The organism is Mycolicibacter sinensis, assembly GCF_001667945.1.
GTDB lineage: Bacteria > Actinomycetota > Actinomycetes > Mycobacteriales > Mycobacteriaceae > Mycobacterium > Mycobacterium sinense_B.
This window is the reverse complement of record NZ_LZJK01000128.1, coordinates 1-50933: the sequence shown is the minus strand read 5'-3', so window position 1 is coordinate 50933 and position 50933 is coordinate 1. Positions and strand designations below refer to the sequence as shown.

Genomic DNA, 50933 nt, shown 5'->3' with positions numbered 1-50933 from the left:
GGGGCGGCGCCGACCATCAGGGCGCCCGCGGCGGCAGCGGCTGCCCGGACCGGCGAGATCGTCCAGCCACCGCCGCGCTCGAGTGTGCGCATGGCCACCAACCTCTCTGAGTCGCCGCGCTAACAGCTAGCGCTCAGGGAACTATAAGGCAATGGCGCGCCGGGTCCGGCCGATTAAAGCCCGCCGGCTTACCAGAGATAGGGCAGCAGACGGTAGCGGACGCGTTCGGTGTATTCGCGGTAACCAGTGAGCTCTTGGGTCAGCAACTGTTCCTCGTCGAGGATGCGCAGCATCAGCAGGGCCATACCCGGCAACAGCAGAACCAGGCCCCAATAGGAGCCGAGCGACAGCGGCACGCCGGCCATCAGGAGGACATTGCCGGTGTACATCGGGTGGCGCACCAGCCCGTACAGGCCCGTGGAGACCAGCGTCTGCCCCGCCTCGACGGTGACGTTGGCTGCCGCATAACCGTTTTGGACGATAACGGCCATGGCCAGAACAAGTCCGGCCGCCACCAGGACGTCGCCGAGCAGGCACACCGGCGTCGGCACGGTCGTCCATCCGAAGCGGTGATCTAACGCGCTGATGACGAACAGCGCCGGAAAGCAGATGAAGATGGCGGTGATGACGATCCGCTGCAGTGGCCGGGTCTCGGCCAGCGGGCCGACCCGCATCCGCCGATCCAGCGCGGCTGGATTGGTGCGCATCAGATAGACACTGGGAATCCAGGTGGACAGCGCGAACACCGCGAGGAACACCCAGGCCTGCCAGTAGTGCAGTGTCCCGGCGGGCGCGAACAGCAGCACTCCGAATGCGATCAGGCCCAAAAGGGCTGAAACGAATCCTTTGCCAACAGCGTTCATCTGTGCCTCCTCAGATCTGCAGATCCCTGCGGCGGAATGCCCGGGCGCCCGCGGCGATCAGGGCGGCATCGAGAGCCAACAGCACCGCGAGCGGCACGATGCTGAAGCTCTCGCCACCGACCAGCGGGATATGGGCGAACGGCTCGAGGTCGAGGACCCACTGCGGCAGACCAGAAATCGTGCCGAGCAGATACAGCGCGACGAACCCGATCAACACCGCCCATGCCGCGGGAGCAAAGCGGGGGATGGACCCGAAAAGTGCCACCGCAACGGCGGCGGGCAGCCAGACCGCCGGCAGCTGCACGGCGGCGCTGCCGATCACGGTGGCCAACTGTGCGCCGACATCGCCGGCCGCCACCCCGTAGACGGTCCCGGCCACCACGCCGGCGGCCAGGATCGCCGTTGCCGATCCGGCCAGCGCGATCACCAGATGGCTTGCCAGCCACCGGGTTCGACTTAAGGACCCGGCGAGCAGCGTCTCGGCGCGGGCGGCGGCCTCCTCCTGGTGCAGCCGCAGCACCAGCGACACCGCGAACGCGGCTGCCACCATGCCCAGCATGGTGAACGCCACCGCGACGAAGGCCTGCTCCAGCGCCGCGGTCCCGCCCAGCCGGACGACGATGTTGCGGGCGCTGTCGCTGCCGACCTCGTCGGCGATTCCATGCACCACGCTGCCGACCAGCAGCCCGTAGAGCACCAGGGCAGTCGTCCACAGCAGCAACGCACCGCGATCGAGCCGCCACGCCAGGCCGAACGCCCCGGCCAGCGTCGGCGCCGCCCGGCGCGGCCCCGGACGGTCGGGCAGCAGCCCGGCGCCGACATCCCGGCGGGCGGCGAGCCGGTAGGCCAGCCAGGTGAGCGCGGCCGTGGCCGTCAGGTGCAGCAGCAACACCCCCCAGCGGTCACCCGCGTAGGGCCGGACCTGCAGCGACCAGCCGAGCGGTGAGAGCCACGACAACCCGCCGGAGCCGGCGTCGCCGACCGCTCGCAGCGTGAAGGCGGCGGCAAGCACGCTGAACGCGGCGCCGCGGGCGAACCGGGCGCCGGGAGACAACTGCGCGGCCACGGCGGCCACGGCGGTGAACACCAGCCCGGAGCAGGCCAGTGCGGCCCCGAACGCCCACGACCCGGCCGCCGGAACATCGGTGGTCAGCAGGCCTGCCGCACCGATCACACCGGTGGCCAGCGACGCGCCCGCCGCCAGCAGTAGCGCGCCGGTCAACCCGGCATAGCGGCCCACCGCGGTCGAGTCGATCAGCTCGCTGCGGCCGGTCTCCTCGTCGGCACGGGTGTGCCGGATGACGGTCAGGATCACCGCCACCGCGATGAGCAGATGAAATATCCCCGCCTTCCAGATGCCCACCGCGCCGAGACTGTCGTTGTAGACCTGGCCGTACATCGCGCGCTGCGCCGGGCTGGCCATGATGGTCGCGGCCAGTCCGGCCCGGTCGGCGGCGGTGGGGTAGATGGCCTCGATGCTGGCGAGGTAAACGCTGGCCAACGGCAGCGACAGCAGCAGCACCCACAGCGGCAGCACGACGCGGTCGCGGCGCAGATAGAGCCGAAGCATGCCCAGGGTGCCGGAGAACTCCGACCCGCGCCTGGACGGCCGCGATCCCGGGTGCGCTTGGGGGACAACGGCGGTGCTCATGCCCGAACCGTGTCGTAGTGCCGCAAGAACAGCTCTTCCAGGGTCGGCGGCCGGCTGGTGAGGCTGCGCACGCCGGCCGCGCCCAGAACGGCGATGAGCTCACCCAGGCTGGCGCCGTCGACCTGCGCGTGCAAGACGGTGCCGTGGTAGCGCACGTCCACCACCCCGGGAATACGGGTGAGATCGCCGGGGTCACTGAGCAGGTCGGCTTGGATCGAGGTGCGGTGCAGGTGACGCAGCGAATCCAGTGAGCCGCTTTCGATGACGCGCCCGGCCCGGATGATCGTCACCCGCTGGCACAGTGCTTCGGTCTCGGCCAGGATATGGCTGGACAGCAGGACGGTGGCCCCGCGCTGGCTCGCCTCGGCGACGCACTGCTGGAAGACGTTCTCCATCAACGGGTCCAGGCCGCTGCTGGGCTCGTCGAGCAGCAGGAGCCGGGCCTGTGAGGAGAACGCCGAGATCAGGGATACCTTCTGGCGGTTGCCCTTCGAGTAGGTGCGGGCCTTCTTGGTCGGGTCCAGGTCGAAGCGCTCGATCAACTCGTCGCGCCGGCGCTCGTCGATGCCGCCGCGCATCCGGGCCAACAGGTCGATGATCTCGCCGCCGGTCAGCGACGGCCACAATGTGACATCGCCGGGCACGTAAGCGATCTCACGATGCAAGTCGACCGCGTCGGTCCAGGGGTCGCCGCCGAGCAGCCGCACTGTTCCGCTGTCGGCCTTGACCAGGCCGAGCAGGATCCGCAGGGTGGTGGACTTGCCGGCGCCGTTCGGGCCGAGGAAACCGTGGACCTCACCGGCGTAGACGGTGAGATCCAGTCCGTTGAGCGCCTTGACTGCACCGAAATTCTTCTCCAGTCCGCGGATTTCGATCGCCGGCCAGGGGTGCTCAGCTCGCATCGGTTGCTCCTTGTTGGGATGCCAGGAAGGCGTCGTACATGGTGCGGTCGGTCATCAGGCCCTCGGTGTAGATCTCCAACGCGGGCAGGAGCATGTCTTCGGCGTAGTCGCGCAGCACCGAGCGCAGGTCGGTCGGGTTCTGGTGCATCTGCAAATACAGCAGGAATCCACCTCCGCTGGTGATGGCCAGGTAGCGGGCTCTGGCCTTGGGATCGCGGCTGGGCTTGAGGGTGCCGGCACGCACGCCCTCGTCGAGGTAGCCCTCGGCGTTGTCGATCATCCGGCGCCACAAGGTGTCTGCCAGCTGGCCGCCGGACTGCATGCTGCGCACCAGGTAGGCCATCAGCGACGCATAGGACTCGATCTCCGCCATCGCGGCGAACCAGGTCGCCGGGTCGGCCGAGCGCAGGGCCTCGGATTTTCCTGAGCGGATCTCTTCGGCGACGTACTCGTCGCAGGCAGCGCGCAGCCCGTCTTTGGAGCCGAAGTGGTGGATGACCAGGGCGGCGCTGACCCCGGCGGCCTCGGCGATCGCCCGGATGCTCACGCCGAACCCGTGTCGCCCGAACTGGTCGATGGCCGCATCACGGATTTTGGCGGTGGCCGTCAGATCCGCTGAACGCATGTTCAATAGACTAAACGCGCGTTCAGGCGGGCGTCAAGAGTTTGCCCCATCCGCGCGAGGGTGCGTGTTTGCCCGTCACCACGCGGCGAGTCGGGTACGACTGCGCACGCTCGCGTGCGACCGAGCGGAGAGCTGAGGCGTCTAGTCGCGGACGGCGGCCAGCAGCCCGTCGCCCAGCGGGATCAGGGCCGGGGTCAGCCGCTCGTCCTCGGCGATCAAGCGGGCCGCCTCACGCACCGCGATCACCTCGGCGTCGTTGGCCGCCGGGTCTCCGGCGCGACCGCCCAAGGCCGCCCGGTGCAGCACGACCACCCCGCCGGGCCGCAGCAGGCGCACCGCCTCCAGCACGTATCCCGGCAGGTCGATCGGATCGGCGTCGACGAAAACCAGGTCGTAGGACTCGTCGGCGAGACGGGTCAGGACCTCCTGGGCGCGGCCACTGATGAACCGGGTCCGGCCAGGCCCGATCCCGGCATCGCCGAAGGCCTGCTTGGCGGTGCGCTGGTGTTCGGGCTCGATGTCGATGGTGGTCAACACGCCGTCTTCGCCCATGCCCGACAGCAGCCACAGTCCGCTGACGCCGGCCCCGGTGCCCACCTCGACCACTGCCTTGCCGCCGCTGAGTTTGGTCAACAGGCTCAACAACGCGCCCACCGCCGCACTGATCGAGGCGACGCCGATCTCACCAGCCCGGTCGCGGGCGGCGGCCAGAACCGCGTCTTCAGACATCGAGCCCTCGGCGTGTGCCAGGAGGGCGTCAGCCCGGCTGTGCGGCGGCTGCGGCCCGGAAGTGTCGTCGGTGCTGGCCATGTGCGCAGCGTAGGACACGGCCACCCTCGGCGGTGTACAGGCTCGCCCGCCCGACACGCCCGAGATGCAGCCCGTGTCCGAACCGTTATCCAGAGCCATCGGCGCACCGTACGGCGCATTCGAACACAAGTTCACAGTCGGCGTTCAGGGGCGGCACAGAGCCGACACACCGCGATGGGTAACCGTAGCGGCATGGAACGAGGTAGCAACCCTCGAAACGCTCGGAATACGAGGGCCCCGTCGCACGTTGACCGCGATACCACGCTGTCGTCGCCTGACGGCTGCCCGGATACGGAGGACGTCGCCATAACCACACTGCTGCCCCCGGTCGCCATGTCGCATCCGACCACCCACTCGGACCGCTACGCCGACACCGACTGGGTCGAGCCTTCCGACGAGCCGCAGGGGACCGCGGTTTTCGACGCCACCGGGGATGTGTCGGCGATGCCGTCCTGGGACGAGCTGGTGCGGCAGCACGCCGACCGGGTATACCGGCTGGCCTACCGCCTCTCCGGCAACCAGCAGGACGCCGAGGATCTCACCCAGGAGACCTTCATCCGGGTGTTCCGCTCACTGCACAACTACCAGCCCGGGACATTCGAGGGCTGGCTGCACCGGATCACCACCAACCTGTTCCTGGACATGGTGCGCCGGCGGGGCCGGGTTCGGATGGAGGCACTGCCCGAGGATTACGACCGGGTGCCGGCCGATGAGCCCGATCCCGAGCAGATCTACCACGACGCACGGCTGGACCCCGATCTGCAGGCGGCGCTGGATTCCTTGGCGCCGGAGTTCCGGGCGGCCGTCGTGCTGTGTGACATCGAGGGTCTCTCATACGAGGAGGTCGGGGCCACCCTCGGGGTGAAGCTGGGTACCGTGCGTAGCCGCATCCACCGGGGTCGGCAGGCGTTGCGCGACTACCTCGCCGACCGTCCCGGCCAGCGTGACGGTGCCGTCGCCGGCGGAGCCGCGGCCGGCTGAGTCCGCACCCCGGGACCGGGTTGCCGCATAAGGGCGCGTTCTCGCGCTACATTCTTATAAGGACATTTCTTATTGGGGCCTGTCTTCGGTGTAGACGCCGGGCATATGGGGCCGTGCGACGGAGGGAGTCCGTGGTGACGGAGCGGGGCGGTGTCTTCCGTCGCGCGTTCTCCTGGCTTCCCTCGCAGTTCGCCTCGCAGAGCGACGCGCCGGTCGGCGCCCCGCGCCAGTTCGGCTCCACCGAGCACCTGTGCAGCGAAGCGATCGCCGCCTACGTCGACGGCGAATTGCGGATGAACGCCCACCTGCGCGCCGCCCACCACCTGTCGTTGTGCCCGGACTGCGCCGCCGAAGTGGAGTATCAGAGCCGGGCCCGCTCGGCGCTACGCGATTCGCATCCGATCCGGATCCCCTCGGCCCTGCTCGGCTTGCTGGCCCAGATCCCCGACTGTCCCGCCGACTGTCCACCCGATGAGGCCACGACGCCGATGCCCGCCCGGTTCGCCGACGGCAAGCCGCAGGATCGCCGCAAACGTCGGTAAGGTGGATGCGATGCGGCGCCAGCGCGCCAGTAGCGCTTCGGTTGCGGCGCCTGGAAGCCGACGCGGGACCGGAAGAGGAATAGGTGAGCTCCAACAACGAGAACGCCGGCGGTAACCGCCTGGCGCCGCGGCCTGTCTACCGGCCCCCCGTGGACAACGCGTCCCAAAAGGCCTTCGGCCGGCCCGACGGGGTGCCCGGATCGTTCATCCCGGCCGAGGTGCGGCCCAAGAAGTACCGCGACCAGGGCGAGTACACCCCCCGCGACCTACCGCCGGACCCGGTGCTCAAGGAGGCGTTCGGGCGTCCCTTCGGTGCCGGCTCCTCCTTGCAGCGCCATCCCGCTGATGCCGGCGCATTGGAGCGCAACGGCAAGCCGGATGAGTTCACCGAGACCGACGACCCGTGGCGGGACCCCGCCGCCGGCGCTGCGCTCGGTGCGCCCGCGATCGTCCCGGCGCCGCCGCGGGCACCCGGTGAAGTGGGCGGTCGGCTCGGCGTGCGCGACGTGCTGTTCGGCGACCGGGTCTCCTACCGCGCGCTGGGCGTGCTGGCGGCGATCGCGCTGGCCATCGGCATGGTCGGGGGCTGGGTCGGGCGAACCACCGCACAGGTCGTCGAGGCGTTCACCACGTCGAAGGTGACCCTGTCCACCAAGGGCAACGCCGAAGAGCCGGCCGGGCGGTTCGCCAAGGTCGCCGAAGCGGTCGCCAATTCGGTGGTGACCGTCGAGTCCGTCAGCGACGACCAGGGGATGCAGGGTTCCGGGGTGGTCATCGACGGCAAGGGCTACATCGTCACCAACAACCACGTCATCTCCGAAGCGGCTAACAATCCCAGCAAGTTCAAGACCACGGTGGTGTTCAACGACGGCAAAGAGGTGCTGGCCAACCTGGTGGGACGTGACCCGAAGACCGACTTGGCTGTGCTCAAGGTCGACAACGTCGACAACCTGAGCGTGGCGCGGCTCGGTGACTCGGACAAGGTCCGGGTCGGCGACGAGGTGATCGCGGCGGGGGCGCCGCTGGGGCTGCGCAGCACCGTGACCCACGGCATCATCAGCGCCCTGCACCGGCCGGTGCCGCTGTCCGGCGAGGACTCCGACACCGACACCGTCATCGACGCGGTGCAGACCGACGCTTCGATCAACCACGGCAACTCCGGGGGTCCGCTGATCGACATGGATTCGCAGGTCGTCGGCATCAACACCGCTGGAAAGTCGTTGTCCGACAGCGCCAGTGGTCTGGGTTTCGCGATCCCGGTCAACGAGATGAAGACGGTGGCCGAAGCGCTGATCAGAGACGGCAAGATCGTGCACCCCACGCTGGGGGTGAGCGCGCGGTCGGTCAGCAACGCCATCGCCTCGGGCGCGCAGATCGCCAACGTCAAGGTTGGCAGCCCTGCGGAGAAGGGCGGCATCCTGGAGAACGACGTGGTGGTCAAGATCGGTGACCGCACAGTCGCCAACGCCGACGAGTTCGTCGTGGCGGTGCGCCAATTGACCATCGGCAAGGAAGCGCCCGTCGAGGTGGTCCGCGACGGGCGGCACGTCACGCTGAACGTGACCCCCACCGGCGACGGCTAGATGTTCGGCTGATGTTCGCCAATGTCGGCTGGGGGGAGATGCTGGTCCTCGTGGTGGTCGGGTTGGTGATCCTGGGCCCGGAGCGGCTGCCGGGGGCGATCCGATGGACCGCCAACGCGCTGCGTCAGGCCCGCGAGTACGTCACCAGCGCCACCGATCAACTGCGCGCCGAGATGGGCCCGGAGTTCGATGACCTGCGCGTCCCGCTGAGCGAATTGCAGAAGCTTCGCGGGATGACTCCGCGGGCGGCGCTGACCAAGCATCTCCTCGACGGAGACGACTCGCTGTTCACCGCGGTCAGTTCCTTGGCCGAAGATCCGCGCGCCGCGGTACCGGCGCCGATCGCGGCCCCCAAGCTCACCGGGCCCGCCCCGTTCGACGCCGACGCGACCTGAGCCGCTGGCGACGCCGCGAGATTGAACTCACGCAGGTGCGCACTCGCACTTTTGCTGCAGGGTTTCACTCTCGCGAAGACCGCGATGCGGCGCAAGAGGTTCAGCGCCGGGTGCTGCCGGTGTTCAGTCCCAGCGACATCCCGACCAGCCCGCGTCCACGGGTGGCCAGCTGATCAGCGATCCGGCGCAGTTCCTTGCCGGCCGCCGAGTCCGGGGTGAGCACCACCGGGGACCCGGAGTCGCCGCCGGTCACCATCTCACTGTCGATCGGCACCTGACCCAGCAGCGGCACGTCGCGGCCCATCGCCCGGGTCAGCCGCTCGGCGACCCGCTCGCCACCGCCCTCGCCGAACAGGTGCATGGTGGACCCGTCGGGCATCGCCAGCCCGGCCATGTTCTCCACCACACCGACCACCTGCTGGCGGGTCTGCAGGGCGATCGCCCCGGCCCGCTCGGCCACCTCCGCGGCGGCCTGCTGCGGGGTCGTCACCACCAGGATCTCGGCCGGGGGAACCAACTGGGCCACCGAGATGGCGATGTCCCCGGTGCCCGGCGGTAGGTCGAGCAGCAGCACATCCAGGTCGCCCCAGTAGACATCGGCGAGGAATTGCTGCAACGCCCGGTGCAGCATCGGGCCGCGCCAGACCACCGGAGTGTTGCCCTTGGTGAACATCGCGATCGAGATCACCTTCACGCCGTATCCGATCGGCGGCATGATCATCGAGTCCACTTGGGTCGGCAGTGCGGTGACGCCCATCATCCGCGGCACCGAGTGGCCGTAGATGTCGGCATCGAGCACCCCGACCGACAGGCCGCGCTCGGCCAGTGCGACAGCCAGATTGACTGTGACACTGGACTTTCCGACCCCGCCCTTGCCCGAGGCGATCGCGTACACCTTGGTCAGCGAACCCGGCTGCGCGAACGGGATCACCGGCTCCTTGGCGTCGCCACGCAGCTGTTTGCGCAGCTCGGCGCGCTGCTCGTCGCTGAACACGTCCAGGCTCACCTTGACCGGGCCGGTGCCGGGCACGTCGTTGATCGCGCGGGTCACCATGTTGGTGATCTCGGTCTTCATCGGACAGCCGGCGATCGTCAGGTAGATCGTGACGTGCACGCTGTGGTCCTCAGCGATCTCGATGCTTTTGACCATGCCCAGCTCGGTGATCGGACGCTGAATGTCGGGGTCCAACACGGTGCCCAGCGCGGCGTAGATCGCGTCGTGCAGGGCGGCGGTGTCGTCGTCTTGTGTCTTGGACATCGAAGACGAGTCTAGTGGGCGCCAGCCCCCGCCTGCGATCTCGGTCAGGCCGGCGGGCCTGCTTGCGGCGCCTCCGGCGGCGCGGCTGCTGGGGCCGCAGGCGGCAGCTCCGGTGACGCGTCCGCGGGTGCTGGCAGCGCGGGCGCGACGGCGTACGGCGGCATCGGCGCCGGCGGCGCCTCCGGCGGAGCGATCGGGGCCTGCGCGTACGGGGCCGGTGGGACGGCGCCGGGCGGTGCCGCCGGGGTCGTCCCGGCCTGCGGCTCGAGGCAGATCATCCGGCAGGCGGCCGAGGGACGCGGCAGCTGCGGCTCGTTGGAGCTCATCCACGGCGGGAGCCAGGGCAGGTTGGCCAGCTGGGTGTCCATGCTCGACTGGCCCAGGTCGATCAGGGCGGATCCCGCGGTCTCATGGACCGGAGACAAGCCGTGCAAACTGATCGACTCCGGCCCGAGGCCCTCGGGGTGCTCCAGGTGTTCGAGGTGCAGGTCCGCGATCGGCGGTGCCGGACCGATGATCGGAGGCAGATCCACCGGAGCCACCCCGGTGGCGTAGGCCGCAGCCCAGCCCATCACGTTCTCCGCATAGGCCATCGAGTTGTTGTAGCGCAGGATCGCGGTCAAGACCTGCGACTGCTCCCGCAGGTTGAGGCCGCCGCTGCACAGATAGCGCGCTGCTGCCAGCGTTGCGTCGAAGACGTTCTGCGGGTCCGCCTTGCCGTCGCCGTCACCGTCGGCGGCGTAGCGCGACCAGGTTCCGGGCAGGAACTGCATCGGCCCCATGGCGCGGGCGTAGACGACCCGCCCGGGGGCACTACTGGCCACGACGACTTCGTTTCCCGGCAGCGAACCGTCCAGCGTCGGCCCGTAGATCGGCTGCAGCACGGTGCCGCGGGCGTCGGTGGCGCCGCCGTTGGCGTGCCCCGACTCGATGCGCCCGATGCCGGCCAGCAGATTCCAGCTGATGCCGCAGTCGGGGGCGGCGACGGCCATCTGGTGTTCGGCATTGCGGTAGGCCGCCAGCGCGGTCTTGGGGATGCCCAGCGTGCCCGGCGCGTAGACCACGGCCGCCGGTGGCGCCGACGGGGCGCCCGCCGCCACCCGCAGGTTCGGCTGGGGACGCTGCACCGCGACGACGGCCGGGCCCGAGGAATGGCCGGAGGGGCCGGTGTTCACGGCGGCCGCCAGCGGGGTCACCGCGGCGTTGCGCAGGGGGAGCGAGGTGGACGGGGAGCGCGGTGTGGCGCCCACGGCGCCGGCGAACACGAGCGGGGTGATGAACGTCAGGCCGAACGCGGGGCGCAGCGCAGCGCGGACCGCCCGCCGGCATCTGGCCGCGCGGGACCGGTGCTCGGCTGCGCCGCCCCCTGAAGGCACTCGACCGTCCCTTGTCCGTCTCGCTAAAGCAGTGGCTAAAGCCTCGGTGAAGCCGCGTCGGCTTCGTGAACTAGGTCACCATACCCAACACTGGTCTCGCTGGTGCCGGTTATGCCCGTCCGTCACGGGGTAAAGCCGGCCGGCCGGGTGCGGACTCGGAAGTGGCGCGGTCAGGCTGGGGTCGCATCTCCTCGAGCAGTTCCCGGACCCGCTCGAGCTCATGGTGCAGGTAATCGCGGGTGGCGACCTCACCGACCGCCAACCGCAACGACGCCAGTTCCCGGGCCAGGTACTCGGTGTCGGCCTTGGTCTGCGCGGCCCGGCGGCGGTCTTCGTCCAGGCTGACCCGGTCGCGGTTCTCCTGCCGGTTCTGGGCCAGCAGGATCAGCGGGGCGGCGTAGGCGGCCTGGGTGGAAAACGCCAGGTTGAGCAGGATGAACGGGTACGGGTCCCAGCGGAAGCTGACCGCGTAGACGTTCAGCAGAATCCATCCCACCACCAGCACGGTCTGGATGGCCAAGTAGCGGCCGGTGCCGAAGAACCGCGCCACCGACTCGGTGAACCGGCCCAGCGCGTCGGGATCCAGCCGCAGGCTGGGCAGCCGCGACGTTCGCGGCGTGGAGAGCCGCTGCGATGACGAGCGGTCGGTCACGACGGCCTCCCGGCGAGTTTCGGCCCCAGGTTCGGCTCGGGGGTTTCACGCCAATCGCGCGGCAGCAGGTGATCCAGCACGTCGTCGACCGTCACCGCGCCCAGCAGGTGATTCTGTTCGTCGAGCACCGGCCCGCAGACCAGATTGTAGGCGGCGAAGTAGCGGGTCAGCTCGGCCAACGACACCTCCGGGTTCAGCGCCGGCAGGTCCGAATCGACGAACCCGCCGATGAGTTCGGCCGGGGGCACCCGCAGCAGCCGCTGCAGTGGAACGCAGCCCAGGTAGTGGCCGGTCGGGGTGGCGGTGGGGGCTCGGGTCACGAACACCAGCGACGACAGCGCCGGGGTGAGGTCCGGGTCGCGCACCCGGGCCAGTGCCTCAGCGACCGAGGTGTCGGCGGTCAGCACCACCGGGTTGGAGGTCATCAACCCGCCCGCGGTATCGGGGGAGTGCTCCAGCAGGCGGCGGACCGGGTCGGAGTCGTCGGGGTCCATCCGCGCCAACAGCGCCTCGGCCTCGGTGGGGTTCATCGCACCCAGCAGGTCCGCGGCGTCGTCGGGATCCATCTCCTCCAGCACGTCGGCGGCGCGTTCGGTGCCCAGCTGACCCAGCACGGCGGCCTGGCGCTCCTCCGGCAGCTCCTGCAGGATGTCGGCCAGCCGCGCGTTGTCCAGCGCGTTGATCACCTCGTAGCGGCGCTTGGGCGGCAGCTCGCGGATGGCGTCGGCGACCTCGATCGGACGCCAGCCCTCGAACTGCTGCAGCAATTGGGCCACGTCCTGGCCGGGCATGGCCAACGCGGACGGGGTCAGGCCTTGTACGTTGTGCCAGTCCACGATGTGCACGGCAGCGCGCCGGCCCAGCCGCCGCGAGTGCCGCACCGCGATGCGGGTCACCAGCCAGTCACGGGTGCGGCTCTGCTCGATGGCCAGATCGGTGATGGTCACGTCGACGCCGGCCAGCTCCGGCAGCTCGGGATCGGTGACCCGGACCTTGGTGTCGAGAACCTGCCCCAGTGCCAGCACCTCACCGGGCCGCTGGTTGAACTTGCGCAGCGACACTGTTCCGGTGTTGAGGGTGACCCCGTTGGGCTCGATCGCCGCAACCCGCAGAATCGGCACGAAAATTCTTCTGCGCGTGGGTAATTCGACGACCAGCCCCAGGACACGCGGCTGCTGGCGCACGATGCTGAGACTGAGCACGACGTCGCGGACCCGCCCAACGGATTCACCGAACGGGCCTAGCACCAGCATCCGCGCGAGCCGCGCTGCGTAAACCCTGTTGCTCGACGCCATGGTTGAAAGGGTAGGAGTGTTTAGGTGACCAACGCATATCGCCCCCGCCGTACCTGCCTGTCGGTACCCGGCAGCAGCCAGAAGATGATCGACAAGGCCAAGGGTCTGCCCGCCGACGAGGTCTTCCTCGATTTGGAGGACGCCGTCGCTCCGGCCGCCAAGGAGCAGGCCCGCGCGCAGGTGGCCGACGCGCTCACTGCGGGCGGCTGGACGGCGCCGCTACTGGGGGTGCGGGTCAACGACTGGACCACGCCGTGGACCCACGCCGACCTGATCCAGGTGGTCTCGGCCGTCGGCGCCGCCGGCGCGCGCCTTGACGTCGTGGTGCTGCCCAAGGTCTCCGACGCCTCCCACGTGCAGGCCCTCGACCTGCTGTTGACCCAGTTGGAGACGGTGCATGGCCTGCCGGTCGGGCAGATCGGCATCGACGCCCAGATCGAGGACGCCCGCGGGCTGACCAACATCAACGCCATCGCCGCCGCACCGCGGGTGCAGGCGCTGGTGCTGGGCCCGGCCGACCTGATGGCCAGCCTCAACACCCGTACCCTGGAGGTCGGCGAGCAGCCCGAGGGATACACCGAGGGCGACGCCTACCACCACGTGCTGATGACGATCCTGGTCGCCGCCCGCGCCCATGGGATCGCCGCCGTCGACGGGCCCTATCTGAAGGTCCGCGACGTCGAGGCGTTCCGCCGGGTGGCGGGGCGTTCGGCCGCTCTTGGTTTTGACGGCAAATGGGTGCTACATCCCGACCAGATCGCGGCCGGCAACGAGATCTTCAGCCCGCGGCAGGCCGAGTACGACCATGCCGAGCTGATCTTGGAGGCCTATGCCTGGCACACCTCGCAGGCCGGCGGGGCTCGCGGCGCGGTGATGCTCGGCGACGAGATGCTTGACGAGGCCAGCCGCAAGATGGCGTTGGTGGTGGCCGGCAAGGGGCGGGCGGCCGGGATGCGCCGTGCGGCACCGCCGTTCGAGCCGCCGAGCGCCTAAGCCCTGGGCCGGATCAGTTCAGGGCGATCATCGCCAGGATGAACGAGAGCACCACCGCAGCGGAGCCGACGGCGGTACCGGCCACCGCGATGCCATGACCGGCCTCACCGGTCCGCTTGATCTGGCTCAGCGCGACGACACCCAGCACGGCGCCGGCGAGCCCCAGCGGCCAGAACAACAGGCCGAGCAGTGCGACCACCAGGGAGCTGACCGCCAACACGTTCGTCTTCTGCGGCTGGCCCGGATTGAAGTAGCCGCCCGGATAGGGCGTGCCGTAGCCCCCCGGCGGGTAGCCGGGTGGTGAGCCGTAGCCGGGCGGGTAACCGGGCGCAGTGCCAAAGCCGGGATAGTCGCCCGGTGCGCCGTAGCCCGGCGGCGGATAACCGCCTGCCGGTGGGGGTGGCGGAAATCCGCCGGGCGGTGGGGGCGGGGGAAATCCGCCCGGCGGGTAACCCGGCGTCGAGGGAGGATAGGCATCGAAACCCGACGGATAGGGCCAACCGCCCTGGTCAGGCCCGGATGCACCGGCGTCGGTCCAGGGTTGGTCGGTATTGGCTCGGGGATTCTCGCCAGAATCGTCGCCGGGAGCTGTCATGCTGTTCAACCTAGCGGATGCGCCGGGCCCGGCTTGTTGTCCGACAGCCCCCTAGCGTGCCGGAGCGAGGAGAGAGAAATCCCATGACCAGCCCTTTTCAGTCCGGACAGACCCCCGATCCGCTTGGCGCGGCGGCGGCAGCCCCGGGTCGGCGTGACGTGGCGCGGCTGCCCACGCCGCCCAAGGGTTGGCCGATCGGGTCCTACCCCACCTATGCCGAGGCGCAGCGCGCCGTGGACTACCTGTCCGATCAACAGTTCCCGGTGCACCAGGTCACGATCGTCGGTGTCGACCTGATGCAGGTCGAACGCGTCACCGGTCGGCTCACCTGGCCCAAGGTGCTCGGCGGCGGCGTGCTGACCGGGGCCTGGCTGGGTCTGTTCATCGGCCTGGTGCTGGGCATCTTCAGCGCCAACCCGGCCCAGGCACTGGTGACCGGCCTGGTCGCCGGGGTGTTCTTCGGCTTGATCACGTCGTCGGTTCCGTACGCGATGGCGCGCGGCACAAGGGATTTCAGCTCGACCATGCAATTGGTCGCGGGCCGCTACGACGTGCTGTGTGATCCGCAGAGCGCCGAGCAGGGCCGGGATCTGCTGGCGAAGCTGACGCTCTGACTTCGCGTTGTTGCACAGCGCGGTCGGGCGGCCTTACCGTCGTGGCACGAAGCGGCAACGGGAGGCGGGTGGCGTGGCGAGTCGGCGCGGTCGCGTACGGCGGCTGGGCGCGGCCGCGCTGGCGGCGCTGAGCGTCGCCTCGGCGGGAGCGGCCTGCGGTTCGGCCGGGCAAGCCGGTGACGGTCTGGTGATCAGCGTGTACACCCCGGCCAACGACACCGCCACGTTCCGCGCCATCGCCCGGCGCTGCACCGAGCAGGCCGGTGGCCGCTACCGGATTCAGCAGTTCAGCCTGCCGCGCGCCGCCGACGACCAGCGCCTGCAGCTGGCCCGGCGCCTCACCGGCAATGACCGCACGCTCGACGTGATGGGCCTAGACGTGGTGTGGACCGCCGAGTTCGCCGAGGCCGGCTGGGCGCTGCCGCTGTCGGCCGATCCGGCCGGCAAAGCCGAGGCCGATGCCCAAGACGACACCCTGCCGGGCCCGCTGGCCACCGCCCGCTGGCGACAGCGCCTGTATGCCGCCCCCCTCATCACCAACACCCAATTGCTTTGGTACCGGCCGGATCTGATGGCCACGGCGCCGTCGACTTGGGATGGAATGGTCGCCGAGGCGGCCCGCTTGCAGGCCGCCGGCAAACCGAGCTGGATCGCGGTGCAGGCCAAGCAATACGAAGGCCTGGTGGTGTGGTTCAACACGCTGCTGGCCAGCGCCGGAGGGCGGGTGCTCGACGACGACGGCAAGACGGTCACCCTGACCGACACCGCCGAACATCGGGCTGCCACCGTCGCCGCCCTGCGGATCATGCAGCAGGTGGCCTCGGCCCCGGGTGCTGATCCGTCGATCACCCAAAGCGATGAGGGCACCGCCCGGCTGGCTTTCGAGCAGGGTAAGGCGGCACTGGAGGTCAACTGGCCGTTCGTGCTGCCGTCCATGCTGGAGAACGCGGTCAAGGGTGGGGTCGGATTCCTGCCGCTGGACCGGCGTTCGGATCTGGCCGGCAGCATCGACAGTGTCGGCTCGTTCGCGCCCAGCGACGAGCAGTACCGGATCGCCTACGACGCCAGCCGCAGCGTGCTCGGGTTCGCGCCGTACCCGGCGGTCTCCGACGGCCACCCGGCCAAGGTGACCCTGGGCGGGCTGAACCTCGCGGTGGCCAAGACCACCCGGCATCGCGCCGAGGCGTTCGAGGCGGTGCGCTGTCTGCGCAATGCGGCCAACCAGAAATATGTCGCGATCGAGGGCGGCCTGCCCGCGGTGCGTGCCTCGGTGTACTCCGACCCGCAGTTCCAGCTGAAGTACCCGCACCACAACCTGATTCGCGACCAACTCACCAACGCTGCGGTACGTCCGGCGACACCGGTCTATCAGGCGGTGTCGACCCGGATATCGGCGACGCTGGCGCCGATCACGGCCATCGACCCGGAGCGCACCGCCGACGAGCTCACCGTGCAGGTGCAAAAGGCCATCGACGGCAAGGGGCTGATCCCGTGACGTCCCGTGCGGATGAACGATCACAGCGGCGGCTGGCCGTGGCGCTGGTCGCCCCGGCGGTGATCCTGATGCTGGCGGTGACGGCCTATCCGATCGGCTACGCGATCTGGCTGAGCCTGCTGCGCTACAACCTGGCCACGCCGGGCGATACCGCATTCGTCGGCCTGGCCAACTACCAGACCACCTTGACCGACTCCTACTGGTGGACCGCCTTTGCGGTGACGTCGGGCATCACCGTGGTCTCGGTGGCCATCGAGTTCGTGCTGGGCCTGGCGCTGGCGCTGGTGATGCACCGCAGCCTGTTCGCCAAGGGCATGGTGCGTACCGCGGTGCTGGTGCCCTACGGCATCGTCACGGTCGCGGCCGCCTACAGCTGGTACTACGCCTGGACGCCGGGCACCGGATACCTGGCGAATCTGCTGCCGGACGGCAGCGCGCCGTTGACCCACCAACTGCCGTCGCTGGCGATCGTGGTGGCCGCCGAGGTGTGGAAGACCACGCCGTTCATGGCGCTGCTGCTGCTGGCCGGGCTGGCCCTGGTCCCCGACGATCTGCTCAAGGCGGCGCAGGTCGACGGCGCCGGCGCCTGGCGGCGACTGGTCAAGGTCATCCTGCCGATGATGAAACCCGCCATCCTGGTGGCGTTGTTGTTCCGCACCCTGGACGCGTTCCGGATCTTCGACAACATCTACGTGCTCACCAACGGCTCCAACAACACCGGTTCGGTGTCGATCCTGGGCTACGACAACCTCTTCAAGGGCTTCAACGTGGGCTTGGGATCGGCGATCTCGGTGCTGATCTTCGTCTGCGTGGCGCTGATCGCTTGGGTGTTCGTCAAGGTGTTCGGCGCCGCGGCGCCGGGATCGGGCCAGAAATGACCGACCTTCGCCGCCGCACCGCCTGGCTGATCGTCGACCTGGCCGTGGTGGTCTATGCGCTGGTGCCGGTGCTGTGGATCCTGTCGCTGTCGCTCAAACCGACATCAACGGTCAAGGACGGCAAGCTGATTCCGTCGTCGGTGACTTTGGACAACTACCGCGGCATCTTTGCCGGTGACGTCTTCGGGTCGGCGCTGATCAACTCCGTCGGTATCGGCCTGATCACCACGGTGATCGCGGTGGTGATCGGCGCGATGGCCGCGTACGCGGTGGCGCGCCTGGACTTCGCAGGCAAGCGGCTGCTGGTCGGGGCCGCCTTGCTGATCGCGATGTTTCCCCAGATATCGCTGGTGACACCGATCTTCAACATCGAGCGGGCGACCGGCCTGTTCGACACCTGGCCGGGATTGATCATCCCCTACATCACCTTCGCGCTACCGCTGGCGATCTACACGCTCTCGGCGTTCTTCCAAGAGATTCCGTGGGACCTGGAGAAGGCCGCCAAGATGGACGGCGCCACACCGGCTCAGGCGTTCCGCAAGGTGATCGCGCCGCTGGCCGCGCCCGGGATCGTCACCGCGGCGATCCTGGTCTTCATCTTCGCCTGGAACGACCTGCTGTTGGCGCTGTCGCTGACGGCGACCAAAGCCTCGATCACCGCTCCGGTGGCGATCGCCAACTTCACCGGCAGTTCGCAGTTCGAGGAACCGACCGGTTCCATCGCCGCGGGCGCGATGGTGATCACCGTGCCGATCATCATCTTTGTTCTAATCTTCCAACGACGGATCGTGGCGGGACTGACCTCCGGCGCGGTGAAGGGATAGGCCGATGGCAGAGATCGAACTCGTCCACATCACCAAGAGCTACCCCGACGGCGCGGTGGCGGTCAAAGATCTGTCGCTGAGCATCGCCGACGGCGAGTTCATCATCCTGGTGGGCCCGTCCGGCTGCGGAAAATCCACCACACTGAACATGATCGCCGGCCTGGAGGAGATCTCGTCGGGGGAGCTGCGCATCGGCGGCGAACGCGTCAACGAGCGCGCGCCCAAGGACCGCGATATCGCGATGGTGTTTCAGTCGTATGCCCTCTACCCGCATATGACGGTGCGCGGCAACATCGCATTCCCGTTGACCTTGGCCAAGATGAAGAAGCCGCAGATCGCCGAGAAGGTCGCCGAGGTCGCCAAAATCCTTGACCTGACCGATTTTCTGGATCGCAAGCCGTCGCAGCTCTCCGGTGGGCAGCGTCAGCGGGTTGCGATGGGGCGGGCAATCGTGCGGCAGCCCAAGGCGTTCCTGATGGACGAGCCGCTGTCGAACCTGGACGCCAAGCTGCGCGTGCAGATGCGCAGTGAGATCGCCCGGCTGCAGCGGCGGCTGGGCACCACCACCGTCTACGTCACCCACGACCAGACCGAGGCGATGACGCTCGGCGACCGGGTGGTGGTGATGCACGGTGGGATCGCCCAGCAGATCGGCACCCCCGACGAGCTCTACGAGCGGCCCGCCAACCTGTTTGTCGCCGGATTCGTCGGCTCACCGGCGATGAACTTCTTCCCCGGCACGCTGACCCCGAGCGGCGCGCGAGTGGCGTTCGGGGAGATCCCGCTGGCCGCGGAGGTCCGCGACGCGATCGGCCGTCATCCCCAGCCGCACGGCAATGAGGTCGTCATCGGGGTGCGCCCCGAGCATCTCGGCGACGCCGGGCTGCTCGACGGCGCCCAGCGCGACCGGGCGGTCACGTTCTCCGCGCGCGTCGACCTCGTCGAATCTCTCGGCGCCGACAAATACCTGTACTTCACCCCGAACGAGCCGGCCGGTACGTCGGCCGAAAACGAACTCGTGGCACGGGTTCCCGCCGCGTCGAAGGCGGCCGGCGGGCAGCCGATCGAGCTGGCCCTGGACGCCGGCAAGGTGGTGGTGTTCGACGCCAAGTCCGGGGTGAACCTCAGCGTCGCGCCGGCCGGCCGGTGAACCGCCGGTGAGTGACGATCTGGAGCGGGTGCGCGCCCACCTGCGGGCGCACTTCACCGCCGTGGGCATCACCTCAGAGCCCGACGCGGCGCGCGTGACCTTCCTGGGAGTCGAGCCCATCGAGGTGCTGCGGTTCGGCCCCGGCCCCGACCGGATGGTGCACTACGTCTCGGTGGGCTGCTCGCGGCATCCGATGGGAGATCCGGGCCAGATCCTGGCCGACCCGGTACACGGTCCCCGCGCAGAACTGGTTCTGCGGCTGCGGATTTCGGGTTCCGACGCGGGACTGGCCCGCAGCCTCGCCGCGGTGGCGGCCGCACCGGTGGTGGAGGGCGTGGTCTTGGCCCCCGACGCGCTGATGGATCTCGGGGAGCCGCTGTGGAGCCGGCAGTCGGGGGCGGTGCCGTTCACCGCGCTGCTGCTGGGCGAGAGTGATATCGCCGAGTTGCCGCTGGAGCCCCCGCGCGAACCGGTGCGGTTCTGCTCGGCCACCCCGATCACCGCGACCGAGGCCGCCTGGGTGCGGCTCAAGGGCGCCGATGCGATGCGCGAGGCCTGGCAGGCCGACGGGGTGGACGTGTTCGACCCGAACCGGCCGGCCTCCCAGCCCGGGTAACTTCCTGCGCGAGAGCGCGTGTTTGCCCGCCGACACGCCGGTTTTGCCGTGCAACAGTGCACGTTCGCGGCCGGCGAAGGTGCGCTCAGAGCCAGCCGTTGCGGCGGAACGCGCGATACAACAGTGTGCAGATGGCCACCATCGCGCACAGCACCACCGGATAACTGAACGTCCAGTGCAGCGCGGGCATGTGGTCGAAGTTCATGCCGTAGATCCCGGCGATCATGGTGGGGACGGCGATGATGCCGGCCCAGGCCGACATCTTGCGCATGTCGGTGTTCTGCTGCATTCCGACCCGCGCCAGTGCCGCCTGCACCAGGGAGCTGAGCATCTCGTCGTAGCTGGCGATCTGTTCGGCGGCGCGGGTCTGGTGGTCGCCGACGTCCCGCAGGTAGCGCCGCACCTCCTTGGAGATCAGGTCCTTGTAGTCGGTCTGTATCCGCTGGAACGGCACCGACAGCGGCGCGACCGCGCGCCGCAGCTCGACGACTTCGCGCTTGATCTGGTAGATCGGTTCGACGTCGGTGCGGGTGCCGGGCGCGAACGCCACCTCCTCGATGGTGTCGATGTCGCTTTCCATGAGGTTGGTCACCTCGACGTAGCGGTCGACCACGTAGTCGGCGATGGCGTGCATCACCGCATACGGGCCCAGCCGCAGATGCTCGGGGTCGGCTTCCATGCGTTTGCGGACTTGCGCCAGGCCGCTGTGTTCGCCGTGGCGGACGGTGACGACGAAATTCTTGCCGACGAAGATCATGATCTCGCCGGTTTCGACGATCTGGCGGGGGAGCACCACCGATTCGTGGGGGACATAGTTGACGGTCTTGAGCACCAGGAACAGCGTCTCGTCGTAGCGCTCCAGCTTGGGCCGCTGGTGGGCGTGCACGGCGTCCTCGACGGACAGTTCATGCAGGTCGAAAGTCGCCGCCACCGCCTGCATCTGGCGCTCGTCGGGCTCGTGCAGGCCTACCCAGACGAACGCCTCGCGCCCATCGGTCTCGATCTGGCGCACCTTGGCCATCGCCCCGGCCGGGGTGAACTCGCCGGGAATCCGGTCGCCGTCGGCGTAGACGCCGCAGTCGATCAACACCCGGGGAACCGGGTCGCGCAACGCCGTCATGGCGGCCCTCCCTCCGGCGCACACTGCCGGTGAAATGCTACGCGCCTGGACCCAAACCGACCGGTCAGCGCGGTTCGGCCGGGGTCCGGAGTTTTCGTGCCGCCGGCGGTGCGCTAGTTTCGACCCGGACCAATCCCAGACCAAGCCGAACCCGTTCGAGGAGCACTTGACGTGAGCACAACCCCACTCAAGGTGGCCGTCACCGGCGCCGCCGGTCAGATCGGCTACAGCCTGCTGTTCCGCCTGGCCAGTGGCTCGCTGCTGGGCCCCGACCGGCCGATCGAACTGCGTCTGCTGGAGATCGAGCCCGCCCTCAAGGCGCTCGAGGGCGTGGTGATGGAGCTCGACGACTGTGCGTTCCCGCTGCTGTCCGGGGTGCAGATCGGCTCGGACGCGAACAAGATCTTCGACGGCGCGAACCTGGCGCTGCTGGTCGGCGCCCGCCCGCGCGGCCCGGGTATGGAGCGCAGCGACCTGCTGGAGGCCAACGGCGCGATCTTCACCGCGCAGGGCAAGGCGCTCAACGAGGTCGCGGCCTCCGACATCCGGGTGGGGGTGACCGGCAACCCCGCCAACACCAACGCGCTGATCGCGATGAGCAACGCCCCGGACATCCCCAAGGAGCGCTTCTCGGCGCTGACCCGCCTGGACCACAACCGGGCGATCTCGCAGCTGGCCGCCAAGACCGGGGTGAAGGTCACCGACGTCAAGAAGATGACGATCTGGGGCAACCACTCGGCCACCCAGTACCCCGACATCTTCCACGCCGAGGTCGGCGGGCGTAACGCCGCTGAGGTCGTCGGCGACCAGGCCTGGATCGAGAACGACTTCATCCCGACCGTCGCCAAGCGCGGCGCGGCGATCATCGACGCGCGCGGTGCCTCGTCGGCCGCTTCGGCGGCGTCGGCCACCGTCGACGCCGCCCGGGACTGGCTGCTGGGCAGCCCGGACGGGGACTGGGTGTCGATGGCGGTGATCTCCGACGGCTCCTACGGTGTGCCGGAAGGCCTGATCTCGTCGTTCCCGGTCACCACCGCAGGCGGCGACTGGAGCATCGTGCAGGGCCTGGAGATCGACGACTTCTCCCGCGGCCGGATCGACGCTTCCACTGCCGAGCTGGCCGAGGAGCGTGACGCGGTCACCGGGCTCGGCCTGATCTAACAGCGTTACGCCCGGCGGGCGACCTCCTGGGCGAGCTGTACCCGGGAGGTCAGCCCCAGCTTGGTGTAGACGTGAGTCAGGTGCGTCTGCACGGTACGCGGTGAGACGAAAAGCCTTGCGGCGATGTCCTTATTGCCGAGACCGTCGCTGACGAGGCGGACGACGTCGAGCTCGGTCGGGGTCAACGAGCCCCAGCCCTTCGACGGGCGCTTTCGTTCGCCGCGGCCGCGCTGCGCGTACGCGATCGCCTCGTCAGTGGACAGCGTGGCACCGTCGGCCCAGGCCTGCTCGAAGTCCTTGGCCGCCATGGCGTTACGCAGCGTTGCCACCGATGCTTCGTATGCCCCGTCGTGATACTTGAAGCGAACCGCGCCGATGCGCTGCCGGAGCCCGTCGGCCGCTCCGAAAAGGCGGGCCGCTTCGCGGTGGCTGCCGGTGCTGCACGCCACGGCAGCCAGGCACTCGAAAACCTCCGCAATCCCGGTCTGCGCCTTGGTTTCGGCGGCGATCGCCAGCGCCTCGTGCAGATCACGCTCGGCCCGCCGCGGGTCAGCCCGGGCGATGGCCACGCGCGCACGCGGCACCAGTCCCATGATCCGGTACCACCCGGTCGTTGCGGCGACACCCTCATCGGCCCACTGCTGCGCGGCGCTGAGATCGCCGGCGGCCAGGGCCGTCTCCGCTCGGCACCAACGGAATATGGCCGCGATTTCGTCGTGGACGCCGATGTGATGCCACATCAGGTCCTGCGCCTGCTTGGCGGCGGCGGCATCGCCGCGGGCCAGGGCGGCGACGCCGGCCGCCATGTGGGCGACTCCCTCGTGTACCCGGCTCAGCACTGCGCCGGTGTCGATGAGCGCACCCACCACGGTCTCGGCCTGGCTGGTCTCGCCCTGGAATGCCAACACCAGGGCGAGGTTCTGTAGGCCGAGGAACCGATTGAGCATGTCGCCGGCCGCGTCGGCCTCGGTGATCATCTCCCGGCACCGTGCGGCCTCCCCGGCGAGATCACCCTGCATGTAGCTGGCCGTCCCCAGCCAGTTGCGGCAGTAGCGCGAGTGGAACTGGTCGCCAAGGGATTCGGCCAGCTCACGGCCCTCCTCGCCGGCCTCCCGGACCCCCATCAGGTCGCCCGCCACCACGGCTGCGTACGTCTTCCACCCGAGGATCTGGGCCAGCCGCCACTGGTCTCCCAGCCCGCGGGCGATCTCGATCGCCTCGGCGAAGTACGGCCGCGCTACCTCCGCCTTATAGGCGGCAATGCCCACGCAGGCGGTGAGCGCCCTGGCAAGCAGCGCCGGATCGTCGAGTTCGCGGGCGATCGCCACGGCTTCCTGGGCTTGCTCGGTGCTGTCCAACGCCAAGCCCCACGCGTTGAGCAGTGCCTTGTCGGCCAGCGCCCGTGCGCGTACCGGGCGGGGCAGATCGGCGCCGTCGGCGGCGAGGACGGCATCAAACCAGGCCGCCCCTTCCACGATGCGCCCGCGAGACAGCCAGATCGGCAACAGCGACGACGCCAGGCCCATCGCCAGTTCGATGTCGCCGTTCTCCTGGCTCCACGCGAATGCGGCACGCAGGTTGTCGATCTCGGATTCGACGTGTTCGAGCGCCTGGGCGTGGGAATCGCTGTTCGGGGTGTCGAGGGTGGCGGCCAAGGCCGTGTAGTGATCACGATGACGACTGCGGGCGTCATCGGCCTCGCCGGATTCGCCCAGCTTTTCCAGGGCATACTGGCGCACCATCTCCAACATGCGGTAACGGGTTCGGCCCGTGGCGTTTTCGGCGACCACCAGTGACTTGTCGACCAGCAGGGTGAGCTGATCGAGCACGTGGTGGCCCTTGATGGGAGCGCCGCTCGCCACGAACTGCGCGGCGTCGAGATGGAAGCCACCCATGAAGGCGGCCAATCGACGGAAGAGCACCCGTTCCGGGTCGGTCAGCAGCGTGTGCGACCAGTCGACGGAGGCGTGCAGGGTTTGCTGTCGACGCACTGCTCGCCGCGCGCCGCCGGTCAGCAGTCGGAAGCGGTCATGCAAACCGTCCAGGATTTCCTCCAGCGACAGCGCCCGAATCTGCGCTGCGGCCAGTTCGATCGCCAGGGGCATTCCATCGAGACGTCGGCAGATCTCCGCGACCGTGGTCGCGTTGGCGTCGGTGAGGACGAAGTCCGGGCAGGCGCGCCGCGCCCGGTCGGCAAACAGTTCGACGGCCTCGTCGAGCAGCGATAGTGACGGCACCCGCCAGGTGACCTCGCCGTCCACCGCGATCGACTCCCGGCTGGTCGCCAGGAACCGCAGTTCTGGACAGGCGCCGAGCAGTTCGATGGTCAGGGCTGCGGTGGCGTCGAGCAGATGTTCGCAATTGTCCAGCACCACCAGCATGTTCCGCTCGCCGAGGAATCGGATGAGAGTGTCGATGGTGGAGCGGCCCGGCTGGTCCGGCAGGCCCAGCGAACGTGCCGCGGCCACGGGCACCAGTTCCGGGTCGGTGATCGGCGCGAGATCGACATACCACACGCCGCCGCTGAACTCCTCGGCCGACAGCGCCGCGATCTCGACCGCCAGGCGGGTCTTGCCGGCGCCCCCGGCGCCGGTCAAGGTGACGAGCCGGTTGTCGGCGAGGAGCGCTCGCACGTCGGACATCTGGCCGGTGCGTCCGATGAATCGGGTCAGCTGCGGTGGAAGGTGCTGTGAGCCAACGGGTCCCGCTGTTCGCAGCGGAGGAAATTCGTTGCGCAGATCGGGGTGGCACAGCTGCACCACCCGTTCCGGCTTGGGTACGCCCCGCAGCGGATGGCAGCCCAGGTCGATCAGCCAGGCATCGGCGGGAAGCCAGTCGACCACCAGTGCTTCGGCCGCCCCGGAAAGGACGGTCTGGCCGCCGTGCGCCAAATCGCGGAGGCGCGCGGTGCGGTTGATGGTGGGGCCGATGTAGTTGCCCTCGTCGCGCAGCTGCACCTCACCGCTGTGCAGGCCGATACGCAGCCGGATCGGCGCCAACGGTGCCCGCTGTAGCTCCAGCGCGCACCCCACCGCGTCGCTGGCCCGGGCGAAGGCCAGCACGAAGCTGTCGCCCTCGCCCTGCTCCACCGGCCGCACGCCCCGGTAGGTGGCAACCAGCTGCGCCAGGGTGCGATCCAGCCGTGCCACCGCCAGGGTCATCTCATCCGGTTGGGATTCCCACAACCGGGTGGAGCCTTCGACGTCGGCCAGAAGCAACGTCACCGTTCCGGTCGGCAGCTCGTTCACGCCCACCTCACTCCACGTCACCAGCGGCGTGTCAACGCGTTCGCTCATGCTAGCCAGCATGCGGTGGCCGGGTAGGGCAAAACATCAGCACATACGCGTAGATTGCGCGCGGATTTACGACCCCGCCCGCGGCGATCTACGCGTCCTGACCGATGGTTTTGCCTTCGGCCCCTCCGATAGTCGATGTCACCCGACCAAGGAGGCCCCCATGACGACCGTCCCCACCAGCAGCCGCCCCGACATCTTCAGCGCCGATCTCCCGCGGCTGGCGTATGACCATCTGCACGACCCGGACGCAGCGCACCAACGCATCGCCGCGGCCCGGCAGCTAGCACCGCTGGCGATGGGACCGCACGGACCCGAGATCCTCAGCTACGAGCTGGTGCGTACCGTACTGCGCGACCCGCGGTTTGCCACCGCCCGAGGCCTCGGGCTGGATCTGCAGGGCATCACCTCGGGACCGCTGTGGGACCGGGCCGTTCGCAACATCCTCAGCCTCGACGGCGAGCAGCATCATCGGCTGCGCCGGTTGGTGTCCAAGGCCTTCGCGCCCCGCTCCGCCGGGCGGCTGCAGTCACTGATCATCGCGGTCATCACCGACTTGGTTGCGCCGCTGACCCCTCGTGGCCGCTGCGACGTGGTCAGCGAGATCGCCCGGCGATACCCGACGCCGATCATCTGCGCGCTGCTGGGCGTGCCGCGCCAAGACTGGCAACTGTTCTCGGACTGGACCGATGACATCAAGAAGATCTTCGACTGGAACGTCGGGAACGACGCTCCGGCGATCCTGGCGGCCTGGCAGAGCCTCGACGCCTACCTCGAGAAGTTGGTCGCCGCGCGGCGCGCAAACCTGACCGATGACGTGCTCTCCGACCTGATCCGCGCGGAAGACGACGGTGACCGACTCGCCCACGCCGAGCTGTTGATGCTCGCAGCGACTCTGTTGGGCGCAGGCACCGACACCACCCGCAATCAGTTGGCCGCCGCCGTCCAGGCGCTCTGCGATCACCCCGAGCAATGGGCGGCACTGGCCGAACGCCCGGAACTGGCACCGCGCGCCGCCGAGGAACTCATGCGCTATTACCCCGTGGTCTTCGGCACGCTCCGCAAAGCCGTTGACGACGTCGAACTCGGCGGGGTCATCATTCCCGCCGGCACCCTGGTCGTCGCCAACATCGCCGCCGCCAACCGCGACCCGGAGGTGTACACCCACCCCGGCCGCCTGGACATCACCCGCGGTGACGCAGCGCCGGTCCTGACGTTCGGCGGTGGCCTGCACTACTGCCTCGGGTCCCATCTGGCCCGGCTTGAACTCATCGAGGCGCTGCGCGTCATCACCCGGTGCCTGCCCAACCCACGGCGGAGCGGCCCGGCCCCCTGGAAAGCCATCATCGGAATCACCGGACCGGTCACCGTGCCTATCGAATTCAACGCCGCGCGTTGAGCCGCCCGGTGGCACAGCCCGGCCGACCTGAGGGTTTGAGAGCGCGCACAGTACCCTGGACTATCGATGTCCGAGAACCTTGCGAATACGGCGAACAACTCGCCGATCGTCATTGGAGACGAAGAGATCTTCGAAGCCCACATGGGCGGAAAGATCTCCGTCGACCTGAAGGCCCCGCTGGACAGCCAGCGCGCGCTGTCGATCGCCTACACCCCCGGGGTGGCGCAGGTCAGCCGTGCCATCGCGGCCGATCACACGCTCGCGGCCCGCTACACCTGGGCGCACCGGCTGGTGGCGGTCGTCAGCGACGGCAGTGCCGTCCTCGGGTTGGGTGACCTGGGTCCGGCGGCGTCGCTGCCGGTGATGGAGGGCAAGGCCGCGCTGTTCAAGACGTTCGCCGGCTTGGACTCCATTCCTATCGTGCTGGACACCAAGGATCCGGACGAGATCGTGCAGACCCTGGTGCGGCTGCGCCCGACGTTCGGCGCGGTCAACCTGGAGGACATCTCCGCCCCGCGCTGCTTTGAGATCGAGCGCCGCGTGATCGAGGCGCTGGACTGCCCGGTGATGCACGACGATCAGCACGGCACCGCGATCGTGGCGTTGGCGGCGCTGATGGGGGCGGCCAAGGTGCTCGGCCGGGATCTCTCGTCGTTGCGGGTGGTGGTCTCCGGCGCGGGCGCGGCCGGCGTGGCCTGCGCCAACATCCTGCTCTCGGTGGGCATCTCGGAGTTGATCGTGCTGGATTCGCAGGGCGTACTGCATCCGGACCGCACCGACATGAACGATGTCAAGGCCGAGCTGGCGCAGCGCACCAACCCCGGTGGTCGCACCGGCGGGCTCGCCGAGGCTCTCGCCGGCGCCGACGTGTTCCTGGGCGCGTCCGGGGGAGTGGTGCCCGAGGAGTTGATCGCCTCGATGAACCCGGGCGGTGTGGTGTTCGCGCTGTCCAATCCGGACCCGGAGATCCACCCCGACTTGGCGGCCAAGTACGCGGCGGTGGTGGCGACCGGCCGCAGCGATTTCCCCAACCAGATCAACAACGTGCTCGCCTTCCCCGGCGTGTTCCGCGGTGCGCTGGACGCCGGCGCCCACCGGATCACCGAGGCGATGAAACTGGCTGCTGCCGAAGCGATTTACTCCGTCGTCGCCGACGACCTGGCGCCGGATCGGGTGGTGCCGAGCCCGTTGGACCCCCGGGTCGAACCGGCCGTTGCTGCGGCGGTCGCGGCGGCCGCCGGCTCAGCGTCCTGAGCGCACGGTGCCCCGGCTGCAAAGACATCACCTGCGCCCGTTGGCGCTCATAGGGGCAGCGCTGCTGATCGCCGGCTGCACCGGGCAGCTCGCCCCGCCGCTGCTGAGTGTGGGAACGTCACCGGACCCGCAATCGCAGGTTCTGGCGCACCTGTACGCCAGCGCCCTGCGTGGCTCGGGTGCCCCGGTGCGCGTCGCACCCGTCGCCGACCCGGTCGCCGCGCTCGATGCCGGCGAGATCACCGTGGTGCCCGGCTTCACCGGCCGATTCCTGGCGGTGTTCGCCCCGGACTCCGCGGCGCGCTCCGACCGGCAGGTCTACTGGGCGTTGGCCGGCGCCCTGCCGGAGAGCCTCGCGGTCGGCGACTACGCCATGACGGCCGCCGACAAGCCCACCGTGGCCGTGACCAAAGCCACCGCGACCGCGTGGGGCGGCGCCGATCTGCGTGCGCTGGTACAGCACTGCGCCAAGCTGACCGTCGGCGCCGTCACCGGTGCGCGGCCACCAGCCGCAGTGGGCCGGTGCGTACTGCCCAGGCTGCGTGAGTTCGCTGACGACGCTGCCTTGTTCGCCGCGCTGCGCGGCGGCCGGATCACCGCGGCGTGGACCACTACGGCCGATCCCGGGGCGCCCGACGACGCCGTGATGCTCGCCGACGGCACACCGGCGTTGGTGCGCGCGGAGAACGTGGTGCCGCTGTACCGGCGCAATGCGCTGACCGAAGCCCAACTGCTGGCGATCAACCAGGTGGCCGGGGTGCTGGACACCGCTGCCCTGGTCGACATGCACCGCCAAGTGGCTGGTGGCGCCGACCCGCAGGCAGTGGTGGACGCCTTTTTGGACGAACACCCGCTCGGGCGGTAGCCGATCGCCGCCCCGCGGGCCGCGAATCGGAATCTGACGACACGACACGCCTATGTCGCGTCGTCAGATTCCTACTGGATGCGCTACCGGGGCATGAATTTCGGGATGACGAACGTGAACAGCCGTTGGTATCCCGAACCCAGGACACGCACGAGCAGATCGAGAACCTTGGCGTCCTTGCCGATGAGCACCCGAGCCCGGTTCTTGCTGACCCCGGCCAGGATCACGCGGGCAGCCTCTTCGGCGGTGGTGGCGGCCAACCGCCGGTCGAAGAACTCGGCCATCGCGGCGGCGTCCAGCCCCTCGGCGACGGTGGCGTTGCGGGCGATCGCCGTCTTGATGCCGCCGGGGTGCACCGTGGTGACCTTGACCGGGTGCCCGGAAATGGCCATCTCCTGACGCAACGCCTCGGTGAAGCCGCGGACAGCGAACTTCGCCGCGTTGTAGGCGCCCTGGCCCGGTGTCGACAGCAGCCCGAACAAGCTGGAGATGTTGACGACGTGGCCGTCGCCGGAGGCGATCAGGTGCGGCAGGAAGGCCTTGGTGCCGTTGACCACGCCCCAGAAGTCGACATCCATCACCCGCTCGATGTCCTTGAACGGGCTGACCTCGATGTTGCCGCTGTAGGCGATGCCGGCGTTGTTGTAGATCTGGTTGACCTTGCCGAAGTGCTCCTTGACCTCGTCGGCGTAGGCGAGGAACGCTTCCCGCTCGGTGACGTCGAGCCGGTCGGCCTTGACCCGCACGCCCAGCGCGGTCAAGCGCCGCTCGGTCTGGGCGAGCCCCTCGGTGTCGACGTCGCTGATCGCCAGCTGCGCTCCCGCGCGGGCCAGCTCGATGGCCAGCGCCTGGCCGATACCCGAACCGGCACCGGTGACGACGGCGACTTTCCCGGCGAATCCCTGCATGTGCTCTCCCAGCAGTCGGTGGACCCCCCGAGCTTATCCGGTACCGGCGGTACTGGATTAGTCGGCCTCGGTGAGCGTGCGCAGTTGCTCAGCACGACGCGGCGTGTTGCGCACAGACGCTCGCCGGTGTTGAGTGCGTTCGCTCAGCCGAACGCCTCGTCGGCGTTTGATGCTCCTCGATTGTTCGGCTTCGTTCCTCAGCCGAACGCCTCGTCGGCGTTTGATGCTCCTCGATTGTTCGGCTTCGTTCCTCAGCCGAACGCCTCGTCGATGATCTCCTGCTGTTCGACGGCGTGCACCTTCGACGAACCCGACGACGGCGCCGACATGGCGCGGCGCGAGATCCGCTTGATCCCGGTCAGCTTGTCGGGCAACAACTCCGGCAGCTCCAGGCCGAACCGCGGCCACGCTCCCTGGTTGGCCGGCTCCTCCTGCACCCAGAAGAACTGCTCCACGTTGGGGTAGCGGTCCAGGGTCGCGCCCAGCCGCCGCTTGGGCAGCGGGGCCAGCTGTTCGATCCGCACGATCGCCACGTCGTCGCGGCCGTCCTTGGCTTTGCGGGCGGCCAGCTCGTAGTAGAGCTTTCCGCTGGTCAGCAGGACCCGGGTGACCTTGCTGCGGTCGCCGTCGCCGTCCTCGTAGGTGGGCTCCTCGAGCACCGAGCGGAACTTGACGTCGGTGAAGTCCTTGATGTCGCTGATCGCCGCCTTGTTGCGCAGCATCGACTTCGGGGTGAACACGATCAGCGGCCGCTGGATTCCGTCGAGGGCGTGCCGGCGCAGCAGGTGGAAGTAGTTCGACGGGGTCGAGGGCATCGCGATCGTCATCGAACCCTCTGCCCACAACTGCAGGAAACGCTCGATGCGCCCGGAGGTGTGGTCGGGCCCCTGGCCCTCATGGCCGTGTGGCAGCAGCAGCACCACATTGGACAGCTGACCCCACTTGGCCTCACCGGAGCTGATGAATTCGTCGATGATCGACTGGGCCCCGTTGACGAAGTCGCCGAACTGCGCCTCCCACAACACCAGGGCGTCCGGGTTGCCGACGGTGTAGCCGTACTCGAAGCCGACCGCAGCAAACTCCGACAGCGGCGAGTCGTAGACCAGGAACTTGCCGCCGCTCGGGGTGCCGTCGGGCGTGGTGGCCAGCAGCTGCAGCGGGCTGAACTCGGCGCCGTTGGTGTGGTCGATGATCACCGAGTGGCGCTGCGAGAAGGTGCCGCGGCGGGTGTCCTGTCCGGACAGCCGAACCAGCTTGCCTTCGGCCACCAGCGAACCCAGCGCCAGCAGTTCGGCGAACGCCCAGTCGATCTTGCCCTCGTAGGCCATCTCGCGCCGGCGCTCCAGCACCGGCAGCACCCGGGGATGCACGGTGAAGCCGTCGGGAATCGCCATGAACGCATCGCCGATACGGGCCAGCATCGCCTTGTCCACCGCGGTGTTCAGCCCGCGCGGCACCTGCTGTTCGGACTCCACCGACTCGCTGGGCAGCGCCGCGTGCTTCTCCAGTTCGCGGATCTCGTTGAACACCCGCTCCAACTGACCGTGGTAGTCGCGCAGGGCGTCCTCGGCCTCTTTCATCGAGATGTCGCCGCGGCCGATCAGGTCCTCGGTGTAGCTCTTGCGCACCCCGCGCTTGGTGCCGATCACGTCGTACATGTACGGGTTGGTCATCGACGGGTCGTCGCCCTCGTTGTGCCCGCGGCGGCGGTAGCACAGCATGTCGATGACGACGTCCTTGTGGAACTTCTGGCGGAAGTCCACCGCCAACCGGGCCACCCAGTCACACGCTTCGGGGTCGTCGCCGTTGACGTGGAAGATCGGCGCGCCGATCATCTTGGCGACGTCGGTGCAGTATTCGCTGGACCGCGAGTGGTCCGGCGCCGTGGTGAACCCGATCTGGTTGTTGACGATGATGTGGATGGTGCCGCCGACCCGGTAGCCGGGCAGCATCGCCATGTTCAGCGTCTCGGCCACCACGCCCTGCCCGGCGAACGCGGCGTCGCCGTGCAGCATCATCGGGACCACCGAGAATGCCGGCTGGCCGTCGCTGTCCGAGGCGCCCCGGTCCAGCAGATCCTGGCGGGCCCGCACCAGCCCCTCCAGGACCGGGTCGACGGCCTCCAGGTGCGACGGGTTGGCGGTCAGTGACACCTGAATGTCGTTGTCGCCGAACATCTGCAGGTACACCCCGGTGGCGCCCAGGTGATACTTGACGTCGCCGGAGCCGTGCGCCTCGGCCGGGTTGAGGTTGCCCTCGAACTCGGTGAAGATCTGCGAGTAGGGCTTGCCGACGATGTTGGCCAGCACGTTGAGCCGGCCGCGGTGCGGCATGCCGATGACGACTTCGTCGAGCCCGTGTTCGGCGCACTGGTCGATCGCCGCGTCCATCATCGGGATGACGGTCTCGGCGCCCTCCAGCGAGAAGCGCTTCTGCCCGACGTACTTGGTCTGCAGGAAGTTCTCGAACGCCTCGGCGGCGTTCAGCTTGCTCAGAATGTACTTCTGCTGCGCCACAGTCGGTTTGATGTGCTTGACCTCGATGCGCTCCTGCAGCCACTGCTGCTGCTCGGGCTCGAGGATGTGGGTGTACTCCACGCCGACGTGGCGGCAGTAGGCGTCGCGCAGCACCGACAGGATCTCGCGCAGCTTGCGGAAGTCGCCGCCGGGCAGGCCCTCGACCTTGAACTCGCGGTCCAGATCCCACAGCGTCAGGCCGTGGGTCAGCACGTCGAGGTCGGGGTGGCTGCGGAAGCGGGTGTTGTCCAGCCGCAGCGGGTCGATGTCGGCCATCAGGTGGCCGCGGTTGCGGTAGGCGGCGATCAGCTCGACGACGCGGGCGTTCTTGTCCACCACCGAGTCGGGGTTGTCGGTGCGCCACCGCACCGGCTCGTAGGGGATGGACAGTTCGAAGAAGATCTCGTCCCAGAAGGCGTCGGAGAGCAACATCTCGTGCACGGTGCGCAGGAAGTCACCGGATTCCGCGCCCTGGATGATGCGGTGGTCATACGTCGAGGTCAAGGTGATCAGCTTGCCCACGCCGAGTTCGGCGATGCGCTGCTCGCTGGCCCCCTGGAATTCGGCGGGGTACTCCATGGCGCCGACACCGATGATCGCGCCCTGACCGGCCATCAGCCGGGGCACCGAATGCACGGTGCCGATGGTTCCGGGGTTGGTCAGTGAGATCGTCACCCCGGAGAAGTCCTCGGCGGTCAGCTTGCCGTCCCGGGCGCGGCGCACGATGTCTTCGTAGGCGGCGACGAACTGCGCGAACCGCAGGGACTCGGCGCCCTTGATGGCGGCCACCACCAGGGAGCGCTTGCCGCCGGCGCCCTGCAGGTCGATGGCGAGTCCCAGATTGGTGTGCGCCGGGGTGACCGCAGACGGTTTGCCGTCGACCTCGGCGAAGTGCCGGTTCATGTTGGGGAACTGCTTGACCGCCTGCACCAGCGCGTAGCCCAGCAGGTGGGTGAAGGAGATCTTGCCGCCGCGGGTCCGCTTGAGCTGGTTGTTGATGACGATGCGGTTGTCGATCATCAACTTGGCCGGCACGGCACGCACGCTGGTGGCCGTCGGCACCTCCAGCGAGGTGGACATGTTCTTGACCACGGCGGCGGCCGCCCCACGCAGCACCTGCACCTCGGCGTCGGCGGCCGGAGCGGGGGCCTGCGAGGGGGCGGGCTTGGCGGGCTTCGCCGACTTTGCGGGTTTCGCGGCGGTCGCCGGTGCAGCTGGGGCAGCCGGTGGTGCAGCTGGCGCCGCCGGTGCAGCTGGGGCTGGTGGTGCCGCTGGCGCAGGTGGCGCCGGCGGGGACGCGGGTGTCGGCGACCCATCACCGCCGGGCTTGTAATCGGCCAGGAACTCGTGCCAGCTCGGATCGACCGACGACGGATCGTCGCGGAATTTGCGGTACATCTCCTCGACTAGCCATTCGTTCTGACCGAAGGGTGAACTCATACCGCTCACGACTGCTTCTCGCCTCGATTCCTGGTCGTCCGGCGAGGCATGTGCGCCGCGCCCGCCTGCCTCATAAAGGCTAGCCTCTCCCAGTTATTCCGCCAGGCTCGCCGCCGAATGTCCGCCGGCCTGATCAGGCCGACGGTTGCGCGGGACTGGCATCGTCGTCCCGCAGGGCCGGCAGCAGATGCAACGTGACCGGCCAGCGGTCGGCGGCCGGGCCGAACGCCTTGCGGGCATTGCCGATGATCTTCTTGCCCATCATGCGGTTGCCCAGGGCCCCGATCACCGCGCCCAGGCCGACCGGTAACAGCTTGCCGAACGCCAGCGCCCCGCGCCGCAGGGTGAAACGCTTGACGAAGTACCGCAGCAGCCGGGAGTTCAGCTCCGACACCGCCGGCAGGGGCAGGGCGGCCGTCCCCTCGGTGAGCCACGCGCCGCTGGTGCGGCCCGAGCCGAGCAGGTCGGCCACCGCACCCTTACCCTCGTCGCCGACCAGCACCGCCAGCACCAGGGCGCGACGTCGCTCCCGGTTGTCGACCGGAATGCCGTGCACCTCGGCGACGGCGAGCACGAAGAACGCGGTGGCCTCCAGGAAGACCGCGGTCTCCCCGGCGACCGCCGACAGCGCGAGCAGGGTGCCGATCGCCGGCACCGCCGCGGTCGCGCCCACCGCGGCACCGCTGGCCGTCGCCGCCGCCAGGTAACGCCTTTCCAGCTTCGCCACTACCTGCGCCGGGCTGGTGCCGGGCTCACTGTGGCGCAGTCGCTCCACGTAGGCCCGCACCGCCGGGCCCTGCACCCGCTCACTGCGCTCGATGACCCGCGACAGCACCCGGGCCGCCATGCTGGGCTTCTCAGCGCCGGGGGCCGGCGCCGGTTCCTGCGCCGACCGCCGTCGTCGAAAGATGCCCATGTTGCCTCCCGTTTCGCCGCCGTGGTGTTCAGGCTAACGCCCCGCTAGAGGTTTACCCGCTTCAATAGCGCAGTAGCCATCCAGCAGCGAATCCCCGCGTCGGGGCCGCGAGTTGTTCAACGCAAAATCTGTCCGTAGCGTCGGATCAAGTGGCTTCATGCCCGCAACAGCAGAGCGCAGCGAGGGGAGGGGCGGCGCTTGTGAGCACCGCGAGCAGCCGGACTCGACCCGGCGATCACGGGAGGCATGGCGAGGCCGTGCGAGTCGCGGCCTCGCGATCGCCCGGTTCGGCGGATGCGACCAATCCGTGGCACGCGCTGTGGGCGATGATGCTGGGGTTCTTCATGATCCTGGTGGATTCCACGATCGTCGCGGTCGCCAACCCCAGCATCATGGCGGCGCTCGACATCGGCTACGACACGGTGATCTGGGTCACCAGCGCCTACCTGCTGGGCTACGCGGTGCCGCTGCTGGTCGCCGGACGACTCGGCGACCGGTTCGGTCCCAAGTACCTTTACCTGGCCGGGCTGGCGGTGTTCACCGCTGCCTCGCTGTGGTGTGGGCTAGCCGGTGGGATCGCGATGCTGGTCACCGCGCGGGCGGTGCAGGGCGTCGGGGCGGCGCTGCTGACACCGCAGACCCTGTCGGTGATCACCCGAACGTTCCCCGCCGACCGTCGCGGTATGGCGATGAGCGTGTGGGGGGCGACCGCCGGTGTCGCGACGCTGATCGGACCGCTGGCCGGCGGGGTGCTGGTGGACCGGCTCGGCTGGGAGTGGATCTTCTTCGTCAACGTTCCGATCGGCGTCCTCGGCTTGGTCCTGGCGTTCCTGCTGGTCCCTGATCTGCCCGTGCATCGGCATCGGTTCGACCTGCTCGGGGTGGCGCTGTCGGGCATCGGGATGTTCCTGGTCGTCTTCGCCTTGCAGGAGGGGGAGTCGCAGGGGTGGGCGCCGTGGATCTGGGCGCTGGTCGTGGGAGGCATCGGCTGCCTGGCCGTCTTCGTCTACTGGCAGGCGGTCACAGCGGGCGAGCCGCTGGTCCCGCTGCACATCTTTCGTGATCTGGATTTCGGCCTGGCTAACTTCGGGGTTGCGGTCATCGGTTTCGCGGCTACCGCGATGGTGCTGCCGGTGATGTTCTACGCGCAGGTGGTGTGCGGGATGTCGCCGACCCGGTCGGCGCTGCTGACCGCGCCGATGGCGATCGCCACCGGCGTGCTCGCCCCGGTCGTCGGCAAGATCGTCGACCGGGCACATCCTCGCGCGGTGGTCGGGTTCGGTTTCTCGGTGCTGGCGATCGCGCTGACCTGGCTGTCGATCGAGATGACGTCCACCACCCCGGTGTGGCGCCTGCTGCTGCCGTTCGCGGCGGTCGGCGTCGGGATGGCGTTCATCTGGTCGCCGCTGGCGGCAACGGCCACCCGCAACCTCCCGCCGCACCTGGCCGGTGCCGGCTCCGGGGTCTACAACGCGACCCGCCAGGTCGGAGCCGTGTTGGGCAGCGCCAGCATGGCCGCCTTCATGACATCGCGGATCTCCGCCGACCTGCCCCCGATGCCGGGCGGCCCGCACCCCGACGGGCGGCAGCTGCCCGAGTTTTTGCACGAGCCGTTTGCGGCGGCGATGTCGGAGTCGACGCTGCTGCCCGCCTTCATCGCCCTGTTCGGGGTGGCCGCCGCGTTGTTCCTGGTCGGCATCGTCATCCCGCCGGCCCGCCGGACACCGCGGGCGATCGACGGCCCCGATGACCTGCCCGATTTCAACGATCTCGACGAACTCGACGACGGGATTCGCCTCGCCGATGCACGCGTCGTGGAACGCGTCAGCTTGCCGCGCCACTTCGCGGCGTTGCGCGCGGCCCGCGACGTCGACGAGCCGACCGAGCTGCTCCCGACCGTCGCCCCGAGCGAGCCGGAGGCCCACCGCGGCGCCCCTCGACCAGTCCGGCATCCAGCCCGACATGACGATCCCGTCACCGAGCCGCTGACCGTCGAACTCCCACGGGCGCCGGTGCCGGAGTCGGAGCCGGTGAGCCACAACGGCTTTCATGTCGACGCCGAACAGCACTTCCGGTCGGTCACCAACGGCACGCCGGTGCCTGACGTGTTGGCGAAATTCGGTATCACCGGCAGGGGCCCGGCGCGCCGCAACCGGCACTACCGGGAGGATCCCGACGACACCGATGATCTCGGGCGGCCCTCGCACCGCGACCATTAGCGCGGGTGCGGGGCCGGTTCGCGGCTATCGGCCGGTGTTGCCGATGATCTCCACGCCGGTGCCGTTCCAACGGAACTTGACCAGCCCACTCAACCCGGCGATGCCGCTGGCGTTCTTCAACGCCACCGTGTCGGCAGTGCACTGTGTGAGGTCGATTCCGTTGAACCCGTAGGTGTCCGGCACCGATTGCGGAACGAACACGCCGCGATGGAACAACACCGCCCGGGTGCTGGGACGTTCGGCGTTGGTATTGGCCTTGACGATCACCGCCGACAGGTCGGCACACTCGCTGTAGTTGCCGGCGACGGGTTCCGGGCTCCACGGCTGACCGCTGCGCGGGTCGCGGGGCAGCTCCGAGACGGCTTTGACGATCGCTGGGGCGGCCAGGTTGACCGCGCACGGGTCCGCCGGCGCCGGGCCGGCGCTCGTCGTCGGCCCGGTCGTGGGGGAGGTGGCAGTCCCGTCGGCGGCGGCCGGAGGGCTGGTGTTCTGCGGAGTCTTGGCGACGGTGGAATCGCCTGAACTGCAACCGGCCAGCAGCACCACGCCCAGCCCGCCGACCACGACAAGGGGTCTAGCGGCAGCAAACACACCGGGCACCGTACCGTCGCGCGCACGACAACTCCGGGAGGCGCGGCCGACACACCGGCGCCTTGGCGGGTGCGCCTCGGCTGTGGCGATAGAAGGGCGCGGTTGCCCGTAGACTGCTAGGCGCGATGACCTCCCCTGATGCCCTTCCCACGACCTTTGCTGACCTGCAGATCCACCCTTCGGTGTTGCAGGCCGTCGCCGACGTCGGCTACGAGACGCCCTCGGCGATTCAGGCCGCCACCATCCCGGCATTGCTGGCCGGCTCCGATGTGGTCGGCCTGGCGCAGACCGGCACCGGCAAAACCGCAGCGTTCGCCATCCCGATCCTGTCGCGCATCGACACCGCCAGCAAGGCCACCCAGGCGCTGGTGCTGGCGCCCACCCGGGAGCTGGCCCTGCAGGTGGCCGAGGCGTTCGGGCGCTACGGCGCGCACCTGCCGCGGGTCAATGTGCTGCCGATCTACGGCGGAGCGTCCTACACGGTGCAGCTGTCCGGGCTCAAGCGCGGCGCCCAGGTGGTGGTCGGCACTCCGGGCCGGGTCATCGACCATCTCGAACGCGGCAGTCTGGACCTGTCGCACCTGGACTACCTGGTGCTCGACGAAGCCGACGAGATGCTGCAGATGGGGTTTGCCGAGGATGTCGAGCGCATTCTGGCCGACACCCCGCAGTACAAGCAGGTGGCGTTGTTCTCCGCGACGATGCCGCCGGCGATTCGCCGGATCACCGCCCGCTATCTGCATGACCCGGTCGAGGTCACCGTCGAGGCGAAAACCACGACGGCGGAGAACATCTCCCAGCGCTACATCGAGGTCGCCGGCCCGCGCAAGATGGATGCCCTGACGCGGGTGCTCGAGGTCGAGTCCTTCGAGGCGATGATCGTGTTCGTCCGCACCAAGCAGGCCACCGAGGAGGTCGCCGAAAAGCTGCGTGCCCGAGGGTTTTCCGCGGCCGCGATCAACGGTGACATCGCCCAGGCGCAGCGTGAGCGGACCATCGCCGCGCTGAAGAGCGGCAACATCGACATCCTGGTCGCCACCGATGTCGCAGCCCGCGGCCTGGACGTTGAACGCATCTCACACGTGGTCAACTACGACATCCCGCACGACACCGAGGCGTACGTGCACCGCATCGGCCGCACTGGGCGGGCGGGGCGGTCCGGCACCGCGCTGCTGTTCGTCAGCCCACGGGAACGCCACCTGCTCAAGGCGATCGAGAAGGCGACCCGCCAGAAGCTCACCGAGTCGGCGCTGCCCACGGTTGAGGATGTCAACGCGCAGCGGGTGGCGAAGTTCGCCGACTCGATCACCGCCACCCTCAGTGCTCCCGGCACCGATGTCTTCCGCGGCCTAGTCGAGGAGTACAGCCGCGAGCACAACGTTCCGATGGCCGACATCGCCGCTGCGCTGGCGCTGCAGTCCCGCGACGGCGAGGCATTCCTGATGGAGCCCGAACCGCCCGCTGCCCAACGTCGTTCGCGGGAGAGGGCCGATCGGCCCGATCGCAAGGACGACCGCAAGAGCGGTCCCAAAGACGGCTTCGCCACCTACCGGATCGCGGTCGGCAAGCGGCACAAGGTCTCTCCGGGTGCGATCGTCGGGGCACTGGCCAACGAAGGCGGCCTGCACCGCAGCGACTTCGGCAACATCAGCATCCGGGTGGATCACTCGCTGGTGGAACTGCCGGCGAAGTTGTCGGGCAAGACACTCAAGGCGCTGGAGCGCACCCGCATTCAGGGCCAGCTGATCAACCTGCGCCGCGACCGCCCATCCGGCAAGCCCGACCGCCACGGCGACGGGGGGACGTACCGGAAACGGATGGGATGACGCTGCCGCAGGAGGAGGTCGCCCAGGGCGGACTCGAGCAGGTCTCCCGCGCCGACCGGGTCGCGTCGCTCACCGGCGTGCGCGCGGTGGCCGCGATATTGGTCGTCGGCACCCACGCGGCCTACACCACCGGCAAGTACACCCACGGCTACGCCGGCCTGCTGGGCTCCCGGATGGAGATCGGGGTGCCGATCTTCTTTGTGCTCTCCGGTTTTCTGTTGTTCCGGCCCTGGGTGCGCGCCACCGCCTTCGAGCGTCCGGCACCCTCGGTACGCCGCTACGCCTGGCACCGGGTGCGGCGCATCATGCCCGCGTACGTCGTCACGGTGCTGCTGGCCTACCTGATCTACCACTACCGCACCGCCGGCCCGAATCCCGGCCACAACTGGATCGGTCTGCTGCGCAACCTGACATTGACCCAGATCTACACCGACAACTACATGTTCGGCTATCTGCATCAGGGCCTCACCCAGATGTGGAGCCTCGCGGTGGAGGTCGCCTTCTATGTGGTTCTGCCGCTGCTGGCCTGGCTCACGCTGGTCTGGCTGTGCCGGCGACAGTGGCGGCCGGTGCGCCTGCTGGCCGGGCTGGCGGCAGTGGCGGCGATCAGCCCGGCCTGGCTGATCCTGGTGCACGCCGGTGACTTTCTGCCCGACGGTGCCCGGCTGTGGCTGCCGACCTACCTGGTCTGGTTCGTCGGCGGAATGGCGCTGGCGGTGCTGCAGGCGATGGGTGTGCGCTGCTACGGTTTCGTGGCGATTCCGCTGGCGCTGATCTGCTATGTCATCGCGGCCACCCCGATCGCCGGGGAACCCACCACCTCGCCGGCCAAACTTTCCGAGGCACTGGTCAAGGCCGGCTTCTACGCCGCGATCGCCACTCTGGCGGTGGCGCCGCTGGCACTGGGCAACCAGGGCTGGTACGCGCGGTTGCTGGCGAGTCGGCCGATGGTGTGGTTGGGGGAGATCTCCTATGAGATCTTCCTGGTCCATCTGGTGCTGATGGAGGTGGTGATGGTGGAGGTGCTGCGCGCACCGGTGTACACCGGCTCGATGCTCAACCTGTTCGTTGGCACGATGGCGGTCACCATTCCGGTGTCCTGGTTGCTGCACCGGTTCACCCGGGTCAAGGCCTGAGCCGCGTTGCCGGCCGGACCCACAGGGCTAGTTGCCCGGCTCTGCGCGACAAATCGCGGTCGGCTCGGCCACGCACCCGCCGTTGTCGCGCAAAGCCGGGCAGCTCTCCTATTCCCCTGAACCGGCCCCCGCCGACCTGAGTCGGTCCGGTGCAACGACGACCGGCACCACGAACTGCATCAGCATCGCCCGCTCGTCGTCGGGGTCGCGGCCCGGGAAGCTCAGCAGCGACGTCATCACCCGCACCACCCAGCGGGCGCGCTGCTGCACCGCCGCGGTGTCGTCGGTCCCCAGCGCGGACAGGAAGGTCGTGACCATCACCGTGATGACCTCGGAGCGCTCGGCCATCGCGGCACCGATCGGCGGACCGGTCTCGGCGAACCACGACGCCAGCGCCGGGTTGGCCCGCACCAGCGCCAGCGACTCGGTGATCCCGGCGACCAGCCGCTGGGCCGGATCGTCGATACCGGCCAACCGCTCGGTCAGCTGCTGATACAGCGCGTTGGCCCAGCGGTGCACGTAGGCGGTGTAGAGCGCGTCGCGGCTCTCGAAGTAGCGGTACAGCGTGGCGCGCGAACACCCGGCCGCACGGGCGATTTCAGTCATGCCGACCGAGCCGGGGTCATGCTGGGCGAACAACGTCTCGGCCGCGTCGAGGATCTTCTCGGCCGCCAGTTCGCCGCGCTGATCCGACAGCCAGGACCGCCCGGCCATCATGACGCGGCGGTGAACGGAACCGACAGCGGTCGGCGCACGTAGCTGCCGCCGGCCCAGCGGATCCCGGCCTCGTCGATCGCATAGTCCGGGCAGCGGGCGAGCAGCTCCTCCAGCGCCACCCGCGCCTGCATGCGTGCGGCCTGGTTGCCGATGCAGTGGTGCGCGCCATAGCTGAAGGTGAGGATCTGGTGCGGCTTGCGCAGCACGTCGAGTTCGGCGGCGTCCGGCCCGAACTGGCGCTCGTCGCGGTTGCCCGAGCCGTAGAGCAGCAGCACCTTGCGGCCGGCCGGAATGGTGGTGTCGCCGACGGTCACGTCCCGGGTCGTGGTGCGGGCCAGACCTTGCACGGGCGAGGTCAGCCGCAGCAGCTCCTCGACGGCGTCGCGGATCAACTCCGGGCGGTCCACCAGCAGCCGCCGCTGGTCGGGGTAGCGTTGCAGCAATTGCACTGAGCCGCCGAGCATTCCGGTGGTGGTGTCGTTGCCGCCGGTGACCATGGTGAAGGTGAACGCCAGCACCGCCAGCAGTCCCTTGATGTCGCCGTCGGCGCCCATCCCGGCCGCCACCAGATGCGAGACGGTGTCGTCCTCGGGTTCGGATCGGCGGCGTTCGATGAGCGCGGTGAAGTAGGCCATCATCTCGCCGATCGCGTCCCCGGCCGAAGCGACCCCGTCCTCGCTGGTGGTGGCGGCGACGATCGCGTCGGTCCAGCCGTCGAACTGGGCCCGGTCCTGCTCCGGCACCCCCAGGTAGTGCGCGACCACCATCGACGGCAGCGGCTTGAACAGGTCGACGACGATGTCCCCGCCGCCGTCGGCCTGCAGCCGTTCGAGGCGTTGCACGACGAACTCGCGCACCTTGGGCTCCAGCCGCTCGACCTGCCGCGGCATGAAACCGCGCGCCACCAGCTTGCGGAACTCGGTGTGCACCGGCGGATCCTGCATCACCATCGGCGGGTTGTCGGCCAGCCCGATCATCTCCAGCTCGCCGTAGTTGATGGTCAGGCCCTGCGCGGAGGAGAAGGTCTCGTGGTCGGCGGCCGCAGCCCAGATGTCGGCGTGCCGGGATAGCACGTAGTAGTCGTGGTCGGGCTTGTCGGCGGGGACCACGTGGTGAACCGGGTCGTGCTCGCGCAGCGCGGCGTACATCGGCCACGGATTCGGCCAGGTTTCGGCGTTGCACGGCTCGAACTTCGGATGAGACAAGGCGGTCGTCATGTCTCATTGATACGACAATCGCGCGCCCGGTGTCAATGGAATCGGAAATCCACGACAAGACACGCGGGGGAAGCGTCGCAGGATTCCGAGTCGCGGTGCGGTCAGATCCCCGAGCCCGGGTTGAGGATGTTCAGCGGGTCGAGTGCGGCCTTGACCCGCTGGTTCAGCGCCATCGCGTCGGGGCCCAGCTGCTCGGCCAGCCAGGGCCGCTTGAGCCGCCCGACCCCGTGCTCGCCGGTGATGGTGCCGCCCAGGGCGATCGCCAGATCCATGATCTCGCCGTAGGCCGTCTCGGCGCGGCGCACCTCGCCGGGATCGTTCGGGTCGTGCACGATCAGCGGGTGGGTGTTGCCGTCGCCGGCGTGGGCGATCACCGCGATCATCAGCCGGTGCTCGGCGGCGATCTTCTCGATCCCGGTGATCAGCTCGCCCAGCTGCGGCAGCGGCACCCCGACGTCCTCGAGCAATAACGGCCCCTTGGCCTCGACGGCCGGGATGCAGAACCGCCGGGCCGCGACGAAGCCTTCGGCCTCGATGGGATCGTCGGTGGAGAACACGTCCTTGGCGCCGTGCTCGGTGAACACCGCCGCCATCAGCTCGATGTCCTCCGCGCCGGCATGACCCCGTTCATCGGAGGCGGCCACCAGCATGGCGGCGGCGTCGCGATCGAGCCCCATCCGCAGTTGGTCCTCGACGGCGTTGATCGCCGCGGAGTCCATGAACTCCAGCATCGATGGGCGCAGCCGCCCGGAGACGTCGAGCACCGCCTCGGCCGCGGCGCCCACCGAGTCGAACGTGGCCACCACCACCGCCGACTTGGGTTGGGCCGGCAGCAGCCGCAAGGTCACCTCGGTGATCACCCCGAGGGTGCCCTCGCTGCCGACGAACAGTTTGGTCAGCGAGAGGCCGGCGACATCTTTGAGCCGCGGCCCGCCCAGGCGCACCGCGGTGCCGTCGGCCAGCACCACCTGCAGACCCAGCACGTAGTCGGTGGTGACGCCGTATTTGACGCAGCACAACCCGCCGGCGTTGGTGGCGATGTTGCCGCCGATGCTGCAGATCTCGAACGACGACGGATCCGGCGGGTACCACAGGCCGTGCGCGGCGACGGCCTTCTTCACCTCGGCGTTGAGCAGGCCGGGCTGGCACACCGCGGTGCGGGTGACGGGATCGACGGTGATCTCGCGCATCTTCTCGGTGCACAGCACGATCCCGCCGTCGACCGCGGTGGCGCCGCCGGACAGTCCGGTGCCCGCGCCGCGGGTCACCACCGGCACCCGATGCGCGCTGGCCCAGCGCATCACCGTCTGCACCTCCTCGGTGCGCAGCGGCCGCACCACCGCCAGCGGTGTGCCCGCCAACGGGTCCAGGGCGTTGTCCTGCCGGTAGCCCGCGGTGATCGTCGGATCGGTGACCACCATCCCGTCGGGAAGGTCGGCGATCAACGGGGCGAGCGCGTCGGAATCCACGCAGGCGATCCTACGGAGCCGGGTGCCGGCCGTGTCGCTACGGATCGACGGTGAACTGCTGCTCGCCGTGGGCTGAGCCGCTCGGCTCGCCCTGCAGGTCGACGACGTAGGTGTAGGTGCCGGGTTTGGTGAGCTGGAAATCCCAGCCGCCGCCCCCGTCGCAGGTCGCTAGTCGCTGCTTACGCGTCAGCACCACGCCGCCGCCGCTGTCGAGGACCTTGGTCTGCTCGGTGCAGTAGGAAAACAGCCCCTTGCCGTCGCTGGTCTTCCAGCGCAGGCCCAAGTCGACCCAGAACGTGCCGTCGTGTTTGGACTTGCTCAGCTGAAAATGGTTGGGCGCCAGCTCGACTCCGGTGTCACCGGGATTGGTGTGCGAGTGGAACACGCTCAGTTTCAAGGTGCCCATGCCGCGGGCCGGCGCGGTGGGTCGCTGTCCGTTGAGGGTGAACTCCAGGTGATTCTTGCCGGTCACCTCGCCGATCGCGCCGGCGATGTTAGCGAAGAACTGGTCGGGCAGGGTGGTCACCAGCGACAGGGCCACGCCGGTCCGATGCACGACATCGCCCAGATACGCCGGGTCGGCGCCCGCTGCGCCACTGATCGGCCCGCCGGCGGCACCGATCCCGGCCAGCAGGCATTGGGCGACGCTGCCGTACTGATCGCGGGCCTGGTAGGCGTCCTTGGGAAGCTGCACCGCGTTCATCGCGGTCAGCGCGCAGTCCCAGGCCGACCGGCTGTTCTGGAACACCGTGACCAGCTGGTCGCCGTCGATGCCCAGCATCCCGAGCCCGGTCAGAATCGAATTTAGTTGCAGTGCAACCGGATTCACATCGACATTGATCGTGGCCGTGGTGGTGCCGGCCGGTAGGACGAGCTGGCCGCCGGAGCGCGGTGTGAGCAGCCCGTTCTTGTCGCCGAACAGCCAGACCGCGAGTTGGTCGTTGCTGTTCAGCGGTGTCGGGTTGGTGAAGGTCCCGGCGGGGGAGGACGTGAGGCCGTAGAACTGGCTGCTGCTGTTGGCGAAGTCGACGCCGACGGCGCCGGCGCCGGCATCGCGTAGGCAGCCGGTGACCGGGGCGTCAGGTTTGGACGCGCTGAGTGTGTAGGAGATCGATCCGATGGTCAGTTGACTGCTTCCCGTGCAGCTCGGACCGGACGTGGTGCCGGGTAGCAGCACCCCTCGGATGGTGTCGACCACCTTGCCCAGGTCGGCGGCGATGACCTGGAACACCGACAGGTGGTCGGTGGCGGCGCTCACCGTGCGGGTCGCCGGATCCCAGGCGGCCGGCAGCAGGTCGATCACCGACCCGTCGGCACCGGAGACCGAGCGGATCACCGGCTTCACCGAATCGCTGAACGCGCCGGCCAGCTGCGGATCGGCGGACAGGTCGAACCGCAGCTCGATCGGCTGCTTGGGCTGCAGTCCGGAGCCGAGCGCGATCGACACCGGGGCACTGGCGGCCACCGCCGCCGCAAACGGTTGGCCGTGCGGTTGCGACCCGCGTGAGATCGTCAACGGCACACCCGGGTCGCCGACGCCCGCCGGTGCCGTTGCGGTGGCCCGCATCCCGCTGAGGGTGATCTCGACGGTGGCCCCGTCGGGGCCGATCAGCGCCGACGGTGACGGCGCCCGGGAGGGCGTCGCGGTGGCTGTAGCGGTGGAGTCGACCGTCTGGTGGACCGAAGAGCAGCCGGTCACCCAGGACGCGGTCAAGACGATCGCCAGCGCGATATGTCCGCAGTACCGTCGCATTCCGGGCCGTCCTGTTCCCCGAGGGCCAACGCCTGCCGGGAGTGTAATGGCGGTCGTCGGACTACCGGGCGAACTCTGCGAACGCGGCGGCTTGCCCGCTCTGCGTCGTTGGCCCCGGCCGGAACGTGGCGGAGCAGCTTGTGCGTAACCGCTTCTAATCGCCGGTGCACTCGGCGGCAGGATGGTCTCATGCTCAACCACCCCCGCACCGGACAGCCCTTCGACTCCCCGGTGCGTCCCGGTACCGGCTGGCCCGGCGACCCGGCGACCCCGGCGACGCCACCGGCCGCCGATGCCGCGCACGTGGTGCAGCTGGCCGACCAATCCGAGTCGATCCCCGAGCTGGACGCCTTGATCAGCGTCTGCCGGGCCTGCCCGCGGCTGGTCAGCTGGCGCGAAGAGGTAGCCGTCGCCAAACGGAAATCCTTTGCCGATCAACCGTATTGGGGCCGGCCGGTACCTGGATGGGGGTCGCCGACGCCGCGGATCGTCATCGTCGGGTTGGCGCCCGCGGCCAACGGGGCGAACCGGACCGGGCGAATGTTCACCGGCGACCGCTCCGGCGACCAGTTGTATGCCGCGCTGCACCGGGCCGGTCTGGTCAACCAGCCGACCAGTATCGACGCCGCCGACGGCTTGGACACCAGCACGATCCGGATCATCGCCCCGGTGCGCTGCGCCCCGCCGGGCAACGCTCCCACCACGGCCGAGCGCAACACCTGCGCGCCGTGGCTCGACGCCGAGTGGCAGCTGCTGGCTCCTCACGTGCGGGTGATGGTCGCCCTCGGCGGCTTCGCCTGGCAGGTCGCGCTGCGGTTGGCCGCCGAGCGGGTGCCCAAACCGAAACCGAAGTTCGGTCACCGTGCGGTCGCCGAACTCGGCCCCGGACTGCGGCTGATCGGCTGCTATCACCCCAGCCAGCAGAACATGTTCACCGGCCGGCTGACCCCGGCGATGCTCGACGATGTCTTCGCCGATGCGGCCCGCCACGCCGGGCTCGCGGACTGATCGGGAAGGTCCGGCGGCGGATGCGCGTTGACCCAAGGGTGCGCCTTTCCGTCCTTGATCTCGTCCCCGTCCGCACCGATCAGTCCACCGCCGATGCGCTGGCGGCCACGGTGCGGCTGGCCCAGGTCGCTGACCGGCTCGGTTTCACCCGGTATTGGGTGGCCGAGCACCACAACATGCCGTCGGTCGGGGCCACCAGCCCGCCGGTGCTGATCGCCTACCTGGCCGCACAGACCGCACGGCTGCGGCTCGGATCCGGCGGAGTGATGCTGCCCAACCACGCCCCACTGGCCGTCGCCGAGCAATTCGCATTGCTGGAGGCGGCCGCGCCGGGCCGCATCGACTTGGGTATCGGCCGGGCGCCCGGGTCGGACCCGGTCACCTCGGTCATGCTGCGCGGGGGCCACGACGAGCAAGAGATCGCGAACTTCCCCGACTACCTCGACCATGTGCGGGCGATGATGAGCAGCCGCGGCGTGCAGGTTCAACTGCGCGACGGCGACTACCTGCTCAAGGCCACTCCGGCCGCGGCGAGCGAGCCGCGGCTGTGGCTGCTGGGGTCGAGCATGTATTCGGCGCGGCTGGCCGCGGCCAAGGGACTGCCCTACGTGTTCGCCCACCACTTCTCCGGGCACGGCACCGAGGAGGCCCTGGCCACCTACCGAGCTGATTTCGTGCCCAGCGCGTGGTGTGCCGAGCCGACGACGTTCCTGACGGTCAACGCCGCGGTCGCCGAAACCCGCGATGAGGCAATGGCGTTGATGCTGCCGAATCTGCAGATGATGGCCCGGCTGCGGACCGGGCGACCGCTGGGCGCGGTGGACCTGGTCGAGGATGCGCAGGCGGCTCGCGTCTCCGATCAAGAACAGCGCATCATCGACGGCGGGCTGCGCCGGGCGGTCGTCGGCGCGCCCGCCGAAGCCGCCGATCAGCTCAAGGCGCTGGCGGAGCAGTTCGGCGTCGACGAGGTGATGGTCAACCCGGTGGCCTCGGCGCGCCGTGGCACCGACCCGGCCACCGCGCCCGGCCGCGAGCACACCCTGGAACTGCTGGCCAAGGAGCTGTTCTAAAGCGTGTCGAACAACTCTGGTGGGTGTTCGGCACCGCCCTTCTCGGGCGCATCGGTGATCCGGGCTACCTCTGTGCCGCCGGTCGTGGCGGCGACGACGAACGCGGCCAAGCCGCAATCGACCCCGACCCAGCTACCACCATCTGCGGTGTTTCAAGTTCTGCCTCGATCCCACTGTCGAGCAACGCCTGCGGCATCAGAGGACGTCGTCGCGAGCACCGCATTCGGCCTGCTGGGACCCAGCATCGAGATCGCCGCGATTCTGGAGAACCATCTCCGGCATCGCGCACGAATTCTCGGGTGCCGCCTGACGGGCCTCAGCGGTCAAAGACCGTCGACCCGAATCCGCTGGGGCGGTAGTCGATGTAGATCGGGTTCTCCGAGAACGGGAAGTAGCCGGAGTTCATCGAGGTGTTCGACCACACGTACGGGCTGTTGGTCGCGGTCGTGGTGAAGGAGTACAGCAGCTTCTCGCCGTCGGCGGAGTACACCGAGATGAGGGTGCCGGCCGGTACCTGCGTACCGATCCCGGCGCTGGGGAACAGCCACTGCGGAACGCTGCCCAACATGCCGCCGGAGTCGATCGAGGTGGACACCGCCACCGGGGCACCACCGTTGATCGACACCATGGTGTCGACGAACGGGGAGCCCGGAAGCGACAGCTCCGGGTCCAGCTGGTTCGGGCCGAACACCACCTCGCCGCGGGTGGCATCGATGAGCACACCCTGGTTGAGGGCACCCGGCAACGCCGAAATGATTGTCGAGGTGCCGGAGAAACCGTTGTTGGGCCCGATGCCGAGCACCCCGGCGATGCCGTACTGGTTGAAGTAGCTCGTCATCAAAGCGTTCGATGCCGGGTCGACGATATTGACCGCGGTGGGATCGGTGACCAGGTCCGTGGGGCAGGCGCCCGCCTTGTCGCAGAAGCCGACCGTGGTGTCGTAGGTGTGGTAGCTGTAGGACTGATTGCCCAGGCCGGCGTAGCTCGCGCTGCCGGCATAGACCGAGTCGCCCAGGCCCTGGCTGTTGCCCAGGATCGTCAGCCCGGTGGAGCCGGTGTCGATCTGAACCGGCACCGGCGGACCGCCGTTGATCGAGATGTAGACGATCGGGCTGATCCCGTTGCTTTGTAGATACAGCGGGATGGAGGCGTTGACCGGGCCCTCCGGGCCGCCGGTGGCCCCATGGGCTGCCGTCCCCGACCCGGCGCCGCCGACGCCCCCGGCGCCGTTGGCGCCGGTGCTGCCGACCGTCCCGCCGTGGCCCCCCGCCCCGCCGTCGCCGCCGTCGCCGCCGCGGGCTCCGGCACCGCCGGCGGCGATAAGGCCCGCGGTCCCTCCGGCGCCGCCATCGCCGGCCGCCCCGCCGTGCACGTTCGTCGAGGCCAGGGTGGCGGTGCCACCATCACCGCCGTCGCCGCCGTGGCCGCCCGCACCGGCGTTGCCACCGCTACCGGCTTGCGCACCCGAACCGCCCGCTCCGCCGGTCCCGGCGTTGCCGCCGGCGCCGCCTGAGCCGCCGTTGCCGCCGCTGGAGCCCTGCGAATAGAAGCTGCCGGTGCCGTCCCCGCCGTGGCCGCCGTAACCTCCGACACCGCCGTTGCCGCCGGTGCCGCCGGTGAACCCGGCAGCGCCGATCCCGCCGGAACCGCCGGCGCCCGCACCGCCACCGTCACCGCCGACGCCGCCGATCCCGACCGGCGCCTGGTTGATTCCGGGCTGGGCGTAGAAGCCGGTGCCGGGGGCGCCGCCGGCACCGGCCGTGCCGCCGTTGCCGCCGTTGCCTCCGGCGCCGCCGGCACTGGCTACCCCGGTGCCGCCGGTGCCGCCACCGCCGCCGGTCCCGCCGCTTCCGCCGGCGCCGCCGTCACCGTTGGTGCCGAACCGGCCGTGCTCGCCCAGGGCGGCGTTGCCCTGGTAGGCCGAGCCGCCGGCCCCGCCCTGGCCACCGGCGCCGCCGTTGCCGCCGTCGAAGCCGGCGTTGGGACCGGCCGCACCGTTGTCGCCGCGCCCGCCGCTGCCCCCGGCCCCACCGGCTCCGCCGGCCCCGCCGCTGCCGTACTGCACATTGTTGGGCGCGTCCACCGTGGCGATCCCGTTGCCGCCGCCGTTGCCGCCTGCCCCGCCCTTACCGCCGGCCCCGCCGGTGCCGGTGCCGGCCCCGTGCGCGCTGGCGCTGCTGCCGCCCGCGCCACCGGTCCCGCCCTGCCCGCCGTTGCCGCCGCTGCCGGGAAGGGCGGCGCCGACGGGCTGGCCCGACTGGTCCAGGCCGCGGCCCCCGTCGCCGGCCGCGCCGCCGTTGCCGCCGTGGCCGCCGTGGCCGTCGCCGAGGGAGTTGCCGCCGGCGCCGCCCGCTCCGCCGTTGCCGCCGTTACCGGCATTGCCGCCGTTGATGCCGGCGACACCGTTCTTGCCGGTCGCCCCGGCTCCGCCGTCGCCGCCGTTGCCGCCGTTGCCGTGGGCGCCGCCGGTCCCGCCGTCGCCGCCGTTGCCGCCGTTGGCCCCCGCAACGGTCGCGTGGTAGCCGTTGCCGCCGTCACCGCCGTTGCCGGCCGGACCGGTGGGCGCGGCGCCGGTCACCCCGGTAGCCCCGAGGGTCGAGCCCGCCCCGCCGGTGCCACCGGCACCGCCGGCCCCGGCGTTGCCGCCGTTGCCGCCGGCTCCACCGTCCGGATGGGCGGCGTCGCCGTCGCCGCCCCGGCCGCCGTTGCCCGGATCGCCGCCGGTGCCGCCGGTGCCGCCGGCCCCGCCGACGCCCTGCAGGCCCGCGGCGCCGTGGACGGATGCGCCCCCCGCGCCACCGACCCCGCCGGTGCCGCCGGTCCCGCCGGCGCCGCCGTCCTCGCCGCGCTCGCCGGTGCCACCGGCGATAGTGGCGGGGGCCCCCGCGGCGCCGGGGCCGCCGGGGCCCCCCGGGCCCCCCCGGGCCCCCGGGTCGCCCGGGGCCCGGGGGGGGGAA

At 69.5% G+C, this 50933-nt stretch carries 41 protein-coding genes; 20 read left to right on the top strand and 21 right to left on the bottom strand.

Annotated features, from left to right (window positions below):
- Positions 1 to 188: 188 nt before the first annotated feature.
- The 5 genes from A5694_RS16770 to A5694_RS16750 form a co-directional block, all read right to left on the bottom strand.
- Positions 189 to 863, bottom strand: a complete 675-nt coding sequence (locus A5694_RS16770; RefSeq protein ID WP_064923192.1) for a methyltransferase family protein — start codon at positions 861 to 863, stop codon at positions 189 to 191.
- Between the two features lie 10 nt (positions 864 to 873).
- Positions 874 to 2514 carry an ABC transporter permease gene (locus A5694_RS16765; RefSeq protein ID WP_207516029.1) on the bottom strand — a complete coding sequence of 547 codons (1641 nt, stop codon included), beginning with the start codon at positions 2512 to 2514 and terminating at the stop codon, positions 874 to 876.
- Positions 2511 to 3416 carry an ABC transporter ATP-binding protein gene (locus A5694_RS16760; RefSeq protein ID WP_064923188.1) on the bottom strand — a complete coding sequence of 302 codons (906 nt, stop codon included), beginning with the start codon at positions 3414 to 3416 and terminating at the stop codon, positions 2511 to 2513. Before A5694_RS16760 ends, A5694_RS16765 begins: the two co-directional genes overlap by 4 nt.
- The gene (locus A5694_RS16755; protein WP_064923186.1) at positions 3406 to 4041 is read right to left on the bottom strand and encodes a TetR/AcrR family transcriptional regulator; all 636 of its coding nucleotides are present in this window, start codon (positions 4039 to 4041) and stop codon (positions 3406 to 3408) included. The genes A5694_RS16760 and A5694_RS16755 overlap by 11 nt, the downstream gene beginning before the upstream one ends.
- A 141-nt stretch (positions 4042 to 4182) precedes the next feature.
- On the bottom strand, positions 4183 to 4851 hold the full coding sequence (locus A5694_RS16750; RefSeq protein ID WP_064923184.1) for an O-methyltransferase: 669 nt from the start codon (positions 4849 to 4851) through the stop codon (positions 4183 to 4185).
- A 192-nt stretch (positions 4852 to 5043) separates the two neighbouring features.
- Between A5694_RS16750 and sigE the strand changes: the two genes are divergently transcribed.
- From sigE to tatB, 4 genes are all read left to right on the top strand, one after another.
- On the top strand, positions 5044 to 5832 hold the full coding sequence (gene sigE, locus A5694_RS16745) for an RNA polymerase sigma factor SigE (RefSeq protein ID WP_428844283.1): 789 nt from the start codon (positions 5044 to 5046) through the stop codon (positions 5830 to 5832).
- Between the two features lie 134 nt (positions 5833 to 5966).
- Positions 5967 to 6374: an anti-sigma E factor RseA gene (rseA, locus tag A5694_RS16740; RefSeq protein ID WP_064923200.1), complete on the top strand. Its 408-nt coding sequence runs from the start codon at positions 5967 to 5969 to the stop codon at positions 6372 to 6374.
- An 83-nt stretch (positions 6375 to 6457) separates the two neighbouring features.
- Positions 6458 to 7957 carry a serine protease HtrA gene (htrA, locus tag A5694_RS16735; RefSeq protein WP_064923183.1) on the top strand — a complete coding sequence of 500 codons (1500 nt, stop codon included), beginning with the start codon at positions 6458 to 6460 and terminating at the stop codon, positions 7955 to 7957.
- Positions 7958 to 7968: 11 nt separating this feature from the next.
- Positions 7969 to 8352, top strand: coding sequence for a Sec-independent protein translocase protein TatB (gene tatB, locus A5694_RS16730; RefSeq protein ID WP_064923181.1), 384 nt, complete (start codon positions 7969 to 7971; stop codon positions 8350 to 8352).
- Between the two features lie 100 nt (positions 8353 to 8452).
- Here tatB and A5694_RS16725 read toward each other — a convergent pair whose 3' ends face one another.
- The 4 genes from A5694_RS16725 to A5694_RS16710 all read right to left on the bottom strand — a co-directional run bounded on the left by A5694_RS16725 (position 8453) and on the right by A5694_RS16710 (position 12933).
- Entirely contained in the window at positions 8453 to 9610 is a 1158-nt protein-coding gene (locus tag A5694_RS16725; protein ID WP_064923178.1) for an Mrp/NBP35 family ATP-binding protein, read from the bottom strand.
- Positions 9611 to 9654: 44 nt separating this feature from the next.
- Positions 9655 to 10986 carry a lytic murein transglycosylase gene (locus tag A5694_RS16720; RefSeq protein ID WP_082952712.1) on the bottom strand — a complete coding sequence of 444 codons (1332 nt, stop codon included), beginning with the start codon at positions 10984 to 10986 and terminating at the stop codon, positions 9655 to 9657.
- 109 nt (positions 10987 to 11095) lie between these two features.
- A complete protein-coding gene (locus A5694_RS16715) occupies positions 11096 to 11638 on the bottom strand; it encodes a DUF1003 domain-containing protein (RefSeq protein WP_064923176.1) in 543 nt (180 codons plus the stop codon).
- Positions 11635 to 12933: a magnesium transporter MgtE N-terminal domain-containing protein gene (locus tag A5694_RS16710; RefSeq protein ID WP_064923175.1), complete on the bottom strand. Its 1299-nt coding sequence runs from the start codon at positions 12931 to 12933 to the stop codon at positions 11635 to 11637. The genes A5694_RS16715 and A5694_RS16710 overlap by 4 nt, the downstream gene beginning before the upstream one ends.
- A gap of 24 nt (positions 12934 to 12957) precedes the next feature.
- On the opposite strand from A5694_RS16710, the gene A5694_RS16705 reads away from it, so the two are divergent.
- Positions 12958 to 13926, top strand: a complete 969-nt coding sequence (locus A5694_RS16705; protein WP_065019284.1) for an HpcH/HpaI aldolase/citrate lyase family protein — start codon at positions 12958 to 12960, stop codon at positions 13924 to 13926.
- Positions 13927 to 13939: 13 nt separating this feature from the next.
- Here A5694_RS16705 and A5694_RS16700 read toward each other — a convergent pair whose 3' ends face one another.
- Positions 13940 to 14521 carry a DUF4190 domain-containing protein gene (locus A5694_RS16700; RefSeq protein ID WP_234786479.1) on the bottom strand — a complete coding sequence of 194 codons (582 nt, stop codon included), beginning with the start codon at positions 14519 to 14521 and terminating at the stop codon, positions 13940 to 13942.
- A gap of 83 nt (positions 14522 to 14604) precedes the next feature.
- Here A5694_RS16700 and A5694_RS16695 point away from each other — a divergent pair, with 83 nt between their 5' ends.
- The 6 genes from A5694_RS16695 to A5694_RS16670 all read left to right on the top strand — a co-directional run bounded on the left by A5694_RS16695 (position 14605) and on the right by A5694_RS16670 (position 20098).
- Entirely contained in the window at positions 14605 to 15135 is a 531-nt protein-coding gene (locus tag A5694_RS16695) for a general stress protein (protein WP_064923169.1), read from the top strand.
- A gap of 73 nt (positions 15136 to 15208) precedes the next feature.
- On the top strand, positions 15209 to 16630 hold the full coding sequence (locus A5694_RS16690) for an ABC transporter substrate-binding protein (protein ID WP_064923167.1): 1422 nt from the start codon (positions 15209 to 15211) through the stop codon (positions 16628 to 16630).
- Complete coding sequence (locus A5694_RS16685) at positions 16627 to 17508, top strand: carbohydrate ABC transporter permease (RefSeq protein ID WP_064923165.1); 882 nt, start codon at positions 16627 to 16629, stop codon at positions 17506 to 17508. The genes A5694_RS16690 and A5694_RS16685 overlap by 4 nt, the downstream gene beginning before the upstream one ends.
- Positions 17505 to 18332, top strand: a complete 828-nt coding sequence (locus tag A5694_RS16680; protein ID WP_064923163.1) for a carbohydrate ABC transporter permease — start codon at positions 17505 to 17507, stop codon at positions 18330 to 18332. Before A5694_RS16685 ends, A5694_RS16680 begins: the two co-directional genes overlap by 4 nt.
- 4 nt (positions 18333 to 18336) lie before the next feature.
- Positions 18337 to 19482 (top strand): ABC transporter ATP-binding protein, encoded by a 1146-nt coding sequence (locus tag A5694_RS16675; RefSeq protein WP_064923161.1) that lies wholly within the window; start codon positions 18337 to 18339, stop codon positions 19480 to 19482.
- A 7-nt stretch (positions 19483 to 19489) separates the two neighbouring features.
- Positions 19490 to 20098 (top strand): suppressor of fused domain protein, encoded by a 609-nt coding sequence (locus A5694_RS16670; RefSeq protein ID WP_064923159.1) that lies wholly within the window; start codon positions 19490 to 19492, stop codon positions 20096 to 20098.
- 85 nt (positions 20099 to 20183) lie between these two features.
- Here A5694_RS16670 and corA read toward each other — a convergent pair whose 3' ends face one another.
- Positions 20184 to 21218 carry a magnesium/cobalt transporter CorA gene (gene corA / locus A5694_RS16665; RefSeq protein ID WP_064923157.1) on the bottom strand — a complete coding sequence of 345 codons (1035 nt, stop codon included), beginning with the start codon at positions 21216 to 21218 and terminating at the stop codon, positions 20184 to 20186.
- A gap of 171 nt (positions 21219 to 21389) precedes the next feature.
- On the opposite strand from corA, the gene A5694_RS16660 reads away from it, so the two are divergent.
- Positions 21390 to 22379, top strand: a complete 990-nt coding sequence (locus tag A5694_RS16660) for a malate dehydrogenase (protein ID WP_064923155.1) — start codon at positions 21390 to 21392, stop codon at positions 22377 to 22379.
- Between the two features lie 5 nt (positions 22380 to 22384).
- Here the strand turns inward: A5694_RS16660 and A5694_RS16655 are convergent, their stop codons facing one another.
- Entirely contained in the window at positions 22385 to 25675 is a 3291-nt protein-coding gene (locus A5694_RS16655) for a helix-turn-helix transcriptional regulator (protein WP_064923153.1), read from the bottom strand.
- Positions 25676 to 25835: 160 nt separating this feature from the next.
- Between A5694_RS16655 and A5694_RS16650 the strand changes: the two genes are divergently transcribed.
- The 3 genes from A5694_RS16650 (at position 25836) to A5694_RS16640 (ending at position 29190) form a co-directional block, all read left to right on the top strand.
- The gene (locus A5694_RS16650) at positions 25836 to 27071 is read left to right on the top strand and encodes a cytochrome P450 (protein WP_064923151.1); all 1236 of its coding nucleotides are present in this window, start codon (positions 25836 to 25838) and stop codon (positions 27069 to 27071) included.
- Between the two features lie 66 nt (positions 27072 to 27137).
- Positions 27138 to 28325 carry an NAD(P)-dependent malic enzyme gene (locus tag A5694_RS16645; protein WP_064923149.1) on the top strand — a complete coding sequence of 396 codons (1188 nt, stop codon included), beginning with the start codon at positions 27138 to 27140 and terminating at the stop codon, positions 28323 to 28325.
- Positions 28326 to 28356: 31 nt separating this feature from the next.
- A complete protein-coding gene (locus A5694_RS16640) occupies positions 28357 to 29190 on the top strand; it encodes a glycine betaine ABC transporter substrate-binding protein (protein WP_064923196.1) in 834 nt (277 codons plus the stop codon).
- Between the two features lie 83 nt (positions 29191 to 29273).
- Here A5694_RS16640 and A5694_RS16635 read toward each other — a convergent pair whose 3' ends face one another.
- The 3 genes from A5694_RS16635 to A5694_RS16625 all read right to left on the bottom strand — a co-directional run bounded on the left by A5694_RS16635 (position 29274) and on the right by A5694_RS16625 (position 34970).
- Positions 29274 to 30098, bottom strand: coding sequence for an SDR family NAD(P)-dependent oxidoreductase (locus tag A5694_RS16635; protein WP_064923147.1), 825 nt, complete (start codon positions 30096 to 30098; stop codon positions 29274 to 29276).
- Positions 30099 to 30349: 251 nt separating this feature from the next.
- Positions 30350 to 34063 (bottom strand): multifunctional oxoglutarate decarboxylase/oxoglutarate dehydrogenase thiamine pyrophosphate-binding subunit/dihydrolipoyllysine-residue succinyltransferase subunit, encoded by a 3714-nt coding sequence (locus tag A5694_RS16630; RefSeq protein ID WP_064923145.1) that lies wholly within the window; start codon positions 34061 to 34063, stop codon positions 30350 to 30352.
- 124 nt (positions 34064 to 34187) lie between these two features.
- The gene (locus tag A5694_RS16625) at positions 34188 to 34970 is read right to left on the bottom strand and encodes a hypothetical protein (RefSeq protein WP_064923143.1); all 783 of its coding nucleotides are present in this window, start codon (positions 34968 to 34970) and stop codon (positions 34188 to 34190) included.
- A gap of 326 nt (positions 34971 to 35296) precedes the next feature.
- On the opposite strand from A5694_RS16625, the gene A5694_RS16620 reads away from it, so the two are divergent.
- A complete protein-coding gene (locus A5694_RS16620) occupies positions 35297 to 37189 on the top strand; it encodes an MFS transporter (protein ID WP_064923194.1) in 1893 nt (630 codons plus the stop codon).
- A 24-nt stretch (positions 37190 to 37213) separates the two neighbouring features.
- Here A5694_RS16620 and A5694_RS16615 read toward each other — a convergent pair whose 3' ends face one another.
- Complete coding sequence (locus tag A5694_RS16615) at positions 37214 to 37780, bottom strand: LppP/LprE family lipoprotein (protein WP_234786480.1); 567 nt, start codon at positions 37778 to 37780, stop codon at positions 37214 to 37216.
- Positions 37781 to 37905: 125 nt separating this feature from the next.
- On the opposite strand from A5694_RS16615, the gene A5694_RS16610 reads away from it, so the two are divergent.
- Positions 37906 to 39606 (top strand): DEAD/DEAH box helicase, encoded by a 1701-nt coding sequence (locus A5694_RS16610; RefSeq protein WP_064923140.1) that lies wholly within the window; start codon positions 37906 to 37908, stop codon positions 39604 to 39606.
- Positions 39603 to 40742 carry an acyltransferase family protein gene (locus A5694_RS16605; protein ID WP_064923138.1) on the top strand — a complete coding sequence of 380 codons (1140 nt, stop codon included), beginning with the start codon at positions 39603 to 39605 and terminating at the stop codon, positions 40740 to 40742. The genes A5694_RS16610 and A5694_RS16605 overlap by 4 nt, the downstream gene beginning before the upstream one ends.
- Before the next feature lie 108 nt (positions 40743 to 40850).
- Here the strand turns inward: A5694_RS16605 and A5694_RS16600 are convergent, their stop codons facing one another.
- The 4 genes from A5694_RS16600 to A5694_RS16585 form a co-directional block, all read right to left on the bottom strand.
- Positions 40851 to 41456 (bottom strand): TetR/AcrR family transcriptional regulator, encoded by a 606-nt coding sequence (locus A5694_RS16600; RefSeq protein ID WP_064923136.1) that lies wholly within the window; start codon positions 41454 to 41456, stop codon positions 40851 to 40853.
- Positions 41456 to 42676: a cytochrome P450 gene (locus A5694_RS16595; RefSeq protein ID WP_064923134.1), complete on the bottom strand. Its 1221-nt coding sequence runs from the start codon at positions 42674 to 42676 to the stop codon at positions 41456 to 41458. Before A5694_RS16595 ends, A5694_RS16600 begins: the two co-directional genes overlap by 1 nt.
- A gap of 101 nt (positions 42677 to 42777) precedes the next feature.
- Positions 42778 to 44145 (bottom strand): FAD-binding oxidoreductase, encoded by a 1368-nt coding sequence (locus tag A5694_RS16590; protein ID WP_064923132.1) that lies wholly within the window; start codon positions 44143 to 44145, stop codon positions 42778 to 42780.
- Between the two features lie 37 nt (positions 44146 to 44182).
- Complete coding sequence (locus A5694_RS16585; RefSeq protein ID WP_064923130.1) at positions 44183 to 45898, bottom strand: hypothetical protein; 1716 nt, start codon at positions 45896 to 45898, stop codon at positions 44183 to 44185.
- A gap of 189 nt (positions 45899 to 46087) precedes the next feature.
- Here A5694_RS16585 and A5694_RS16580 point away from each other — a divergent pair, with 189 nt between their 5' ends.
- Positions 46088 to 46906, top strand: coding sequence for a uracil-DNA glycosylase (locus A5694_RS16580; RefSeq protein ID WP_064923129.1), 819 nt, complete (start codon positions 46088 to 46090; stop codon positions 46904 to 46906).
- Between the two features lie 38 nt (positions 46907 to 46944).
- Positions 46945 to 47976, top strand: a complete 1032-nt coding sequence (locus A5694_RS16575; RefSeq protein ID WP_064923127.1) for an LLM class flavin-dependent oxidoreductase — start codon at positions 46945 to 46947, stop codon at positions 47974 to 47976.
- A 316-nt stretch (positions 47977 to 48292) separates the two neighbouring features.
- On the opposite strand, the gene A5694_RS23740 is transcribed toward A5694_RS16575, so the two are convergent.
- Positions 48293 to 50933: PecA family PE domain-processing aspartic protease (locus tag A5694_RS23740; protein WP_064923125.1), on the bottom strand; the 2641-nt coding region annotated here is incomplete at its 5' end.

Bases quoted from the DNA above. Each gene is read 5' to 3' on its own strand.
- A5694_RS16760 (WP_064923188.1), bottom strand. From the start codon at position 3,416: ATGCGAGCTGAGCACCCCTGGCCGGCGATCGAAATCCGCGGACTGGAG.
- A5694_RS16595 (WP_064923134.1), bottom strand. From the start codon at position 42,676: ATGACGACCGCCTTGTCTCATCCGAAGTTCGAGCCGTGCAACGCCGAA.
- A5694_RS16625 (WP_064923143.1), bottom strand. From the start codon at position 34,970: ATGGGCATCTTTCGACGACGGCGGTCGGCGCAGGAACCGGCGCCGGCC.
- A5694_RS16765 (WP_207516029.1), bottom strand. From the start codon at position 2,514: ATGAGCACCGCCGTTGTCCCCCAAGCGCACCCGGGATCGCGGCCGTCC.
- A5694_RS16580 (WP_064923129.1), top strand. From the start codon at position 46,088: ATGCTCAACCACCCCCGCACCGGACAGCCCTTCGACTCCCCGGTGCGT.
- A5694_RS16680 (WP_064923163.1), top strand. From the start codon at position 17,505: ATGACCGACCTTCGCCGCCGCACCGCCTGGCTGATCGTCGACCTGGCC.
- A5694_RS16645 (WP_064923149.1), top strand. From the start codon at position 27,138: ATGTCCGAGAACCTTGCGAATACGGCGAACAACTCGCCGATCGTCATT.
- tatB (WP_064923181.1), top strand. From the start codon at position 7,969: ATGTTCGCCAATGTCGGCTGGGGGGAGATGCTGGTCCTCGTGGTGGTC.
- A5694_RS16675 (WP_064923161.1), top strand. From the start codon at position 18,337: ATGGCAGAGATCGAACTCGTCCACATCACCAAGAGCTACCCCGACGGC.
- A5694_RS16695 (WP_064923169.1), top strand. From the start codon at position 14,605: ATGACCAGCCCTTTTCAGTCCGGACAGACCCCCGATCCGCTTGGCGCG.
- A5694_RS16620 (WP_064923194.1), top strand. From the start codon at position 35,297: ATGATGCTGGGGTTCTTCATGATCCTGGTGGATTCCACGATCGTCGCG.
- A5694_RS16755 (WP_064923186.1), bottom strand. From the start codon at position 4,041: ATGCGTTCAGCGGATCTGACGGCCACCGCCAAAATCCGTGATGCGGCC.
- A5694_RS16655 (WP_064923153.1), bottom strand. From the start codon at position 25,675: ATGAGCGAACGCGTTGACACGCCGCTGGTGACGTGGAGTGAGGTGGGC.
- A5694_RS16770 (WP_064923192.1), bottom strand. From the start codon at position 863: ATGAACGCTGTTGGCAAAGGATTCGTTTCAGCCCTTTTGGGCCTGATC.
- A5694_RS16600 (WP_064923136.1), bottom strand. From the start codon at position 41,456: ATGGCCGGGCGGTCCTGGCTGTCGGATCAGCGCGGCGAACTGGCGGCC.
- A5694_RS16610 (WP_064923140.1), top strand. From the start codon at position 37,906: ATGACCTCCCCTGATGCCCTTCCCACGACCTTTGCTGACCTGCAGATC.
- A5694_RS16710 (WP_064923175.1), bottom strand. From the start codon at position 12,933: ATGGCGTCGAGCAACAGGGTTTACGCAGCGCGGCTCGCGCGGATGCTG.
- A5694_RS16725 (WP_064923178.1), bottom strand. From the start codon at position 9,610: ATGTCCAAGACACAAGACGACGACACCGCCGCCCTGCACGACGCGATC.
- A5694_RS16605 (WP_064923138.1), top strand. From the start codon at position 39,603: ATGACGCTGCCGCAGGAGGAGGTCGCCCAGGGCGGACTCGAGCAGGTC.
- corA (WP_064923157.1), bottom strand. From the start codon at position 21,218: ATGACGGCGTTGCGCGACCCGGTTCCCCGGGTGTTGATCGACTGCGGC.
- A5694_RS16635 (WP_064923147.1), bottom strand. From the start codon at position 30,098: ATGCAGGGATTCGCCGGGAAAGTCGCCGTCGTCACCGGTGCCGGTTCG.
- A5694_RS16650 (WP_064923151.1), top strand. From the start codon at position 25,836: ATGACGACCGTCCCCACCAGCAGCCGCCCCGACATCTTCAGCGCCGAT.
- sigE (WP_428844283.1), top strand. From the start codon at position 5,044: ATGGAACGAGGTAGCAACCCTCGAAACGCTCGGAATACGAGGGCCCCG.
- A5694_RS16585 (WP_064923130.1), bottom strand. From the start codon at position 45,898: ATGCGACGGTACTGCGGACATATCGCGCTGGCGATCGTCTTGACCGCG.
- A5694_RS16700 (WP_234786479.1), bottom strand. From the start codon at position 14,521: ATGACAGCTCCCGGCGACGATTCTGGCGAGAATCCCCGAGCCAATACC.
- A5694_RS16750 (WP_064923184.1), bottom strand. From the start codon at position 4,851: ATGGCCAGCACCGACGACACTTCCGGGCCGCAGCCGCCGCACAGCCGG.